Source organism: Paenibacillus sp. 37 (genome assembly GCF_008386395.1).
Classification (GTDB): domain Bacteria; phylum Bacillota; class Bacilli; order Paenibacillales; family Paenibacillaceae; genus Paenibacillus; species Paenibacillus amylolyticus_B.
Window position 1 is genome coordinate 5,705,837 of record NZ_CP043761.1, and the last position, 57,671, is coordinate 5,763,507.

The following is a 57,671-nucleotide window of genomic DNA, read 5'->3' on the forward strand; positions in this document are numbered from 1 at the left end:
TTATGAGCTAACACGAGGGCAGGGATTTCTCTATGGTCCCGGTCTCAGACAAACCTACTACTCCGATTTGGATGATCCGTGGAGTATTCGTTGGATTCATTTTTACGGCATTCGTCTCGAAGAACTGTTAAACGGAAAAGGCGTTGACGAGCCATGGCTGTTTCAATGTTCCAACTTCTCGGTGGTTACCGCGCTCATGGAGCGATTACTGGAGCTAGGCAGAGGCTATCAGGTGGAGGACGAGCACAGTGTGGCAGCTACACTCTATGAACTTCTGACCCGATTGCAATCCGCAGCGAGCCAAATCAATGTTTCGTTAAATCACACTTCAGAGCGAATTCGTGAAGCAGGGAATTATATTCGCTCCCATAGTAACGAGCACATTACACTAGACCACGCTGCCGGGATTGCCGGATACAGTACAACATACTTTAGCCGCAAGTTCAGTCAGACGTTTGGAGTCTCTTTCCCGGAATTCCTTTTGGAATCCAGGTTACTACATGCGAAACAGCTGCTCGCAACAACCAACCTTTCCATTAAACAAATTACGCTGGAAACGGGATTCTCTCAGTCAAGCTACTTCATCCGATGTTTTAAAACCCAGGAAAACGTAACACCTATGCAATTTCGAATGATGCACAATCATTCGTTATAGGCAGATGTTCCTTGAACAAGCTGACGCAAAAGAAGACTCTGCATACAACATGCAGAGTCTTCTTCGGTCATTTTTCACAAATGTTCATTTGTATCTTCGTCCTCGTCAGCCTTATATTCCAAAATATCTCCAGGCTGACAATCCAGTGCTTTACAGATGGCATCCAGAGTGGATAAACGGATCGCTTTTGCTTTTCCTGTTTTTAATATGGAAATATTGGCGAGCGTGATTTCAACTCTCTCGGCAAGCTCGGTAACTGACATTTTCCTCTTTGCCAACATCACATCAATATTAATTATAATGGCCATATATTCACCTCAGACCACTAGGTCATTTTCTGATTTGATATCAATCGCTTCCTGTAACAATCTTTGGAGCACAGCGGAAAACACTGCGATGACCAATGAAGCAAAAACAGGAACCATTCCCATTAGAATGAGGCCTGGGGCATCATCTTTCTCTGCTACAACATAAACAAAAGGCAACATCACAAAATAAAGACTACTGATTACAATAGCACAATATTTTATTGTTTTTAAGGATTTCACTGACATTAGAGAGAACGCTTCATTTTTGTCGATGTAGCTCAGCAGACGGAATGCCTGGTACAGTGCAACGATAAACGGAATAACTGACACATACATAATAATCACTATGGGGTATAGCGCACCTGCATAATTTGGATTCACCGGATTGTTCGCTAACCAGGGTATGCCGAATATACATAAGGCAAGAATGGGAACACCAATAAGCAACACAGCCAATTTTAAAAAGATGGTTGTACCTCGCTTCACAAAAAGCACCTCACTTGTTTTAAGTGATATGAATTTATCATAATATTTATCGTTTTACAATAAATTTTTATTGCAAAACAGATTTTATTTATTCTTTTGCCCATTAAGGAAGGAAGACCAAAAGATCCCCCCTCTTTGCTTCATTGATTCTTGGACACAAAAAAAGTCCAAAGATAGCCACTGAATGTGGTTATCTTTGAACTCACTCACGTCCGCCAGAACAGCCCAGCCTCATCCCGTTCCACCTGCTCGAGCACATTTTCAAAATCGGAACAAGGTGTAATAACATCTACCGGATTCCAGCTGCTCTGTTCATCTCTGGCAAACACCTTCCACTGATTTTCTTCCCAGTAAAATCGGGCAATATGCATCTTCTCCCATTGATACCGTTCCTCGGCGGGTCTTTCTTCGGTCAGGATCAATTCATTGTCATTCATCACATAGGTCAACTTCACCATCGTACGCAGTGGCGCAGGAACCTTCTCGTGAATATAGCCATTCATCACCGACTGAATTCTTCGTAACGTAAACGAGTCCAACATGAAGATGCACACCCTTTCAGCAAAATACCACCCTTTGATCATGTTACCAGCTGGATTTTGTTACACCAGGAATCTGCCCTTGATGTGCCAGTTCTCTGAACTTAATTCGAGACACCTTGAACTTGCGTAGATAACCCCGCGGGCGGCCTGTCACTTCACAACGGTTCTTCAAACGAGTCGGAGATGCATTCCGCGGCAATTTCTGCAATGCCTCGTAATCCCCTTTTTCCTTCAGTTCCCGGCGCAGGTCCGCATATTTTGCCACGATCGCCTGACGTTGCTTCTCACGTACCACTTTAGATTTTTTAGCCATGAAATCCAGCTCCTTTATCCCTAGAATTTATGTTTATAAATTGAACTAAAGAAATTTACACTGCACACTCCGATGACAGATCAACCTTCCGATCGCTGTTATCCCCAGATTTTTTTAATTCCTTTTATAAAGGGGAAATCCGGGGAAAGCGTATGCTTCCGATGCAGCTTTCTTTCAGAAAGCTTTTAGCTTCGCTTCTTCAGGTCCTTTCTGTCCTCTCTGACTTATACAGCTTCCACAGGCCATGGTAGGGGATTATCAAAATGACCCCAGTCGCCCAGCATTTCTTCATCACTGAGCAGGCACTGGTCCAGCTCGTCTTCAATGCTGGCACGTTCCATGTCGATCCCGATCATGACAAGCTCTGTCTGACGATCTCCCCACTGGGCATCCCATTTCTCCAGAACATCCGGCTCGTTACGTAAAATCTCTTCCTTGTCCGTTTCCGGCAACGCCGCGACCCAATGTCCCGCAGGACCAAATTGAATGGATGGTCCCGCCTGACTCAGGCTTGCAGCAACATCCCCTTCGGCCGCAAGCCATACTAAACCTTTGGCACGTACCACTTCTTCCGGCCAGTAACTCATGAATTCAGCCAGACGGGAAGGATGGAACGGCTTTCTCCGGCGATAGACAAAGGAACCAATACCATATTCCTCCGTTTCCGGTGTATGCGACTCTTTCTCCAGCTCCTGAATCCATCCAGCGGACATGCTCACTTTCTCAAAATCAAAGCGGTTTGTATTCAGAATCTCGGACGGATTCACCTGTCCATTCTGGGTCCGAATGATCTTGGCGTTAGGCTGTAGCTTCCGGATGATACCTTCGAGCTTGTTCAGCTCGGTGTCATCGACCAGATCACATTTGTTCAGCAGCAGTACATCACAGGTTTCGATCTGATCGATCAACAAGTCTACGACGTCACGGGTGTCCTCATCTCCGGTCGCCTGATTACGATCCAGAAGACTCTGTCCTGATCCAAAATCATGCCAGAATCGATTGGCATCCACCACCGTTACCAGACAATCCAATCGGGCCAGACTAGTTAGATCAATACCCGACTCCTCATCGGCGTATGTAAAGGTCTGTGCAACGGGAACAGGTTCACTGATGCCAGTGGATTCGATCAAAATATAATCATACTTGCCTTCGTTCACCAGCTTCTCAATCTCCTGCATCAGATCATCCCGCAAGGTACAGCAGATACAGCCGTTCGACAACTCCACCAGCTTCTCTTCGGTTCGAGACAAGGTTGCCTCCCCCTTAACCAGCGCAGCATCAATGTTCACCTCACTCATGTCGTTGACGATCACCGCAACTTTGAGTCCCTGTCTGTTGTTCAACACATGATTCAAAACCGTCGTTTTCCCTGAACCGAGGTAACCACTCAGTACGGTTACCGGAACTTGCTTTTGTGTCATAGAAATCTACTCCTTATATTTGCAGTCTGTGTAACTTGGACTTTAATAGTAATTATTACGATTAACAACAATGACTATAATCCTGTTGCACGGTCGTTGTCAAACTATTTTTACGAAATACTCTAGAAAAATGGATTAAACAAACATCTATCGACGTACTTTCAGAGTAGGTAGATTGTGTTCAGTTGAAGTATCTCTTCCGATAATTGAACTGTTCAGATCCTTTGAAAACTTATAAATGCTAGATATAAAAAAGACTCATGATCTGTCTCCTGCCGCTTTGTAATCCTGATGATACGTGCCGAAAATCCAGTTCATGAGCCTTTACTTTACTATTCAGCTTGCTACCACAGATCTGGCCTTATTTCCCGCTTCCATCCGTTGCCTGAATACCAACACCAGAACCATCGCTGCAATAGAGAGCAACGTGCAGATCATAAACATGGTCGAATACGAACTCACCTGTACAATAAGCCCCATCGCCAGTCCGCCCAAAGAGAATCCAAGGTCATACGAGGACATGAAGATTCCCATGAGTACATATCTGGAATCCGCAGGCAGCACAAAAGACAGGTATGTGGTTAATGTCGGGTACAACAGTGCCAGGGCAAAGCCGCTGAACACCGCGGAGAGATACACCAATGGCCCGATGATCTCCATCAGGCTGAGTAACTGGGTTCCCAGTGCTGCACACAGCATTAACCCTGCCATCAGCCAGGTATTCCAGCTACCGTCGGACGGAATTTTTTTACGAAAAATAAACCTGCACAGGATCACAACCAATCCCTGTATCGTCAGAAATACCCCTGCACTTGCCATTCCGGTGGATACCATATACAGGGGAAGAAAGGTCGCTGTCGCCCCAAAGACGCAGGACGCAAACAACATCACCACACTGCTGATCAGCAGTGGCGTACTGCGCCAAATGCCGCCGAATGAACGAAACATGTCACCCAAGGTGTACGATTTATTCTGCACGGTACTCCGTGGCAGATCCACATTATATCCAATCAGAAGTGGCAGCGCCGCCAGTCCGATCATCAGCAGCGTAAACGCCAGATCACTGGCATTTTCCCAGATTTGTATGGCGAGGATCGGAATGACCAGAGAAGGAACCATCGTAAACAGGGTGTACATGGACAGCCCTTGTGCCCGGTCTTTGTCCTCCAGCTTTTCCACAATGCCTGCCTGCATCGTCATGGAGAAAAAGGCCGTAGCCACCCCTTGCAGGGCTCTCAACCAGAGATACGTCTCCACACCAAAAACAACAAACAGCAGCAACGTCCCGGCGTGTAAAAGCAATAGCCATTGCATCACACGAAGCGGCCCATGCTTACCCAGCAGCTGTGCTGCAAAAGGTCTCAAGAGCATACAGGTGAACATATATGCCCCCATCATCAGACCAATCTCAGCCTGATTCAATCCCGCGGCTTCGCTTCTCAAAGGCAGAATAATCGTCAAAGCTGAATTTGCCGCAAAAAATAAAAAGGCCAGCATATAAAACCGGATAAACGAAAAGGATACCGGATTTAATTTTCCATTGGATGTTGCCGTCATTGAAGCCTTCAAACGTTCGTCACCACTTTCTCTTCGGGCAGTCAATTCATAGATGTACCTGTCACGGGTCTACGCCGTTCATAGGCAAAAACGATCATTACCGCTCCTAGGATAGCACAGATCATGTACATAAATGAATAGGAAGAGAAGTCAGCGACGGGTCCCATAATCACACCACCCAGAGAAATACCCAGATCCGCCATCGCAATAAATAGGCCGATCAGAACGTTCCGGTTCAGCTTAGGCAACACAAAAGATAAATAGGTCGTGAGTGTCGGATACAGGATCGCCTGACCGATTCCCATGAATACAGCGCCCACATAGAAAAAGACCACCCCGCCTGTCACGGCAAAACTGACACATTGCGCAGCTACGGCGAGCAGACACATGGTGCCCATCATGAAAGGAGAATGCCAACTGCCATCAGACGGAATCCTTTTCCTAAGCATGATTCGAGCCAGCACCACCGTCCCGGCCTGAAGCATCAGATACACACCCGCATTCCCATTTGGTACTTGACTCGCATACAGCGGAATAAAGGTGGTAATCGCACCAAATACAACGGAAGCGGCGAGCATTAACACACTGCATCGAAACAGAAACGGATTCTTCACCAACTGACCAAAGGATTCCCACATACTGACGTTCTGCTCCGAAAGATTCTCAGCAGGTTGCTCCTTGTTTGGTTCCATTTTGGCGGTATATCCGAAGACACCCGTACAGACGGCAATGCCGATCAGAACCACTGTAAAATAATCCATGCCACCCGTCTGCCAGATTCCTAACGCGATAACAGGCCCCACGATCCCCGGAATATAACTGAATAGCGAATAATACGAAATCCCCTGTGACCGATCTTTCTCCGGAAGTGCATCAATAATGCCAATCTGCAAAGCCATAGAAAAGAACGCTGTCGATACCCCCTGCAAAATACGAGCAACCAAATAACCCTCGAGTCCCGTAAAGGTATATAAAATCAGGGCAAATCCATTGATGATCAGAATCAAACGCAATATTTTGATCGGACCGTGCTTTTGAATAATCCGACCTGCCCATGGTCTGAAAAACATCGTTGTGAACATATAAGCGCCCATGATCAGTCCAATCGTTGTACCACTCGCACCCAAGGACTCCCCTTGTAATGGGATGATCACGTTAAGAATGGCATTGGCACTGAAATACAGAAGAACCAGTATGTACAAGCGCAGAAAAGGCCAAGACATCGCTCCACTCACAATGGGTGTTCCCCCTAAAATGGTATTAAATGCTTCAATAATAGCTTCGCATAGTCTGACTGAACATCCTTTAGCTGCTCAATAGGAACGGTCTCTTCAATCTGACCCTCTCTGAAAATGATCACCCTGTCACAGATATAAGCTGCCGCCTGTATATCATGTGTGATAAAGACATAGCTCAGCTTGTAGATCTCCTTAAGCTCTTTCAACAATTGCAGTACCTGAATCTGAACAGACACGTCCAGTGAGCTGATCGCTTCATCGAACACAATGCATTTGGGAGCGGTGGAGATGGCCCTGGCTATGCACACTCTCTGAGCCTCCCCGCCGGATAGTTCATGCGGATATTTGGATTTATAGGAAGGGTCCAGTCCAACTTGGTTCAGCAACAGATCCACCTTCACTAAGTTACCCTGATCTTTTCGCAACTTTTGCTGCGCTTGCATCGGTTCCATAATGGCAGCTTCCACGGTAAGAAATGGATTGATGGAGGATGTATAATTTTGAAAAACGGCGCTGAGATTACCCATCCGTACACGTCGATCCTGTACGTCTTTACCATCAAGCGAGATCGTTCCATGATCCGGCCGTTCAATGCCCAGAATCAGACGGCCCAACGTAGATTTACCGCTTCCGCTTTCACCGATGATGCCCAGACATTCACCATGCTGGCATTCAAAGGTAACTTGTTTCAACACTTGTTTTTTGTGCTTGGAGAACAGTCCGCCCTGGTTATATGATTTTTCAATACCTTCCACCTTTAGCATCTATGCGTCCCCCTGCATCAACGACTTGAAATGATTGCTCAGCTCCAATCGGGTAGAGACCAAATACTGCGTATAGGCATGCTCCGGCTCTGTCAAAACAGAATGCATGCTGCCACGCTCGACGATCTTGCCGTCTTTCATGACCATCACGTCATCGGCAATCTTCTGCACGACGCCGAGATCATGGGAGATGAACATCATGGAACAGCCCATGCGTTCGCGTAATTGAATCAATTGCTCCACTACTTCATATTGGGAGATCGTATCCAGCGCCGTTGTTGGCTCATCCGCAATAATCAGATCGGGCTCAAGCACCAATGCCAGTGCAATCATGATTCGCTGCAGCATCCCACCGGACAGTTGATGTGGGTATTGATTCAGAATCTCGCGCGGATGTCTGAGCATGACACTTTCCATGGCATTGATGATTTTCCGTTCAATCTCACGGGTATTCCAGCCAAAATGCTGCTGAAGCGTCTCTCGAATATGAACACCAATGACACAGGAAGGATCAAATGCACTCATGCCATTCTGCAAAATCATACACAGATGTTTGCCCCGCTTACGCCGCATCTCCGGTTCCGAAAGCTGGTTCAGGTCTTCGCCCTGAAATAACATCCTGCCCGATTGACGAATCCATGGCTTGTTCAGTCGCATGATGGCCCTGCACGTGACGGACTTGCCGCTACCACTTTCCCCTACGATGGCCATACAGCTTCCCTGTTTAACTTCGAATGAACTGTTATGAATGATCACTTTGTCTGTATTGGTGTCCCATACTTTCAAATGTTCAACCTCGACTATATTCATAAGCGGCCTTTCTCACCTCACTTTCGTAAGACTTGTCAGACTTACCTTGAGAGGTCATCAATTTGGGGTCCAGAGCCACTTGAAGGGCATCCGATAGAAAATTAAAAGCAGACACGACCACCACAATGGCCAGGCCCGGTGCCAACATCAATTCAGGTCTGGAGAACATGACTTCCCTCGCCTCATTGAGCATCATGCCCCACTCCGCATGCGGAGCCTGGATTCCAAGCCCCAGAAAGGAAAGGCCGGAGATCTGCAACATCATCGAACACATGGAACCGCTGGCAATGACGGCAATATCGGCAAAAGTAACCGGAACAATATGTTTGGTTATAATTCTCAGATTAGGTGTGCCGGAGGCTTTGGCGAATTTTACATAATCCATATCGGAGAATTGCATCACAGATGTTCGAATAACGCGGGCAAACCAGGCCCATTTCATCCACACAAAGGCAATCAAAATGTTCTCCAGTCCTGCACCCAAAATGCCAACCACCGCCAGTGTCATCACGTATCCGGGAAAAGACAGCATAATATCACAGACTCTCATGATCCATGCATCCACTTTCCCCTTGAAGTAACCCGCGGTGAATCCAACAATAGCCCCGATCAGAACAGATAGACTGAGCGCAACCAGAACCCATAACACACTTGGACGGATGCCATAGATAAGCCGGGATAATACACATCTGCCCAGATGATCATTGCCTAATAGATACTCCCAGGACGAGGAGGCATAACGAAGCTTCATATTCACTTGTCCAGGATCATGCGGCGCAATAAGCGGAGCCAATATGCCCGCCATAATTGTGACAATAATCACCACCAAAGAGGTAATAGCAAGCTTGTCTTTACTCCAATTTTTCAGTATACGCATCAGAATTCCTTTCTCAAACGGGGATTCATCGCCGCATTAATGATGTCGGATAACGTATTAAACAAGACAAAGGTGACAGCCAACATCAGAACATACGCCTGAATAATCGGAAAATCCCTGCTTAAAATGGATTTCACGCTGAGTCTCCCTAGCCCCGGCCAGGCAAACACATTTTCGATGACTACCGTACTGCCCAGCACGATCGGGATCGCCATACAAAAGATGGAAACGGCCACCTGTAATGAATTTCTCAGAATATGCAGGGTTACTTTCTTCTCGCTCAGACCACTGGCCCGTGCATATAACACATAGTCCTCATTCATATTACTCAACATGGAACTCCGAACCGTTCGGAAGTAAATGCCCGTATAACTCACCGTGATTACGATCACCGGTAGAATGTAGCTTCGATACGAGTCCATGCCACTGGTAGGTAACAGGTCCAGCTTGACGGAAAAATACCAGATCATCATGGCTGCAAGCCAGTAGGATGGCATGGCGGTAAGGAAAAATGATACGCCTCTGACCGATCGATCCAGCAGCTTGCCTTCTCTCATGGCACAGATCACACCCAGCAGAATGGACAGCGCAATAATGAAAACCGATGAGACAAGTGTTAACTTCAATGTGTTCATAAAAGCAGGCCCCATCAATGACCACACGGGTTCACCAGATACATAAGAGTTGCCAAAGTCCAACTGCACAACAGCCATGATCCAGTTCACATACTGGATCATGAATGGCTGATCGAACCCCAATGCCTGGTTGGTCTGGGCAATTAATTCCTCTGTAATCTGCGGAACTTCCTGTGCCTGTAAGACAACAACCGCCGGGTCCAAGGGAGATAGATTAATCAGGACAAACGTTATAAATGAAATGATAATCAGTAAAGGGATGGTTAACAGAATCCTTTTGACGATATAAATTCCCATATCCATCTCCGCTCTATTTAAATTGAACTAAACCATATTTACACTACACTCCGATGACAGAACATCCTTCCGATCGCTGTTATCCCCAGATTTTTTGATTCCTTTTATATAGGGAAAATCCGGGGATAAAGGCGAACGCTCCGCTTCTTGAGGTTCTTTCTGTCCTCTCCGTTTTGTGTAAATGTTTAGTTCAATTTATATATTTAAAATTCATTTGTTCGAATGGTAGTTCATATTGGGTCTGCTTGAATGAGATTCCATCAAGATTCTCAGGAGCGACAACGGTGACACGTCCGTTGGTAATCGGAATGAACAACGCTTCATCATGGACGATCTTCATAATGTCGGCATACAGAGATTGGCGTGAAGCCTCATCCGTGGAAACCATGACCGCATCGATTTTCTGGTACAGTTCATCTGCTTCGGCAATTCCGCTTGTCGTATGCTTGTATGCTGAATCTGACGTAAATGCAGCAATGGTACTCTGTGGATCATAGGCCAGTCCCCAGGTTTGATTAAAGAGCAGATCATATTCCCCGGTGGCTCTCCGATTCGCAATGGAAGTGGACTCTTCGCCCAAGATTTCAAGCTGAATCCCCAATTCTTTCATGGAATACTGGATCAATTCGGCCTGTATTTTCTGTGAAGACGAATTGCTGTCATAGTATAATTTCATGGCTAAAGGCTGACCGTTCTTCTTTCTCACCACTTCACCATCTGTCAATGTCCAGCCAGCTTGGTCCAGAAGATTTTTAGCCAATTCCGGATCATACTCCCGTTTCTTAAGGTCTACCTTGGCGTAATTGACATTGGCCGAAAATAGCGTGTCCGCTACCGTCTGCGTTCCGTTGAAAATATCTTTACTGATCGTTTCACGATCAATGCCAACCCATAGCGCTTCCCGCACTGCCGTTTCCTGAACCGGACTATCCTCGCGACTGCTATTGGCTACGATCATACTCGTATTCATCGCTTCACTTCGGACCACTTGATAATCCCCGGATTCAGCCAGTTGGTCCATGGCCTCGACATCGATACTATCTGCTCCCCGGTCATCGGTGAACACAAAGTTGATCTCTCCCTTTTGCAATGCCAGGAATGTTGTTTCACCTGCCGGAAGAACCTTGGATGTGATCTTCTTGATAGCAGGTGCACCACCCCAATAGTCTTCATTGGCTTCAAATGTGGCATTCTCTTCGACTTTATGAGCAGTAAGCTTGTAGGGTCCTGTACCGTGGAAACCACTTACCCCGTCTTTGGTTCCGTCATCTTTGAAATCCTTGGGGGATATGAAGACGTAAGGTCTTGTCATGGACAGTTCCACCAGTGCCGGATAATAGGCTTCCGACAGCGTCAGCTCCATCGTGTGCTCATCGATAACTTTTACACTCGTGATTTTGGTAGAAAGCTTGATCCAAGCATGTTTTTCGGCATTCGCCTGTACTGCATCGATATTTTGTTTAACCGCCTCTGCGTTGAACGGCTCTCCATCATGGAATTTCACATCTTGTCGCAGATGAAAGGTATAGGTCTTGCCATCCTCGGAGATATCCCATGATTCAGCCAGCAATGGCTTGATTCCGTCAGGTGTGTTTTCCACCAGCGACTCATACACCATTCCTTGCGCAGGCATGGAACCTGTATACAGATGTGGGTTCATATCATTAATATCTTTAGAAGAAGCATAGATAAGTTCTGTTTGTACCTGGCTATTGGCAGGCTCCGTTTGGGCGCTCTCTTTCTCTTTTGGGCTCTGTCCGCATCCGGCGAGCAGTGCAATGGCAGACACCAGCAATAGTATGGATGTAAAAGTAAGACCCTTTTTCACAACATTTCCTCCTGATTAGTAAGCATAATTAAACATTTACACTTGCCACTTCGATGACAGAACAACCTTCCGATCGCTGTTATCCCCGAATTTCTTGAATCTATCTCCTAAAGGTAGTATTTCGGGGATAAAGGCGAGCGCTTCGCTTCTTCAGGTTTTTTCTGTCCTCTTCGTTATTGTGTAAAACTAAATTCAACTTACTTAAATTAATATAACTAGACCCAACTACTCGAAAGTCCGGTGCAGATCATGCGGATATCCTCTTCAAAGGATTGGATGACAAAGGCGTCGGACAAGCGTTGATTCGGGTGTGCGTCAGCTACTTCCTGAATCTTCGCCTCATACCTGGCGATAAATTGATCAATGGTTGGACAGCTCACATCGAGATGTCTGGCGATGCCTTGAATGATTTTGATGCGGTAGTAATCTTCCTTGGGCATCCGTGGAATGTCCAGCTCTCCTTCGCGGTTCAAGAACGTTTGACGAAATGGCACCGCTGAAAAGTCGAAATATTTGCCTTCCGAATCGGGTTCCGAGAATGGATCAATCAATAATGAGGTGTATCGTATGTATAATAAATACTCTTGATGAATGACCTGCATCTGATTGAAATTCTCGATATCCTGGCGTGATATACTCTCTAATCGAACAGGATAGTTGTCATCCGTCATGAATTGAAGCAGGTTCACTCCCTGAATATCAAGTCGGTCCGTAATATCCTTAACCTCCTGCCACTGTGCTCGCATTTCCCGTATCAAAACTTGTGTAATCGGACCTTCGGGATACATCTTATATACATATCTCTGAGTATCCGATGCTCCAAAGATGGCTTCTAATGAGAAGTCATTCATGAACAAGGGTGGATGCACGTACAACGAAATATTTCTCGTTTCCGCCTCCAGTGGGGATCGCATCACTTCCAGCGCAATACCCAAACGCTCATACACTTGGCATAGCTTACTGACCTGTTCAGATGGGTAACGAGTGGAACCGATATAGACCTTTTTCTTAACCCCTGTAGTAATCACATGATTCGACGGCTGTTCGTGCATCCAACGGGTATCTCCAAGGTAGGTAGAGAAACTGATCACTTCCGGCTCTGATTTCCGCTCTCTCATATAATGGGTCACAAGTCGATTCGACCCAAACGTTGGAGAAACCAAAATGATACATTTCAGTTGTTTGATGAATTCATTTTTCATTTGTTCCAATACATCGATATAAGCATCCGTTGTTACAGCCAAAATGAGTGTTCCCCACTCACCATCAATGGTGTCATATCCCTTGAACACATGATCAACGAAACATTCACCTGCGAGCGATTGATGTTTCTCATTTTGAATGCTGACCTGAATACGTTGATTGCTCTCTTCAAAGGCTGAAAAAATCGATGCTGAACGAACCGATTGTCTCCCCGCAATGCCTATACAGCAGTTGAGATGATCTTTGAGCGTTACTGCAAGCTGAATGGATGCAGGTCCGGTTCCGAGTATCAGAATTCGCTGAAGATTGCTCATATAAGCCTCCTATATTCAAGTTCAATCTGTAATCCATTTGGACGCAATTGGATGCACTTGCATACCTATGCTTTTTGGTACAACGCAATATCAAACACATCATCCGGGCGCAAGATCGTATCCACCAGCTTCCACTTGTTGCTGTCCGTCGCTCTCATCGGATAATTAAATAAGGACTTTAACTGGTCACCATATCTCATGGCTACAACCACCTGTGCATTTGTCAGGGCATGCAGTTGATCGAGCAGATCATATTTAGCGGCCACGGTAGAGCTGAAAATGATATGGGTTGCTTCCCTGGTATAATCCAGATTCTCCAGCAATGTTGACTCCAAACGAATCTTCAAACCCGTGCCCAGTGTCTCCACCACTTTTCGCCCGAGTGTAATGGATTCTTCATCAATATCGATCCCGACGACTTCTGCACCTGAACGCTTGGCGATGAGTAATGGTGTCATAGGGAATGAACCGGAGCCTACCAACAACACTCTGGAATCGGAGGTGACATGGAAGCTGCCGAATTCTTTATCGATACACTCTTCTATATTCTTGAAATAATCGGCAATCTGTACATCCCCGTTCTCTAACTTCAATGCACGATATTTCTCCATGATCGCCACACACTGGGCGGATTTATTTCTTAACTGCCATACAAGCGAATCAAGCTCTTCCAACTCCGAATGCTCCAACTGTTCCCAGGCTGCCTTATTCTCCTGATCGGTCACAAAGCGGGAGTAGTCATTGATCACAGCTTCCAGCTCCGAACTATGCTGAATCGTATGATCATACTTGCTCGCGAGCTTATCGAATTTCTCTGCAAATTCACTCAAACATGTCTGAAAATGAACCAATGTGATCATTTCTTTTCCCCCAATACGTTGTCTCGATCATGTCATGTACCTCATGCGTTTATAAAGCTCCATTCTGCTGGAGCATCTATGAAGGCTTTGCCTTGAGCCACGATGCCAACCGATCCCTCAATCGTAATACTCCCAAGTTCTGCGCCATCCCACTGGGCTACCACTTTGATCGCACCACCAGGCTGCTTGATGTACTGCGTAATCTGCCTTTGCTGGCTCCATGCGAGATACGCTCCTACGGAGGCTGTACCCGAACCACACCCTCTCTCCCAGATCAGACTATCCAGCTCCGGAACATAGATGAGTGGGGCCATTTCTTCCAAGTGTGATTGATATAACAAGATACCGATCAGCTTATCTCCCAGAGTTAATCCCAGTAATCTTGCAAGGGTCTGTGCCCTCTTCTTCATCGTATCGTCAAAGTCATCGACTTCAATCACGATATGGATGAACTCAGCGTACCGGATGATCACCATATCGAGTTCGATGCCTTCGTACCGGATTGTTCGCTGCTCAATCTGCTTCGGAACCGGCATGGTTACCTGGCAGTTGTATTCATGCTGCTGCTTCTTCACATGGCACATGATCAATTGATCGGTTCCGGAAACCTCCAGCATGATATCCATAGACTCCTGTTGAGCCAGTCCTGCTTCAGATGCGTGGTGTGCTGCAAGTGCCATACAGGCATTGCCACAGAACTCTCCTCCGGCCATTTCCAGACGGGCCACAGCTTCCGGTCTCCTCGTTGGTTCAATGAATCCCACTTGTTCAGCGTAAACGTTATCATATGACATTAAGCGCGTAGCAATATGGTTGTAGTTCTCGGCTGCATGATCCGTTTTAACCAGAATCGTCATGTTTTGAGTGGGACTGAACTTGATAAAATCGATCTCCTGTTTCATCGCAGCGACTACTCCTGTTCTTCTTTTTTATCTAATAGTAATTATTACGATTAAAGGTCGAGAAAAATATAGCACATCCTTTTGGGGAGCGTCAACAAATATTTCCATTTAAAAAAATAAAAATTTCAAAATACCTTTAGCTGCCCTCCATATAAGAAAACCCAAACAGAGCTGACGCTTCTGCGCCAGCCCTAGCCATAACTAAATCGTCTGATAAGATTCAGCGAATCGCCGTTCCTACCCACTCTCACTTAAAAAAGGGAATACGAAAAACGGCTGCCGTCGAACGGAACCGTTTCGATCTGGATATGATCCAGTGATTCACTATACTCATCACTCTTGATGTGCTTGCACATTGTGCAGTGCTTTCTCAGCCAGTGCAGCCAGAAGATGTGCTCCCAGCGGCAATGCCCGTTCATCCACATCAAAGCCAGGGTGATGCCACTCATGCGGGCCAGAGGTGCCCAGGAAGAGGAACAGGCCCGGAACTTCTTTTTGATAAAAAGAGAAGTCCTCACCTGCTGGAGAAGGCAGCGGTCTAACGCTATTTAATCCAATCTCACTTGCAACTTGTTCCGCCGCAGATGCGAGAGCTTCATCGTTGACCACAGCAGGTGGTCCCTGAATCCAGCGAACCGTAGCCCGTGTGCCATAAGCAGCCGCCACACCTGCGACCACCTGATTGAAACGTTCGCGAATCCGTGCACGCACTTTCTCATCAAAGGTACGCACTGTGCCATCGAGTATCGCTTCATCCGGAATGACGTTCCAGGCTGTGCCGCTGTGGAGCTTGGTGACACTGATTACAGCACTCTCCTGTGCTCCCACATTGCGACTCACAATGGCCTGTAATGCCGTAACAATATGTGCGGCAACCACAATTGGATCAATGCCGGCTTCAGGCACGGCTGCATGGGTGCCTACACCTTCCACTTTGACAACAAAACCGTCTGCTGCTGCCATCAATGCGCCTTCCCGAATACCCACCGTACCTACCTGTAGATCAGGCTTGTTATGCAAACCAAATACGGCCCGAACATTGGATAATGCGCCGCTCTGGATCACTTGCCGTGCACCCGTTGCTTTTTCCTCCGACGGCTGGAATATCAACCGTACTTTTCCCGGCAAACTGGACTCGCGCTGTTTCAGTAATCGTGCAGCACCGATCAGAATTGCCGTGTGTGCGTCATGTCCGCAAGCGTGCATCTTTCCATCTACTTGGGAGGCAAATGCCAGCTTTGTCTCTTCCTGAATGGGCAGCGCATCAATATCTGCTCTTAGGGCAACCACAGGACCGTCCCCTTGACCTACTTCAGCGACAAGTCCTGTCCGCAGCACATATTCGTCTGCAATACGGACGCCTTCCTCTTCCAGCCACCTGCGAATAGCTGCCGTCGTCTCCTTTTCCTCGCCGGACAATTCCGGGTTACGATGCATGTGTCGCCGAATGGTGATTAAACGTTCCGCGAATTCTTCCGCCCGTTCACCATGAAGTTCATGCTCGGGGCCCTGTACTTGTTGCTCAGCCTGCTGTTTAGGCTGTTCCAGATCACTTTTCATCACACGGCCTCCCATTCGTATATATTCACTGCTATATTCACTGTCTACTTCTATCCGATTGCTGCTTCTTCCTTGGATTCCAGTGCAAATTCGCTTAGTCCCTGCTCTGCCAGAATTTCACGCAATAATTCGAATGAACGAATGCGCTTGGTAAAATCCCGTGTAGCTGTAGTCACAATGAACTCTTCCACAGCAAACTCCTGCTGGAACTTCAGCAGTGCCTGACCTACGCTTTCCTTCGTCCCCCGGGTCACACTTGGCTCCAAAATTTCGATCCGATAGGTTTCGTTTGATTGACGACCGAATTCTTCCGCCTGTTCCACAGAACCGACAGTGAGTACTTTCCCACTCTCCAGATGGATCTTCACCAGCATATGCTCGCTCGCAAGTCCTTCCGCTTCCTCCTCACTCTCGGCCACAATTAACGATATGGCTAGTGCAGCGTAGGGCTCCCGTCCCTGGGAACGATCAAATTGTTCACGATACACACGGATCGATTGAAGCGCTACCTCTATATTACTGTTAATGAACAGTGAAAAGACATATGGAAGTCCCAGTTCCGCAGCCATGCCTGCACTATCAACACTGGCTCCAAGTACGTACAGTTCTGCTGGAATATCGGACAGAGGCGAAGCGCTGAGACCTGCAAGTGGATGTGATGAATCTTCAAGCGGCTCATTGTGGATGTATCGTTTCACCTGAACAATTTTCTCTTGAAGAGATGCTGATTCCTGAATACCTTCCTGCAACGCTTGTGTCGAACGGGGTAAACCACCTGGCGCACGACCGATTCCCAGGTCAACTCTTCCTGGTCCGAGCGCTGCAAGGATATTGAAATTCTCGGCGACTTTGTATGGGCTGTAATGCTGGAGCATTACTCCGCCGGACCCCAGCCGAATCCGCTTTGTATGCGCAAGCAAGTGGGAGATGAGTACCTCCGGGGAGGAACCCGCAACATGCCCTGAATCATGGTGCTCCGACACCCAGAATCGATGGAATCCCAGCTGCTCTGCTCGCTGTGCCAGCTCAATCGTATGCCGAAAAGCATCCACCGCCGTCTCCCCTTCATAGATGGGAGTCTGATCCAAAATGCCAACACGAATACTCATATCCTTCTCCTCCTTGATTGTGCTGAACCGCTATTCTTGAATCACTATTAAGTTGAACTAGAGATGTTACACTTTATCACTCCGATTGCAGTACCATCTTCCGATCACTCTTATCCCCAGATTTTCTTTACTCCCTTGGTTCAAGGGAAAAATCTGTTGATAAATGCGCACGCTTCGCTTCTTCAGATTGGTTCTGCACTCTCCGTTTTGGTGTAAAAATCAGATTCAACGTTAGATGCTCTATAACTGCCGCAGCAGTTCCCCGAAGGGCTCTGCCAATGGCGAATATTCTTCTTTTAACGTGACAACGCTGATCTGCAGTGATACACCTGCCACCTCATGTACCTGAATGGGGAACAGTTCCTGATTCTGCACTTCCTTCTTCACCGTGAGTCCCGGGAGAAAAGCAATGCCTGCCCCTTGCATAACCAGTTTCTTCGCTGTCTCCGAATTATCGACATGGTATGTAATATTCGGCGGATGTTCCAGCGAGTCGAAAGCCCGGTGAATGCGAAGCCAGTCCAATGAACCACATTCAAAAAAGACCAGTTGCTCATTCCGAATGGCTTCCATGCTGACATGCCCGCTCTCAATGAATGGATGCCCTTTATACACATAGAGCTGGATTGGATCTTCATAAAAAGCAACCGTACGGATCGCAGGATGCATGACCTTGCGCACAAAGGCAAGATCAATCTCCTGACCCAGCAGTTTGGCAATCAGCTGATCCGTCGTTGCTGTCGTCAATTTGATGTTAATCTCGGGGTAAGCATCCTTGATCTTGGGTAGAAAATCGGGAATGACATAATTGGATACCGATACTGTACTCCCCAGTCGAAGCGCATCCGGTGTTGTCCGGCGTTGCTGAATCTTCTGCTTGCCCTTCTGAATCACTTGCAGCACTTGCTGCGCATATGGCAGGAATTTCCGACCTTCTTCTGTTAGCACGATTTGCTTGCCAAGCCGAACAAACAACTTGCAGCCCAGCTCCCTTTCCAGTGACTGAATGCGAGCTGTGACCGAAGGTTGGGACAAGAAGAGTACTTCGGCAGCCTTATTGAAGCTTCCATAATGATTGATATATACAAATGCTTCAATATTCTCGATATTCATGAGTGCCTCCGTATCCACGTCCGCAGACGTTTGATCTTATATTGATTTATCCAATATACTTACTTGGTTTTACGATATCGTAATCCCATCCTTTTCCAGTGTCAATAACAATTCATCCAGTGAGCGATCCAGACGTGTAGTAATATCTGCCGAGAGTACGAATTGTCCATCATCCAGTCGTTCAATTCCCTGATCCACAGCATACACACCACCCAGGATATGTCTTCCACCAAGGGCCGCCAGTACAGGCTTCAATGCATAATCAATGGCCAGCAGATGAGCAACAGAGCCACCGATAACGAGTGGGAGTATCAACTTGCCCCGTAACCCTTCTTGCGGAATCAGATCCAGGAATAGTTTAAGCACTCCCGAGTACGATGCCTTGTATACGGGTGTAGCTACAATGACTGCATCCACGGCTTCCACGACAGCAAGTGCATCACGAATGAATGAGCTGTCAAACCGGGCTTGCACCAGATCCTCAGCGGGCAGATCCACAACGTGAATAACTTCAACGGTGATGCCTGCCTCCGTTAATTTTGGCTGCTGTAATCCGTCAGACCTGTCAAACGCGAACGCTTGGAGGGTGATCCGGCAATAATGACAACATGTGACATGAATATCTCCTCCTCAAGCGTAAACGGCTGTCGCCGTCCTCTGGTGGCACAGCTACCGTTTCGCAGTGAAATATAAAAATGGATAGGGTGAAACTTATAAATTCTTATATTTTGGTATAGCGGTCAGACCGCTCCTTTTACTTTGGGGTCCAGCCGATCGCGAATATCGTCTCCAATCAGATTAACCGCCAGTACAAACAAAGTGATCGCCAGACCCGGGAACGTACAGATCCACCAGGCAACCGTCAGATAACCTCTCCCTTGGGAGAGCAATGCACCCCAATCCGGTATTTCCTTCAACACCCCAAGTCCCAGAAAACTGAGTCCGGAGCCCGTTAGAATTGATGTCCCTACGCCCAGCGTAGCCATGACCAGCAGGGGTGACAATGAATGTGGCAGTACATGTTTCCAGAAAATACGTGCATTGGAGCCGCCCAGTGAACGTGTCGCTGTAATGAAAGGCAGACCTTTAACTGATATGACCTGCCCACGCATCACCCGTGCGTAGCCCGGAATGGAGGAAACCGCAACAGCCAGTGCAATGTTTATCAGTCCTGGCCCGAGAGCAGCTGCAACAGACAATGCCAGGAGCACGCCGGGTACAGCCATCAGAATATCGACAGCCCGCATCGTGACGGTATCAACAACGCCTCCGGCATAACCGGAGATAATACCAAGCGCACTACCGACAATACCGCCCACAAGAACGGAAGCAAATCCAATGAGCAGCGAATCCCTGCTTCCATGCACAACCACACTGAAGATATCCCTGCCAAAATAGTCCGTCCCGAACAGATGCGCAGCAGAAGGAGCCTGCAGTATGGCATCCGTCATCATCTGGGTTGGATCATAGGGCGCAATCCAGCCCGGTACAATCGCACATGCCACGGTAAACACCACCACCAGCAATGCTGCATAAAAGAATAATCGGGATACTGCGAATGAGACGCGATAGCGCCAAGGGCGGCGATTCCACAGACGGATACGTCCTACACTGCCCGCCCATGCTTTTTTGTCACCAGCCAAAGGTTTCATGCTCATGAGCAACAACTCCTCCTTTCATACTCTGCGTCAGGACACTTCTGACTGTTCCATCCATGATTATGTGCGGACTGCACGCCGAACCCGTGGATCAATGTACGAATACGAGATATCCACCAGCAGGTTCAAGACAACGTAGATGATAGATGTAAAGAAAACCACACCTTGCACCACGGGAAGATCCTTGGCCATTAGCGCATCGGCAATAATTCGACCGATTCCTTGTCTGGAGAAGACAGTTTCCACCACAACGGTTCCCGCAAGCAGATCACCGATCAGCATGCCGATTACCGTTACTGCAGGAATAAGTGCATTACGCAGTGCATGACCATACATGATCGCACGTTCCGAAAGTCCTTTGGCCCGTAACGCCACGATAAACGGTTCATTGATCACTTCCAGCATGCTGTTCCGTACCATCCGTACGATAAATCCTGCACCCACGAGACCCAGTGTGGCAGCCGGAAGAACCAGTGAGCTGAATCCGTCGGAACCCATCGCCGGGAACCAGCCAAGCTGTACCGAGAATAACAGGATGAGCAGAATCCCCGTCCAGAAGGTTGGCATGGAAATGCCGAACAGTCCAACGAGCCGGGCGACGAAATCAATCACGCCATTGCGATGAATCGCAGACAGTACACCAAGTGTTATTCCAATCGTGATGGCAATGATTGAACTGAGTGCGGTCAGTGCCAGTGTCGCTGGAAAATGTTCTAGTATTTTTGGCAATACCGGATCCGAATTGATCATGGATTTACCGAAATCCCCACGCAGCATATCACCGAAATAGTTCGCAAACTGGATATAAAACGGTTGATCCAGTCCTAGCTGAACCCGCAGATTCTCGATCATCTCCGGGGTAGCCGAGGATGGGTCCAACATGAGCAGCACCGGATCACCCGGCAGAAGATACATGATGCAGTACACCAGCACCGAAGCTCCGAATATAACCAGAAGCGATGTTGCGAGTCGTGACAGTATCGTTTGAACCATACCGGGATATCTCCTTCCTGAATCTGGATTGGCCGTTCCTATAGTGCGTGTTCAAAAAGACCAGTTTTCAGTACCGAGAAGATGGAATGAAGCTAGAAATGGAGTAGCGGAGCGTAGGAAACTACGTAAGCAACTAAAATGTTTCCAAAGGAAACATACTTCGTAAGCCTCCCGCTTATTTCGGCTGAATTTCATATTCGATGCTGATTATGCCATTAGGCATGACTCGTAATCAAAAGTGGACTTTTTGAACAACCTCTGTTAGGGCTGAATGCGGACGTCGTTAAAGAGCGGATACCCCAATGAATCAAACTTGATGCCTTCGACCCTTTTGGATGCAGCGACGGTATACGGGAATACATAGATCGGCAGAATTACCGCTTGCTCAATCAGGTAATGCTGGATTTGATTGTAGATCTGAACACGTTTATCGGGATCTGTCTCAACCGCTCCCTGCTCTAACAGTTCATCGATCTTTGGATCAGACAAACCGGACAATGTCGGACGCTCGCCCTTTGCACTCGTATGATAGAAAGCGTACAAGGCATTAGGATCAGAATTGACCTGACTGTTACCATAGAGATCATAATCCCAGTTCTGATAGATGACTGTTGCGATATCTTTTGTAATCTCCACTTCAACGGCGATGCCTACCTGTTTCAGCTGTTGCTGGATAATTGCAGCAATGTCATTGCGTTTCTCCCGATTGGGTGAACCATCGACATAACGCAGGGTCAGCTTCTGGCCGTCTTTGGCACGAATACCGTCTGCACCTTTCACCCAGCCTTGTTCGTCCAGCAGCTGATTGGCTTTGTTGATGTCCGGGTTGATGCTTCCTTCCAGCGATGCATCATATCCCAGGATTCCAGGAGACAGTGCGGACCACGCACGTTCGTAGTTGCCCAGATATAATGTTTTGACAATCGATTCCACATCTACAGCGGATTGCACTGCCTGCCTTACTTTCACATCATCCCAAGGCGCTTTGCGCAGATTGAAAAAGAGTGTATATGGCAGTCCAACTGTATTGGCCTGCAACAATTGCTGGTTCGGATCGTTCTTTAAGGCAGCGATATTTTGCGGCGGAACGGTCTCGGCAGCGAGTACCTGACTACTCTGAACACTTCCGATGCGTGTCGCTTCTTCCGGTACGATCTTGAATGTGATCGTATCCACATGAGGTGCGGCTTTATTTTCAACCGTCTCAGGTCCCCAGTTGTAATCCTTGTTCTTGGCAACGACGATATCCGCATTTTCATCCCATTTCACAAAGGTATACGGACCCGTGCCCACCGGATTTTTACCCAGCTGATCGCCATATTTTTGGGCAGCTGTAGGGGATACGATCCCCAGTAGCGCCTGACTCAAATTGCCGAGAAAAGCTTGCGATGGTGAATCCAGATTTACCTTGATGGTATATTCATCAATGACTTCGGAGGAGCTGTACGGTCTAATCAGGGCAAGGGAATTGGCAGCTTTGGTGGCCGGATCAATCACCCGGTCCAGATTGTATTTCACGGCTTCCGCATTAAACGGCGTACCATCGTGGAACTTCACACCTTCACGCAGCTTGAACGTATAACTCTTGCCGTCCTTGGATACGCTCCATTCCGTGGCAAGCCAAGGTTTGATGGAGCCATCAGGCAGCTGCACGACCAGATTGTCGTAGATCGTCCGGATGGCACGCACCGTTACGGCAAGCCCACTGCGATGAGGGTCCAGCGTATCCGGTGAAGTTGCAAGTGCAAAACTCAGGTTGCCTCCTTCGACTTGCCCGGTCTGCCCCCCACCTGATGCCTGTGCCGTACTGTTCGTGCTGCCTCCCGCTGCTCCGCAACCGGATAATACCATCACCAATAATGCTGCCAATGCCATATATTTCATCCATGAGATAGACCTGTTCATATCGCTTCCCCCTCTGTGTATACAGGTGTCATTAAATTGATGTTTATACCAATACTTGATATATCCTATGAGTTAAGTGGGTTTTAAGTTAGTACGAAACGTAGTGTACATTGAATAGGGTTCATCTCAGTTATGCCAAATCAGATACAACCTGCTTCTTCGCAGCCGTATAACGGTTAACCGGAATTTTCACCCCAAGGTTACCTCGCAATGTATCGTGTTCATAGTCCGTACGATACAGGCCGCGCTCTTGCAGAATCGGAACAACCAGTTCTACAAAATCAGACAATCCACTTGGCAGTTCGGAAGCAATAATGAAGCCATCTGCCGCTTCCGTCTCGAACCATTCCTGAATTTTGTCAGCGACCTGCTCTGGTGTGCCCAGAAATTTGCTGCGTGGTGTTGCTGCCCGCAGAGCCACTTCACGCAAAGTCAATCCTTGCTCCTTGGCATCCTTCTTAATCTTGTCCGTGCCACTTCGGAAACTGTTGCTTCCAATTCCGTTCAGCTCCGGGAACGGTTCATCCAGCGGATATTGGGAGAAATCATGATGTTCGAAGAAACGGCCCAGGTAATCCAATGCTTTGTCAATCGTGACCAGGCTTGCGATTTCCTGATATTTCTGTTCAGCTTCCTCTTCTGTCCGTCCAACAATAGGATTGATACCTGGCAGAATGACAATATCCTGTGAAGAACGTCCATAGGAAGCGGCCCGTGTTTTGACATCCTTATAGAATGCCTGAGCATCTTCAATCGTATCGTGTCCGGTAAAGACAGCATCCGCTTCTTGCGCAGCCAGGTTTTTGCCATCTTCCGAAGAACCCGCCTGGAATATCACCGGCTGTCCTTGCCGTGAACGCGCAATGTTGAGCGGACCTTGTACGGAGAAGAATTCTCCTTCATGATTAAGGGTGTGCAGCTTGGATGGGTCGAAGAATACACCGCTCTCTTTGTCTCTTACAAAGGCATCATCTTCCCACGAGTCCCATAACCCTTTGATTACCTGCAGATATTCTGTAGCAATGCGGTAACGTTCCGGATGCGTAGGGTGGTTGCTCTTACTGTAGTTTTTCGCTGTACCTTCCAGCGGAGAGGTCACGACGTTCCAGCCTGCACGGCCATCACTGATCTGATCCAGGGAACCGAACTGTCTGGCTACGGTGAACGGATCACTATAGGATGTCGAGAGGGTACCCACCAGTCCAATGCGTGAAGTAACGGCAGCCAAAGCGGAGAGGATACTGATTGGTTCGAAGCGATTCAGGAAATGCGGAATGGATTTCTCGGTAATATACAGACCGTCTGCGATAAAAACAAGATCGAACTTGCCTTCCTCCGCTTTCAGTGCCTGACGTTTGTAGAATCCAAAGTTAACGCTGGCATCCGAAAGAACCTCCGGGTGTCTCCATGTGGTGTTGCTTCCTCCAACCCCATGAATAATGGCTCCAAATTTCAAACTGCGTTTCGCTGTCATATGCACTCCGCCTTCCTTGGATTAGAATCTTTAAAAGAATGATCAAGGGCCAACTGAACTGATTACGTATGCGAAATAACTTAAAAGTTAACTATTCCTATGAGTTTGGTTTGTTTTAATTTCACAAATCTTATCACTGCCCCGTAAAAGGGTCAACAGCGTGACTAATAGATTTTTTCTATATGAACATTGAAGATGTAAATAAGACCATTTACATCCCAAGTGAGCCTTAACTTATGAACGTTCCAGCTGCTGTACAAATGCGATCTTGCATCATGCAGCAGCCGGAACGGCTTGCTTCAAAGGTATATATCAACTCCCGTTAGACTGCTGCCGCTTCGTCCGCTCGTGCCAGAAGTTCAGCCAGCTTCTCCAGATCAGGTTCCAGCAAGGCTTCAAACTTGCCGTCCCCTCCCACTTCAATAACGGGTACATGCCGAATGCCATATTTTGCTTCAAGCACATCACGCAGGACGTCATTACCCTGCACTTCAATGTTCTCAAAAGGCTGGTTTCGCTCTGTCAAAAATGCTTTCACTTCCCCGCAGAAATGACAGCCTGTTTTGCTCCACAGCACGACTTTTTTGGTTAATGATGACATCGACATACCTCCTGATTGTTTTTAAGATCAAGATCTGGACGATTGAATATGAACGCCCTAGACCTTAAATTCCCATCTGTTAAATAAGAATTATGGCTCTAAATGTACTCCCGTGCCCTTCCTGCGTCAATGGATCTGCTAATAGAATAAACCTATAACCAAATAGAAAGATTAAATTATAAATTTGAAAGATGGCTTATTTTACAGGAATGAATCGCTATTGGCCCCTCCTAACCTGGTTAAAAGCTTGTTTTGCTAAATCAGTGTAGAACTCGATCTGATCCGGACTTCGATCTATGGCCCACCTCAGGGTATCAAAAGCTTTCAATAACAACACATACCTGGCTTGATTCAGTACACGCTCTTGCTCTTGTGTACTTGTCCCATATCCTTCTAAAAACGCTTTCAATTCTTCCTTGTCAGGACCCTCACCCCTTAGCTGACATTGCATGAGTTGAGTGATATCGCCATACGGCGTGACGGTGACCTCCGCATTTCCCCAGTCCAGAAGGGTAATTTCTCCTGTCAAACTTACGATTGTATTCTTCAAAGAGAGATCGCCGTGGCATAAGCCAAAGCGGAAATTTTGCATGTTCAGTTGTTCGAATAATTGCCTTACGACCTGTGATTCCTTCATCGTCATCACACCAAGCTCGATCAGCGGGTCCTGCTCCGTCAGACTATTGATATTGTATTGCACATATCCTTGCCAACTTCCATCTGATCCTGCATGAGGGGGAGAGTAAAATTTGTTTTGTACGGGATCGTGCATTTCCCTTCCGAAACCTGCCACCGGGATGGATTGCATACGTTGTGTGTACTCACCAAGTTTCCTCCAAATCACGGACGGGGGCACTGTCGTATCCAATCCGTTATCCCCTTCCACAACCGTTTGAATCATATAGGCATGTTCAGCGTTGACCCCAACGGATAATGTCTGTGGCCCAGGAATACCGGCACTTGTTGCTCGTTCGATGCACCATTTTTCTTTCAAAAAGGTGGGATATGTATCTGGATTATTCATCCGTACAATCACTTTATGACTTGCCGTTTCCACCAGGCAGACCTGATTAACAAAACCTTTACCCACGATATGATGTGAGCATGTTACTTTTTCCAGCAAAAAATCACTGGCAATCTGTTCGGCTTGGTTAACTATAGAATTCTTCACCGTGCATCCTCCCTCAATCGCTATACTTTAAGTGGTCTATATACGTTGAACTAATCATTTATACGATAACGGAGAGGACAGAAAAAAACCTGAAAAAGCGAAGCTACAAGCTTTCTGCAAGAAAGCTGCCTCGGAAGCATACGCTACCCCCGGATTTCCCCTTGAGAAAGGGGAATCGAAAAAATCTGGGGATAACAGCGATTGGAAGGTTATTCTGTCATCGTAGTGTCAGTATAAATAATCTTTAGTTCAACTTATATAGCTACCAACTCATATGTAATATTCGGATGCGGAATGAATCAGAGCGATTACACAGGGTACCGCCACATTTTCCATTCCGCATCATGCTGCTGATTCGTATAACTAGATCGCCTGACATTACAGATCTGGGTTCAAGAGCTGAGGTGGGGCGATAATGGGCCAGCCTTCTTCCATCGAATTCAGTTGGTCCGCAGACACGCTGATAATATGCCCAGAATGTACACCCCAACGTTCTGCCGCATAGACCGAAACAAATCGTCTTCGCTTGTCTCCGCTGATCTGATATCGAATCTCGGGTGCATCCACTGCAGCAACAATACTTCCTTCTGCCCAGCTATTGTGAGAACCATGAACCGCTGTCGTATGCACCTGTTGTGATTCCCTCGGCCATCCATGCACGTCCCCCGCTGATATCAGTGCTTCTCCGGCAGGAATGGCGAGCAGATCCGGCTTGGCAACCTGAACAGGAGATATTCCACGCGGTACAGGGATATTCAGCTTACGCCGCCGACCGCCAGTTAAAGTATAGACATCTCCTTTGGCATCGGACAGGAACGAACCTTCCGGGTAGAAGTCATAACTGTGTCTGAACTGTAATGCTGGATCTTGGCTGCCCTGCGTTGAGATTCGCTGACGCGGATCCATTGGGGTTGTGTCACCATCCTCTTGTTGACCGGATGGGGTACCAGAGGTTTGTTGTCTAGCCAAGCGGGAGGTTTCGGCAACCAGCGCATGGGGATCTCCCCACTTTTGGCTATAAAACTGCTCGTTATCCTTATTCACTACAGCAAAGTCTTGCTCACCCAAGGCTTTCATACTGACACTTCCGAAGTGGTGGATAAAAGCATCCCCGGCTACCGCAAGCTGGTATCCTGCCAGCTTCACTCGGATGATCCAGTCATCATCTTCGAAATTGCCCACCGCGTACCCTTCGTCCAGATAACCTACCCGTTCCAGCAGTTCCCGTGAGAACAACCAGCAGAACCCGACCAGGCGATTGGTTATTCGATGTTTGTCTGCATCCGGACGATTATGTGTGGCGGCAAAAGACCACATCTCTTCTACCTCACGGTACGGAACCTCAATCTGCTGATCCCCGCCAATATAGTTGGTCACCGGACCCACCACACCAATCTTCGGATCACTGGCAAGACAAGTCATCATGTTATCCAGCCAGCCCGGAGTAACGAGCGTATCGTTGTTCAGTACGATGATATGTCGTCCTCTCGCCATCATCAGCCCATGATTGACACCTCCGGCAAACCCCCTGTTCTGATCCAGGGCAGCAACCCGCACCATGCCGCCTTTGCGGAGCATGGCCTTGGCAGTTCCATCTTTGGAGCCATTATCCACGACAATGATTTCGAAGGGGGCAGGGGTATGCTTTTCGATACTGGACACACATTGCAGCACATACTCCCGCTGATTGTACGTGGGGATAATGATGCTAACTCCTTCAAAAACAAGACCAAATGAACTCTGTCCCTGGCGGACACCTTCGTCATATCCTCTACGATAACCCTGTTTGTAAAGCCTGGCTCTGGCTGTGCGACTGCTTTTACCATTACGTCTGGATCTCCGCCGCGTTGAGCGACGACCTGCTGCATGCAGGACGGCCTTGGCAGATCGCGAGGCATCGCGCTGTGTGGCAGGGCGGGCCGCTTTTTTTCCGCTGCTTATGCTGCCATTCCGGTTATTTTCACTGTGGCTGTTGTCACTACGAGTGCTGATATTTGGTGTGATGTTGTGATGACTGTGACCCTTTCGACGGATGACGTTTCGAGCATTAACCTTGTTGTTACGACCATGACGTCCTCCCCCGCGCTGTTGATCGGGTGTGCTCATGTTGCTCCCTCCATTTCCACTTGTCCGTGAGGCTAACACGCACATGACCAGCCCCCGGACGGTCCACTAGAGTTGAAGCTCTCCTGTTACCAGTTTGTCAGCCAAATGTCCAAAATCCAGAGCGACCTTGCCGAGTTCACCTGCAATTCGCCGACACAGAATGACCGCCGGAATTCCCGCCGCCACCAAAGCGATATCAAAAGCATGTTCTGCGGTTTGCTGCATTACCCTCGGAATATCCATGACTCCCGCCACAGAACCAATGATACCTGTGACATGAATCCCCCGGTTATGCAGCAGTGCTGCAAGCTCTGGTGCCTGGCTGCCTATGAGCAGAACCCGCCGTCCTTGCAGCAAGGGCAACACCAGGCCGGACTGATGCAGACTGTAATTGATCGTGGAACTGGTCAATTTCAGCTGGGACCAGTCGATCCCGAAGTGGCGCAATACCGGAAATAACAGCCCCTGGAATGTCGGCGCCCGCGAGATCGGCACGCCAACCCAGTCGGCGGCCTGTATGGCTTCCGCAAGCAACGCGCGGATGTCTGGCGTTGAGCAGGGCACCCCTGCATAGGGCAGAAACGGTGCCAGCTCTTGCACTTCCTGACCTGGCAGCACCGTATCGGCTGCCAGCGTGAGCAGTTCGCCATCTCCGAGGCGAACGACAGACAAGGGGCGCTGCGCATCCAGCGCCGCCGTGATGTGTCCAGCCATCTCATGGGGGCTGGACAGCCGGGCCAGGCTGGGCGCATATTGGCGGAATCCCGCCGCGATCAGATCTGCCGCAGCCACGGCTGGCAGAATGTGATCCGGCGGGATGTGCTGCGCCACCAGCGCCTCCCCGCCGGCGAATACGCCGTCGCGGTAGCCCTCGGCGTAGCCGCCGGGCACGGCCTCCGCCTGCACTGCGTGCTCCGCGGGCGGAGGCGGCAAACCCTTCGCGCTGCCCGCATTCGCGCCGGCAGCGCCTCCCCGCCCCGCGGGGGCGACACCCTTCGGGTGTGTCGCCTGGCGCGGGGCGGGGCCAGCACCGCTGGCAGGCATCGCCTGTGGCGTGCTGGCTTGCGGTGCTGGCATGGGCGCACGGCGCATCGCCGTGCGCTGCTTGGCGCGGGCAGCGGCACGTCGGCCCCGCGCTGTTGCAGGCCTGCGCCCAGCAGTGGCCTGGCGCAGGCCGGCTTTGCCTTTGCGGGCGCGGCTGGCTCTTGCCGCTCTGCTCGCACTCGCAGAGCCAGCTTTGCCTGCTCTGCCAACAACACTGCCTGTGCTGCTCGCTTTCCTTGCAGCAGCTTTATGCGCTGCACCTGCAGATGCACCCGCTTTGGTCAGGGTACTGCGTTTCCCTGACTTCACACCTCTGACTCCAGCAGACCCTGTACCTGCTGCTGCCGGAGTGCCACTGCCCATAAATACGGCCGGGTGGATGCCCCGTGGCTTACCCGACACGGAGGCCCTAGCGGCCCCGGTGCGTGTCACTACTCTCACGCCATTCCCTCCTTTGGCATGCACGAGGATTGTCGCTGCGCAAAGCGCCGGAGCATCCTTCCAGCTCCGGCGCAGAGTGTTCTGCTCCCATGGGGCACCGCACAGCGGCAGCATCAGTCGCATATATTTTAGGGCAATTGTCCTTTCATGCGGACAGCTGCTTCCTGGAGCGATTCAAACGTACCTGCATCACTCCAGTATTTCTGCAAAATGTCGTATTCCAGTCCGCCAGCAGACGCGTAGTGATTATTCACATCCGTAATTTCAAGTTCTCCACGCGCAGACGGCGCAATGTTGCGAATCAGGTTAAATACATGATCGTCATACATGTATATGCCCGTCACACAATAAGAGGTTTTCGGCTGGCTTGGCTTCTCCTCAATGTACGAGATTCGCTCTGGATGCTTTGGATCAAAAACAGGCACCCCGTAACGTCGTGCATCATCCACCTCTTTGAGCAGAACTCGCGCTGTACCCGCAGGTTGCTGCATGTAACGGTCCACATAAGGCTTCAGATCATCGCTGAAGAGATTATCTCCGAGAAGCACAACGAATTTTTCGCCAGGAAGAATAAAAGTGGTCGCCAGATCCAACGCTTCCGCAATCCCGCCTGCCTTTTCCTGAATGCGATAAGTCAACTTCACCCCATGATCCGCTCCGCCACCAAGATACTCTGTATATAACCCGGCGGAATGTTTGTTGATCACAATCAATAGTTCATCAATGCCTGCCTGGCGGAGTCTGTCGATGCCATACATAATCATCGGATGTTTACCGACTGGAAGCAGATGTTTGTTAATGAGCCGGGTCAGCGGATACAGTCTAGTTCCTGTTCCGCCGGCAAGAATTACACCTTTCATTCCACGTTCCCTCCTTCATCGGATATGTCCATATATTCAAGCGGATCGACATGCCATTTGTTCATAAAAATCGAACGATTACGTTCAAGCAGCTGTTTCCACGCTACCGGATCTGTCTTCTGGAAGCTGGCACTTCCCTGATGATGCACGAGAACATCTCCACATACCAGCAGGCGATATCCCTGCAATCTTGCTCTATAACAATAATCGTCATCCTCATAGTGTCCCGGAGAATATGCCTCGTCAAGCAGTCCAACCAATTCCACGACATCTCGTTTCATCAGCATGCACAGACCGACGATCCGGCGTACTTCCCTCCACCTTGAAGAATCCGCAATATTATTGGAATTGGCCAACTCCTGAAAATGTTCCATATCCCGAAACTGCAGTTTAATCTGCTGGATGCCGCTTGCATAATTCGTAACAGGACCCGTGATTCCAATACTTGCGTCACTGTACAGAGCCGTTCGCAGGTTCTCCAGCCAACGGGGCGTGACCGTAACATCATTGTTCAACAGCAGCAGCTCATCCCCGCAAGCGGCACGAAGTCCAGCGTTACACGCTGCCGGAAACCCCCGATTGTCCGGGAACCTGACAAATCGAATTCGCTCCAGCGCACAATATTCAGCCGTTCCATCGGTCGAACCGTTATCTACCACGATAATTTCATATGACGCAGGATCGCCCGAGTATTGACGTATGGCATCAATGCAGGGCCTGATCAGATCCAGACCATTGTAAGTTGGGATAATCATACTCGTCAGTGTCATTAGGCGTTCCTCCTGTAAGCCACTTCTACACGGGAGAGTGTATGTGCCTGGGCTGGATTCCAACCTGTACCCAGCAATGTAGCCAGTGCCTCCAGATGATCTCCGATGATCAATTTGGCGACATCATTCCCACTTCCCGTGTTACCAGGACGCAACCGATTGGAACGAATAACATCCACCTGACTTGGTGCAGAGACGTTCATTCCATGCTGAATAGCTAGACTTTGTGCCTTAGGTGGAACGGCCAGTGATGCTGGCTTCACGGTCTCAATCATACGACGAGATAATGCATGAGGCACGGCTGTCATGGAATTGGAACCAAGATCTGCCCTGCCTAATGTTCGGTTCAGATATGCTTTGATCCGGCTTACCTCATCCTGCCCTGCAAACGCAGGAAGCAAAGACGTCAGATTATTCAACGCCACATCCTGTCCCCGATCAACTGCATACAGAAATGGTGCAAGCTCTTCAGCCGAGACGACCATATCTCCATCCACAAAGAGTACCGACTCCGCATCCGTCATCTTGGCTCCAAGTGCCCGGCCCACATCATGTCCTGCCCGATCCGGTTCATAGATTACTGTAAGTCCCGGCTGCCTTAGTACCTGCTTCAAACTGTCATCTGTCGTTCCATTCAGTACCACAATAATATCCGTTAGAGGCAACCGCTTCAGTTGCAATAACACCTGCCCCAGTGTGTGTTCCTCATTACAGGCACAGACAACGGCAGCAGCCGAATGACGAAGAGGTAATGGCACGATCTGGAATGAATGTCCCGAGGCCTGAGCATAACCTTGCATAAATGCCTTACCTGCTTTCAGGACCAGCTCGAAGTTGCTTAGCTCCGCAACGTTCGCCGCGTGTGCATTCCATACGAGACGTGCGTGTTTTTCTGATACTGTGTTGTTCGTCTTTGCCTCGCTTCCTGCAACTTGCCCCGCTTTCCACATCAAGTGCAGATCTACTTGGCCAGACTTTGATCGGCTTCTTCTTGTTTTTTTAATATCTACATGTTTTTTGTTCCTAAGACGCTTGTTCATTCCTGTTCTTCCTGCTGTCGTTTGTCTATTTGTTGACCGCCTGCGGCGGACAACCCCTGAACGTCCCTTCATTTCCTCACCTCCAGCATGCTGCATCATCCGATGCGACATGCTTACCTCGCCAGGTTGCGAACACGTTGCAGATCGGTATAACCTCCCCGGGGACCGAGCGTATCCGTAATCCACTTGATCGCTGCCATATGATCATTGAGTACCACTTGACTTAGCAGATCAGGTCCACTTCGCTTTTTGATTCGTACTGCATTCATTCTACCCACAGGTACGTGATGAACAGCGCGTACCCGAAGTCCGCCGATCACTGCCTTCGCTTGTGCGAGTGGCGGAACTTCCAGTGAGGATATCCCCATGACCTCAAGTCCTGCTCGGCTTATTGCATGTGGAATAGCTGTCATGGATGCTCCCCGGAGATCGGATCTTGCGAGTATGCTGTTCAACATGTGTTTGGCCTCCACTACCGGATGAACGGGATGATGAGTGACTGGCCCATGGTAGTCGTTAAGCGCCACATCCGTTCCCTTCAGCACAGCCTTCACGTAAGGTGCAAGGTGCTCTGCGGGAATTACGATATCTGCATCAGTAAATAACAATACCTGACCGCGCGCCTCCGCTGCGCCTACTTTTCGTCCTCCATCATGCCCCAGCGCTTCGGCATACTTGAGCACTCGTGCTCCAGCCCGTTTGGCTGCATTAGCCGTACCGTCTGTTGAACCATTCACAACGACAAGCACTTCAGCATCACGGCATATCCGTAGCGCTTCACGTACAACTGCACCAATCCTTTTCTCCTCATTCATGGCAGGGATAATGACCGAGAGCATCGGTCGCTGAGAAACATCTCTGTGTGAAGGAGCATCACTCATGCCATTTTCCGTTCCATTCTCTACTCCATCCTTGGCCTGTGACATCAGCTGTTTGGATGGAATAACGAACGTATAGGCTTTTGTACCCTTTTTTTGTCCAGACTTCCATCTTCGTTTCTTCAGCACTTTTTTTCTTCGTGTCACATTGGATCGGGTTGCATAACGTGCTTTGGTACGGTTTTTGCGCAACAGTTTCACCTCCCGCATTCGATCATCGGCATGCCAAGGGAGTACACGTTATTCTATGTATTCGTGGAGCAGTGGAAACGGCGTTTGTCCTTGCACGAAGCAGGTTCTCCCTGTGAACACGAGGGTACAGGTCTTGCTTTTAGACAAAATACGTCAAATTATGTGAAAAACGCTACCTCTCCCCTACTTCAGACACAATTTTAACAAAAATCTAAATTTGTATCTTTTCCAAAGTTTTACATTGTGATAATATACGTTCCAAGCAGTTTTATTTACAAAAATAACCTTGTGGTGAACATAAGTTCCCCTACATTTTTTAAATCAATTTATTGACCTAAGGTTGATTAGATGATGACCTCATTCACAGAACCTGTTAAGCAGATACATTTTACTCTTGAGAGGAGTGATGCCGTTCAGAACACACTGCCTTTGTCATTTACGCAAACCCGGATTGAACACCCCAGTTTTCCGTGAACGTATCTTCTACCTGCGCAATTGGACAACCCCCGGCTTTCTGAAAGAGGAACACAATAGACGATTAAACCTTCGGGCTGAACTGAATAAACGGTTATCCTTTTTGTTTGGTGTCGTGCTTAACACTTCCCGAGCTAAGGCCAAGCCGATTTTGTTCCAATCGTTTCTTGTCTTATTCCACGCTTCAGGTTCAGCCCCACGCTCCGCGCTGCCCAAGTTGCAGACGGAATTCCAACCGAGACTGGCATAAACATTTTCCAACCAAAAAAATAAGTTTAAGAATGGGAGAGTTTACTATGAAATTCGCCAAAGTTATGCCAACAATTCTTGGAGGAGCTCTTTTGCTCGCTTCCGTATCCTCTGCTGCTGCAGCTCCAGTGTCTGATCAATCCATTCCACTTCAGGCCCCTTATGCCTCTGAGGAGGGTATTCCATTGAACAGTGGAACAGATGACACCATCTTTAATTACCTTGGACAGCAGGAACAATTCCTGAATTCCGATGTGAAATCCCAGCTCAAAATTGTCAAAAGAAACACAGATACATCTGGCGTAAGACACTTCCGCCTGAAACAGTATATTAAAGGTATCCCGGTTTATGGTGCAGAACAGACAGTCCACCTGGACAAAACCGGTGCCGTGAGTTCCGCACTTGGCGATCTTCCACCGATTGAAGAACAGGCCATTCCGAATGATGGTGTAGCCGAGATCAGCGGAGAAGACGCGATCCGTATTGCAACCGAAGAAGCAACCTCCCGGATTGGAGAGCTTGGTGCCGCGGAAATCACACCTCAAGCTGAATTGAACATCTATCATCATGAAGAAGATGGTCAGACGTATCTGGTTTACATTACGGAAGTAAACGTACTGGAACCTGCCCCTCTACGGACCAAATATTTCATAAATGCAGTGGATGGCAGTATCGTATCCCAGTTTGACCTCATTAATTTTGCCACTGGAACAGGCACAGGTGTACTCGGTGATACCAAAACCCTGACGACCACCCAATCCGGCAGCACCTTCCAACTGAAAGACACCACTCGCGGCAATGGCATCCAAACGTACACGGCGAACAATGGCTCCTCGCTGCCAGGTACTCTGCTCACGGATTCGGATAATGTATGGACCGATCGTGCAGGTGTGGATGCTCACGCCCATGCAGCTGCCACGTATGATTTCTACAAAAACAAATTCAATCGTAACGGGATTAATGGTAACGGATTGCTGATTAGATCCACCGTACACTACGGCTCCAACTACAATAATGCCTTCTGGAACGGAGCACAGATTGTCTTTGGTGACGGAGACGGAACGACGTTCCGATCCCTGTCTGGTGACCTCGATGTTGTGGGTCATGAATTGACGCATGGTGTCATTGAATATACAGCCAATCTGGAGTATCGTAATGAACCAGGCGCACTCAACGAAGCCTTTGCCGATATTTTTGGTAATACGATCCAAAGCAAAAACTGGCTGCTCGGGGATGATATCTACACACCTAACATTCCAGGAGATGCGCTGCGCTCCCTCTCCAACCCCACATTGTATGGTCAACCTGACAAATACAGCGATCGCTACACAGGCACACAGGACAACGGCGGTGTCCATACCAACAGTGGTATCATCAACAAAGCTTACTACCTTGCTGCTCAAGGCGGAACACATAATGGTGTGACTGTCACCGGAATCGGCCGGGATAAAGCAATCCAGATTTTCTACAGCACACTGGTGAACTACCTGACACCAACGTCCAAATTTGCCGCTGCCAAAACAGCTACCATTCAAGCAGCCAAAGATCTGTACGGAGCAACTTCCGCTGAAGCTACTGCTATTACCAAAGCGTATCAAGCTGTAGGCCTGTAAAATCTAATTTTAATGTGCTTGAACTTATAATGTACTCATCATAATAGTAACAAAACGTTCAGACACCCCTCACCGTCCGAACGGATTAAGCTTAGATCAACCAAAAGCGGTGTCCCGGACAACTCTGGACACCGCTTTTATCATTTATTTATTACGGATTCAATCCTGCACTATCCTTGCGAAGGTCCCGCAGCAATCCATGATAACAACCCGTACGTATGCTTGCAATCTGCTGTACGTGACACTTCAAGTACCGCTTCATCCTCACTCTGCGAGAGCAAGGAAATCTGGAATCCCCGATCATTGCTCATGCCCACAATCACATAATGTTCTGAAGCAAATGATTCTTCAAAAACAACGGTTACCTCTGTGCATACTTCACTCTCCGGCAGTACAAAAGCTTCCATCCCGAATTGTTGTACAACTGGTTGTTTGCTTACGCTGCGAACGGGCTGGAAGGCCAGATGTTTGGCTTGAACTGCCCCTGATTGCAACTGGCTGCTGCCCACGGCATCATCACAGAGATGCTCCTGTTTAATCGATTGTTCACTTAACATAAACTCCGTAGTTCCAGCGAACTCCTGTGACTGTTCAAGCTGTGGTTGCTGAGCCTGTTCTGCCGGCTCTGTCGTGAACAAAGCTGCCGGTAGTTCGCCAAGCTGATCTGTTTGGGATACCAGCTCTTGTTGTTGCTCCAGACCAGTACTCGGTAATGCCTCGACGATTACCTGCTGTGATTGCTGTACACCTTCATTTTCTGGTTGAAGCAATCCCTCTTGTCTTTTGATCGCTGCCAGTTGCTCCAACGTTTCTCCACTGAACTGACGAATCGCATTCCATATCTCTTCGCTCAAATGTGCTGGACCTACAATCCCCGCATTCAAGTGATTAGAGGTAATACTCTGCTCACTAAGTTTGCTGCCGTTCACGCTGCCATCGGCCAATTTGGCACTGGTGACAGACCCATTTTGCAGATGAACCCCGCTTACTGATTCCTCTTCCAGATGAGTTGTGCGAATACTGCGTTCTTGAATATGATCAGCAAGAATGGTTCCCTCCTGAATATGACGAGTTTGCACACTTTTGTCTGCTATGTGGATAGCGGATACCGCACCTTCAAGCAATTTATTACCATTTACACTGCCGTCAGCCATTTTGGCACTTGTTATGGAACCATTGTGCAGGTGAATCGAACTTACCGATTCCGCTTTGAGGTGGGAGATCCCAATGCTTCGCTCTTGAATATGGTCAGCATGTATGGCTCTCTCTTGGATATGACGGGATTGCACACTTCCATTGGCAATATGGACATCCAACACCGCATCGTCAAGCAGTTTGTCGCTGCTCACACTGCCATCCGCCAGTTTGGCACTCGTTACGGATTCACTTTGCAGATGAACCGCACTTATTGCTTCCTCCTCCAGATGGGACGTACCAATGCTATGCTCCTGAATATGATCAGCAAGGATCGCTCCTGACTGGATATGGCGAGTTTGCACACTTTCCGACGCGATATGGCTCCCCAATACAGTATCTTCGAGCAATTTGCTGCCGCTAATGCTACTGTCAGCCAATTTGGCACTTGTTACGGACCCATTTTGCAGATGAACCGCACTTACCGCTTCCTCTTCCAGATGGGCTGTGCCTATGCTTCGCTCCTGAATATGACCAGCATGAATAGCTCCTGCCTGAATATGCCCGGATTGCACACTTTCCGATGCGATATGAATCCCGGATACCGTACCTTCGAGTAACTTGCTGCCAGTTATACTGCCATCCGCCAGTTTGGCACTCGTTACAGCTCCATTTTGCAAATGAATGGCACTTACAGACTCCTCTTCCAAATGTGCTGTGCCGATGCTCCGCTCTTGAATATGATCAGCATGAATGGCTCCTGCTTGAATCTTACTGGATTGCACACTATCGTCTGCAATGTGGATATCTGATACTGCTCCTTCAAGCAACTTGCTGCCGTTTACACTGCCGTCGGCCAACTTGGTACTTGTTACAGACCCATTTTGCAGATGGATGGCACTTACTGCTTCCTGTTCCAAGTGAAGCATGCCGATGCTGTGCTCCTGAATATGGTCAGCAAGGATTACTCCTGACTGGATATGGCGGGATTGCACACTTTCAGAAGCGATATGGATTCCCGACACCGCATCTTTGATCAACTTGCTGCCGGTTACACTGCCGTCAGCCAGTTTGGCACTGATGACAGACCCATTTTGCAGGTGAATCGCACTTACGGCTTCCTCCTCCAGATGGGTTGTGCCGATGCTCCGCTCCTGAATATGGTCAGCATGAATGGCCCCAGCCTGGATATGCCCGGGTTGCACACTTTCTGACGCAATATGAATCCCCGATACGGTTCCTTCAAGCAATTTGCTGCCGTTTATACTGCCATCCGCCAGTTTGGCACTTGTTACAGATCCATTTTGCAAATGAACTGCACTTACAGACTCCTCATCCAGATGAACTGCGCCAATACTGCACTCTTGAATATGATCAGCAAGGATTGCGCCTTCTTGGATATGCCGGGTTTGCACACTTTCATTGGCAAGGTGAGTAGCCGATACGGTTCCTGCAGCTAATTTGCTGCCATCCACACTACCCGTTGCTAGTTTGGAGCGTGTTACAGATTCATCCTGCAAAATAATCGTACTTACCGCTTCTTCTTCCAGATGAGATGTTCCGATGCTGCGTTCATGGATATGATGAGGAAGAATTTCACCATCTTGAATATGACGGGAATGCACAGCTCCTTGCTGCAGGTGAACAGCACTTGTCGACTCTGCCTGAAGATGCAAACCACTGATCAAACCTGGCTGAAGGTGAGCCGCTGTAATGGATAAAGGTGCCAGATGGTCTGTTTCGACAGATCCGGGTGCCAAGTGATGCGATGTGACCACCTGTTCAGCAATATGCTCCTCATGAATGATGTCTGCCTTCAGATGCTGTGAGCTCACTACTTGAGTCCCCAAATGGTCAGATTTCACGCTGCCTTCAGCCAGATGGACGGATTGTACAACGGATGGCTGCAAGTGCTCGCTACCTACAGCAGCCTGTTGCAGTTCTGTCCCGGATACCGAGTCTGCTGTCAAATGGTCCGCACTTATGGAGCCATGCCGAAGTTTGTTGCCGGTAATACTGCCATCAGCAAATAATTCCGGTGAGCGTATTTCTTCCGACAAATGTTCCAGTGAAACGGAATGCTGCTTCAGGTGATACCCACGAATGGTTCCTGCTGGAATATGTTTGGCGTTAATGCTCTCTGCCATAATCTTGGAAGAAGTCACGCTGCCGTCTGCCAGTTTAGCTGACGTGACAGCAAAATCCGCCAGTTTATCTGTTGCAACACTCTCTGGCGAGAGCTTGGGGGAGGTAACCGCATGATCTGTTAGATGAGGCGGAAAAATGGACCCGCCCGCCAGCTGGGCTGAAGTTACACTATCAAGAGCCAATTTGTCAGTTGTGACCGCAGCCCGTGCAATCGCATCCGTTTCAACACTGCCCGGCTGGAGATGAGGTACACCTACCGCATGTTCTGTCAGGTGTTCCGATTTCACTGCATAAGGTCTCAGCGCCTCGGAACCCACGCTGCCTGGAGCCAGATGTGTACCCGTGACTCCACCACTCGCAAGATGCGAGGATATAACACTTCCCGGGGCAAGCGCTCTGCTACTTACCGATGCCGTTCCAAGCTTTTCTGTTGTCACACTTCCATCCGCGAGTTTAACGTCTGTAACGGCCGCATCCTGTAATTCATACGTACCCACGGCCGACTCTGCAAGATGCCGTTCACACACCACATCGTCTGCAAGAGCGTCTCCGGACACACTTCCGGCAGATAGATGAGTTGCCTCGATGCTTCCACTTGCAATGTGAATGGAGTGAATTGCGGAATTGTCCACATGTACCGGTGTGATTCCCCGATTCGCAATGTGTTCCGCACGAATGGACCCTTTGGCAAGATGTTTACCCTGTACGGCTTCATCCGCAATTTTGGAAGAAATGACGCTCTGATCAGAAATCTTGGATGCCGTAATGGATTGCTCCAGCAATTTTGCTGTTCCCACAGACTGGTCTGCCAGTTTGCTGCTGGTTACTGCACCTTCCATCAAATGCTCACTGCCCACTTCTCCATTGCCTATCTGCTCCTTGCCAACGGAATGAGCGCGAATCTGATTTGATCCGATTGAACCGTCCAGGAGATGTCTTCCACTTAGTGAACCCTCAGCTAAATGTCTTGTTTGTATGGATCCATCCTCTATCTGGTCACTTCCAATACTGCCACTTAATAGTTGTGAACGACCGATAGACCCTTCAGCCAGATGTGTCTGTTTAACAGCACCTGCCTGAATATGGTGAGACTCGATGGATAGTTCTTCGATTTTGCTGCCTGTGACAGCGGCTTCCCGAATTTTGGATGTAGTCACTGCATCGTCAGCCAGTTTGGAGGTATTCACAGCTCCACCCGTGAGATGTCTTGTATCCACCCCGCTAATCGCAATCTTGTCTCCAGTTACGGCATGATTCTTGATTAATTCTTCCGTTACCAGCATGCGGCTGAGATGTCTTGTGCCGATGGAGCCGTCGGCAATTTTGGCCGAATCGATGACCTGGTTGCCAAGCTTCTGAGAAGTAATACTGCCATCTCTGATTTTCTCACCGGCAATAGAAGCATTTCGTATTTTATGACCAGACACAGAGCCGTCAATCAGGTGCTCCTCAGATACAGACGCTTCCGCAAGTTTCGCCGAAACAATGGCCCCGTCAGCAATGTGAATGCTGGTCACCGCATAATCCTGCAATGCTTCACTGCCAACCGCATCCGGTTTCAGCTTGGAGGCATCCACAGAGAAAGGAGCCAACTTGCTCTCCGTAACAGCAAATTCACTCAAGTCGTCCGTGTAGATGTAGTGTCCGGTATGACCCGGCATCTGGTTTTGGTTCAGGATCTGCAGCCGGTCCTTGCTTGTTATCTCCTGTTTGTTGATGTCCTGCTCTTCTTCCAGAGCAAGCGGAGCCAAGCTGCTAACCTGAATCTGCTTTTCCGAGCTATCTTGTGTCTCAACTTCCTTGCTATCAGACTCTACGGGTTCCGTCTTGATTTTGGCTTCGATCTCTAGCTCTTCCAGCTCGTTTGTTGAAGAAGGTAACTCCGTTGATTCAAATAGGAATTCTTCCGACTCCTGAACAGCCCTCGAATCCCTTTTATTCGTATTCAAGCGTTCTTCCCTATTCACAGTGAAACCTGAGTTCATCTTGTCTGCCCGGCGATCAGTCAGTTCCAATTCCTTGAATTTCGGGCTCACATGCCGCAGTTTCGGCGTTGGAACCTTCTTTTTGCCATTTTTACTCATGCAGCTTGCTCCTTCCTCTAACGTTCGTCTCCGGCATCATATGCTTCCATATGGGCATCTGCCACTTCATTTATGACTTTTGCGGATTCCAAAGCACGAATGTACAGGCGTCAAGACAGGAAGGTTCGATGATCTTCGTGGAAATAGGCGTGTCAGGGCAGCAGAGGAAAGGCGGCTGTCCACGCCCCCGTCCCAGTCATGTCATAGGATATTATGTTTAGGTCGTGTCTGAAAACTCGCTGAAGTGCATCTTTCAACGTCTTTTCGCCCCCTGCTGTGTCATTTTCCCTTGACGTGCCCCGGCACGCCTGCGGAAAACTTCCTTGCCTGGAACAAAGATTTGGCAAACCTGCTTCCTTCGGAGTTTTAGACACGCCCTGAGCAAGCACTAGTGCTTGGCGATGCATCTTACACACCGGTCTGCGTTATCGCGATGTCTGAGCCATGCGGTGACAGGCCGGCATTCCATGAATGGACGATCCATGGTCGCGATAACATCGAAGGAGGAACGGTCATGCTCCAAGAAACGATCGGCATTATGTTCGATTCACGCATGTACCGGGGGATACCGGCCGGAAGGACCGGTCAGGAATCACTCGCGAATTATGAACAGGCAGCGGCCAGTTATGGATTAACTCCCTGCTTTTTGAGGCTGGATGATATCGATTCGGATCAAAAAACATGTCTTGCCTATGTAAAAAAAGAAGGCAGATATGTTCGCGAGCGCATGCCACTGCCCTCCGTCATTCATAATCGCTCACTCCAGCTTCGCCGGACGGAACAGCATCAGATTACCAAGCTGATGTTGCAGGGTATTCAGGTATTCAACGTTCGCAACCGGTACCGTAAAGATCACATTCATGACATGCTTCATCAGGACCTCGCCTTGCGAGAACACCTGCCCCATGCAGTTAAAGCTACGCCAGAGTCTCTGGCCTATATGATGGAACAATATGATGACCTCGTCATCAAACCATGCAGCGGCAGCATCGGTCATGGTATTATGCGAGTCTTTGAGCGAGATGGACAGTGGAAACTAACCTGTGAGACGAAGGCTGCACGCAAAGGGTGGGCTACCTTCCGATTGAGCAAAGGACAGCTTCCTTCCGCTACCCTAAGGCGGATCTTTCGCCATGCCTACCTCATTGAAGAGCGTATCCCGCTGGTACGTTATGAGGGCAGACCGGTAGATTTACGGGTATCTGTACAACGTGGCGGCGATGGTCTTTGGGGAATAACAGGCATGTTTGCCAAAGCGGCTCCTGCCCATACGTTTGTCAGCAATATCGCCCAGGGCGGTAAAGTCATGAAGCTCGCAGAGGCCCTTGGATTAGGAGAATCTGGCTTTGACTTGGCTCGACTGGAATACAGAATCGGACTCGTTGCACTTCGAATTGCCCAGAATCTGGCGGCCAGTCTGCCACATCTGGCTGATCTGGGTCTTGATCTCGGGATAACGCGCAGCGGCCAGATCTACTTTATTGAATGCAATGGACGGGATCAGCGTTACGGTTTCCGCAAGGCGGGAATGTCGGAACACTGGAAGGCAACGTACAGCAAACCAATGGCTTATGGGCGTCTGCTGCTGGAACAGAATTCGAGGATTCCGAGACAACCGCAGACATACGATAGGAGACTATATTGATTTCGTGTGCATTCTGTGTCAATATTATGCAGAACGGCCGGTCTTGCCGGCCTTGAAGTTCGCATTAACCCTAAGGGGGATATTCATGGCAAAAACGCTGTTGCGATTAATGACCGAGCTTTCTTCGCGCAAATGGATCTCCCGGACCGTGGGATCCTTCTCCAAAAGCCGGGGAAGTAAGGCATTTATCCCTTATTTTGTCCGGACCTACGACATCCCTGTTCAAGAGGCCGAGAAAGATTGGAAAGAATACCGTTCACTGAACGATTTCTTTACCCGCAAATTAAAGCCGGGCATGCGCCCGTTGGAACTTTCAGAGCATGCACTGATCAGCCCGGTAGATGCCAAGATTACGGCAGCCGGTCCAATATCTGCAGGGACACTCCTGAATGTTAAGGGACAAAATTATACACTTGCTGAATTATTAAACCATTCTCCCCATCTGGAGAAGTACAAGCACGGGTACGGGTTCGTCCTCTATCTCAGCCCTCGCGACTATCACCGCATTCATGCACCTGTCAGCGGCCGCAAAATAGAGAGCGAACACATCAAGGGCAAAGTTTATCCCGTGAATGACTTTGGCCTGACCCATATGAGATCCGTGCTTAGTCGAAACGAACGGCTCATTACGTATATCGCACACGATTACGGTGAAGTGGCGGTTGTCAAAGTAGGTGCAATGAACGTGAGTAGCATACAGTATGCTGATACGGACACAAGTACCTGGGCACAAGGCGATGATCTGGCCTATTTTGAATTCGGTTCCACCGTTGTTCTGCTGACGCAAAGTGGCACATTCGAACCAAACCCCGGCTTACAGCCAGGCGATTCGGTCAAAATGGGCGCATTGCTTGGTCGTTTGAAACCGAAGAACTAATGAGTCCATACGCAAATAAAGAGGATGGCGCAGCACCTGTAACCAGGTATTGCGCCATCCTCTTTATGAATTCATATTCATCCATATATACATGCAATACGAAGCTTCGCTCCGTCGTTATTGGTCTGCTGAGTTCTCCTCAAAACCACACATCTTGCAAGTCCTCTGCCGGTTTGAAGCGACGCAGACGGTTCCGGAAAATATTGCATCCCTTCGTAGAGCATCCCCGGTTGCGGACCCGACGTTTTCCGTTCATCACAAGTTCCCCCTTTTGGTCATCTGGAATGCTAGATAATTACCCTTGCGTTCCAGACTTGAAACGGTTTCCTGTTCTTCTCATCAGAATTTCAACGAATCTCGGACGGGCTTTTGCCTGTATACTGCTTGAACTGACGACTGAAGAAGAAGATATCCCGGTATCCCAGAGCATCCGCCACTTCAGTCACATTCATGCCGGTATGCACCAGCAGATGTTCCGCCCGTTCAATACGCATGCGGATAATATAAGATTGCACCGATGATCCAACCAATTCCTTGAACTTGATTGAGAAGTATCGGGGCGATAAGCCAGCCCGCGCAGCCAGATCTTCGACCCGATGTGTAATCCCCGGATGCTGACGCACATAATTGGCGACCTCCTGGATGACATCAGACAACTGGTTGCTTACCTTTTTCTCCACAGGTTCTTCCGTATCAGCCCGCAGCAAATGAATCATCAATTGCTTCAGAATCAATCGGCTCTCTTCATCACGTCCGTACACATCCGATAAGAACAGTCTTACATAACGTGCCAGCAAGTGCTCAAACTCCACCGTTTCCTGTACCTCGCGATAGGACTGAGGCACATCAGTCACAGGTCCGTCCACATCAAAGTGAATATACGTAAGTACCAACGGTTTTTGTTTATTATGTGTTGCAGTAGGATGATCTCCTGGCCTGAACAAAAAACAACTACCCTTGCCAACTTCATACGACTGGTCATTCAGTACAAGCGTTCCTTCACCACTCCATACATAAAATAAATCATAGTTTTGCATCGGTTTTTCCCGCTTCTGCCACTTCCAGCCCGGTTCACAGACAATTTTGGCGACAGCGGGCAAAATAACAAATGATGACGGCGATGCCTGCAGCATGTCGCCACTCCCCCTTGATAGTTAATCTCTCTGCATATGGCATCATTCTGATCTGAATCTCACTTCTTCAATCAAGGCCATATGTATTTAAGCATCTAGCATCATTCAATACAACTTGCTCATATATGATCTCTGCTCTTACAGGAGCGAAATGTCTTATCCCATTATACAGCGGAATTCACCGAAACGAAAATGTGCACTTCTCCCAGGCTAACCGCATTCGCCGGATTCCCTCTGTCATCTCTTCTTTCTCCAGATGTGCAAAAGCAAAGCAGGCCGCCGGATGACCTGAAGTCAGCCGATATCGCTCTGCATCACGAAACAGTATGCCATCCTCCTCAGCAAGCTTTTTAAATCGCTGATAACTGTCCACATCACCATTCCAGGTAGCGTAGATATGCAGTCCTGCATCACCAAGCTGCATCGTGAATGCTTCCGGTAACTGTAGTTCCATCTCTCGGACAAAAAAACCATGCCGTTCCCCGTATAACCGGGTTAACCGCCGTAAGTGCCTCAGGTAACCTCCTCTGGTCATAAATTTTGCCAGTGCGCGCTGCTCTAACAGCGCCGGAGGTACCGGTTCATACAGCGCCTTGGCGGCAAGGAGAGGTTCTACCAGGCCAGGCGGCAGTACGGCATAACCAAGTCGGAACGAAGCAACCATCGTTTGTGAGAATGAACCGACATAGATGACGCGCTGTTCACGATCAAGCACTTTAAGAGGTTCAATTGGTCTTCCTCCCCATCGGAATTCACTGTCATAATCATCTTCAATAATGACCGCATTCCGCTTCGAAGCCCATGCAAGCAAGGCACGTCTTCTGTCCAACCTCAGCACGGCACCTGTTGGAAACTGCCGGGTAGGGGTGACAAATAACGTCTGTGCCTCCCAAGGTTGCGGAATAATGCCTGCGGTATCCACATCTGCCGGGATGATGTACCCTCCACAGGACTTGACGGCATGGGCAATGCCCGGATACCCCGGGTTCTCCAATACAACTGCTGTATTCTCCGTAATCAGCAATTGAGATAGCAGGGTGATACCTTGCATTGAACCACTGAACAATACAATCTGAGAGGGTTCAGCCTGAATACCACGTGTCCATCTGAGATGGGAGGCGATGGCCTCACGCAGCTCCGGATCTCCGGCTACACCGCTGGATTCTCGCCAACCACTGCGATGAACCGCAGCGAGTGCACTTTTCCACTCCCCTAACGGGAAATGTTCTGCAGGCATGCGCTGCATTTGAAAATTAATGACGGACGCCTTCGGTGAAGACATTGGAGTCCGCAGGACTTCATGTTGCGTATTCAACATCTGTACTCGTTCCCCCCAGGCAGACAGCTTGAGAACGGCTTCCTGTTTTTCATTTTCCTGAGTGGATAATGTTTCGGTGACAAATGTACCTCTTCCCCGATGTGCATGGACATAACCATCCGCAAGCAGCATGTCGTATACCTGAGCTACCGAACCACGTGACATCTCATATTGCTTTGCCAACTCACGGGTGGAAGGAAGTCTCGTACCTCCCACCAATGTGCCTGCATGAATGGCATCACGTAACGCATGGTACAATGCCTCATACTTGTATCGATGCTGAAGTTCATAGGTATCCATAGGTAGCCAAAATTCCATCATGCACCTCTCTTCATTTGTCTTCATTGTAATCCCCGACTAATTGGCCTACTAAAGTGAATGTAAATTGGATCTATTTCATTGTCAATGTATGAACTATGGTTATGCATAAGAGATGGCGTTCTATTATACATTCAATGATGGGGGAATACACATGAGACGGAAAGAATTCACAGTAGATGAAGAACAAGAGATTACGGCATTTCTGGATCAGTGCTCCTTCGGGTTTCTGGGAACGGTCAGTCCGGACGGACAACCACGGGTTACACCTCTGAATTTCGTATATATGGACGGTTGCTTTTATTTCCACGGCAGTCTGGCTGGCGAGAAGATGAAACAGATTAAACAGGATTCGTCGGTCAGTTTCACGGTAGCTGAGGAATTCTCCTTGATTCCATCCTATTTCAGTGATCCTGAGCTTGCTTGTCCGGCGACTTCTTTCTTCAAAAGTGTCATGGCCTTTGGTCAGGCAGAACCGGTTAAAGATCTGGACATCAAAGGTAAGGTGCTGCAACGATTTATGGAAAAACTCCAACCGCAAGGCGGATATGTACCGATCGACGCTAATGACTCACGTTACACAGGAAACCTCAAAGCTGTAGCCGTTGTAAGAATTATGCCGGAACGAGTCACTGCCAAATTTAAATTCGGACAAAATTGGTCCATTGAACGCTTGGATCACATACGTGGTGAACTGGAACAGCGCAATGAGGGACGAGATGCTGAAACCGCTGAGATGATGCGGAAATATTGTCCATTTCATCAGCAATAAGTTTCATTTCTTGAGGATTAATCCAAGGTTGATTCAACGATAACCCACCCGAAAACCCTCTGCAACAACGCGGTAAAGCGATATAACTGTCATATTGCGTAATTTCCGTGACGGGGGCATGTCAAGGTGATATAATGTTAGGCAGTTGAATCACAAAGACTTGGAAGGATGAAAAGAATGAATCCACTGGCTGAACAGTTGAACGAAAGTATTCAGACAGGCAGCAGTCACGTCTACTCCATGCTGTCACAGCTTGGCAAAGAAATTTATTTTCCTAAAGAGGGGATTTTGAGTCAATCTGCTGAAGCAGCAAGCTTGGCCAAGACCCATAATGCCACGATTGGTATCGCCCTGGAGGGTGGTGTGCCGATGCATCTTCAGGTCATTCAGGAGAAGCTCTCTGCATTCCAGCCAAAGGATCTGTATCCTTACGCTCCACCTGCAGGCAAACCTGAATTGCGGACCGTCTGGAGAGACAAGATGCTGAAGGAAACGCCTTCCCTGAAAGGCAAAACGTTTGGCAATCCAATTGTAACCAATGCATTAACCCATGGACTAAGTATCGTAGCCGACCTGTTCGCCGATGAAGGGGACGCTGTCATATATCCGGATAAAAACTGGGAAAATTACGAGCTGACCTTCGGAATTCGTCGTCATGGCCAGTTAGTTCATTATCCCCTGTTCGATGATCAGTTGAACTTCAACAGTGATGGTCTTCTTCAGGCTTTGCTTGATCAAAAGGACAAAGGTAAAGCGATCGTCCTGCTCAACTTCCCGAATAACCCAACAGGTTATACGCCTGGAGCGGAAGAAGCAGATGCCATTGTAAACACGATTCTTCAGGCAGCTGAAGCCGGCGTTAACGTGGTTGCTGTAACAGATGATGCCTACTTTGGACTGTTCTTCGAAGATTCCATTCATGAATCCCTGTTTGGCAAACTTGCCAACATTCATCCACGTGTGTTGACTGTAAAAGTGGATGGTGCAACCAAGGAGGAGTTCGTATGGGGCTTCCGCGTTGGATTCATTACGTATGCCCATGAAGATGCAGCCGTTCTGCATGCATTGGAGCAAAAAACACTCGGTATTATCCGGGCAACTATCTCCAGTGGACCGCATCCTTCCCAGACTTTTGTATTGGATGCGCTCAAAGCACCGGAGTTTGAAGCACAGAAACAGGAGAAATTCGAGATTATGAAAGGCCGCGCCAATAAGGTAAAAGCCATTCTCGATAGCGGCAAGTATGGAGATGCATGGGACTATTATCCGTTCAACTCCGGTTACTTCATGTGCCTGAAGCTGAAAGAAGTTGGCGCTGAAGAACTCCGAAGCCATTTGCTGCACAAATACGGTGTGGGTACAATTGCGCTGGGTGAATCAGATCTGCGAATCGCCTTCTCCTGTATTGAAGAATCCGGATTGGAAGATCTGTATGAAACCATCTATCGTGGAGTTCAGGATCTGCGGACGACTTAGTTAAAACAGACAGTAGCGAATTAACGCAATTTCAATGGTTCAGGGGAAAGAGGATCATGTCTGAACCCTGAATGATATAAGAACCCTCTGTATGCCGGGACGACGTTACATGTCTCCGAATATACAGAGGGTTCTTTTGGTGTTTTACAACTCATCAGATATCACTTACCACACCGGGACAGCTGCCCAAAAACTCGAATTTCCAACTTTTCCGGGCATCGGCCCAATCAGCCTAACCCCAAGGCACATAATATACGATGTACGCAAGGGCGTGCCAAACAACCACTTGAAAGGGGAATGACCATGTCTGGAGTTGAAGATACAAGAGGCGGTTATGGATGCGGCGGTTACGGAGGATTTACTAACACAGGTGCCATTCTCGTTCTGTTCATCTTGCTCGTAATTATCACTAAATCGTTCCTCTGTTAGTACCAATACACACTTGCGCGAGAACCAAGTGATCTGATTGCATGATTCCATTACAGCACAAAGAAGGGTATACCGGGATACAGCCCGGCATACCCTTCTTTTGTTATCTTTTGTACCTCTCACTGATGAACCCAATGTAATAATCCAAGTTGGTCAGGTGTCCGATCGATTGTTTACTCGTCCTCTTCTTCCTTCAACCACTTGTTACCTTGTGAACGCCGCATGATCACAATCACCAGTATACTCAAAATAAGGGCTACTCCGGTGACAGTCAGTCCGGTTGCTCCGGCAGCCAGCATAGGCAACCACATGAGTAACGCAGCCAGTGCATGTAGATGGAATATGAATCCCAACACCTGAGAACGACGACTTTCTCCCGAGATCGGGTAGATCATAATCCAGAACGATTCACTATGACTGCGACGCAGCGCACCCAACTGAACACCTGCAAGCAACAGGAAGAACAGATACACCCCGACACCAAAGTAGCTGCCTGCTGTCCACCAGGATAGTAACATACCCAGTACAACCAGACGTAATACAATGGAAAACACTTCGGTTCGAATAAACGTTTTGGTAATCAGATATCGGTAAGCTTTCCCTGCATTCCAGGGAAGACCGCTCCCCAATTTGCTAAGCCAGCGACGCGAACTTACTTTCTGTCCGGATGAAGGCACATCCACGAACCAGCCGAGCGTCCGCATAACCCTGCCAGCCTGCCCCTGCTCCACCTGTATCAGACGTTCCCACGCCACCCGATGTTTTACCGGGATACGCAAGGCAACGATATAAACGACAGCCAGTAACAGCAGGAACCATACGCTGCGCTGAGGTGGTTGCCATAACCATGCGCCAACTGCCAGAACTGCCGAAGCCCAACGCAAGAGACGGTATCCTCTTGCCGCGCCAACCTGAACCATTCTTAGCTCTTGCCATGCTCCATAACTGGACAGCCCTTTCCACAGCAGCAGGAATACGATGAACCAGCCAAATGGCCGTGCATCCAGATCTGCTCTGACATAGAGAGGCCACAGTGTAACAAATACAAGCAGTAGGCCCAGACTTTTATAGATGATGCCCCTGGCAAAGCTGTTCTTCAAATATTCCTGCATCCGGTATTCCTGTGGCCGCAGGAATACAATATCTGCTGGAAGCAGATATGTACGATAACTGCTAAACAGCACCAGTGGCGCCAGCAGCAGCAATGCAATCCAGCGAATCGGGAATTCTGCGGGAATGTTCTGGACAAACGATGTATACCAGGCGGAGAACGCAATGACGAGAAATAAAAAGACCATAGCTACACCGCTCTGGATCACATAACCCAGATAAGGAAGAATTCCGTTCCAGAATCCTGTGCGTCTTTGCTTCCATAGCAGCTTGAGATCCATGCTCAATCCCTGCCTTGTACGAGGGAATAGAACATGTGCTCCAGCGTGGCATCCGATTCCCCGAATTGGGAGCGCAGTTCATTCAGCGTCCCTTGAGCAATAACCTGTCCACGATGCAGTACGATAAACCGGTCACAGTAATTTTCAATCGTGGACAGAATGTGTGAACTCAGCAGGATGGATGATCCCGAAGCTTTCATCTCCAGCATAAAATCAAGCAAGGAGCGAATACCCAGCGGGTCCAGCCCCAGAAAAGGCTCATCAATAATGTACAGTGGCGGTCCGGCCACAAAAGCACACATAATCATGACCTTTTGCCGCATGCCCTTGGACAGGTGAGTCGACAGACTTGTACTTTTTTCATTCATACGGAATAATTGCAGCAATTTCTCCGTACGTTGTTTGAAGTCAGCCTCCGACACATTGTACGCTCTTGCTGTAAACTCCAAATGCTCCATCACCGTCATCTCATCATACAATTCGGGTGATTCCGGTACGAATGCCATGGCCGATTGGTAGATCTGCGCATCCTCGTCCCGCTTCTTGCCCATCACTCGCACTTCGCCCTGTTGAGGGGTCATCAAGCCGAGGATATGTTTCATGGTTGTACTTTTGCCAGCACCGTTTAAGCCGATTAGTCCAACCATCTCTCCACGTCCGACTTCCAGATCGATGCCGTGAAGGACCGGCCGTTTGGCACTATAACCTCCGCTTAACCCGCTGATTTGCAGAACAGGCGATTGAACATTTTCCATCTATCCCTGCACCCCTTTCGTCAGATTCTATTCTTCGGAGCGTGGCGTTTTATCTTTACTCCACTTGGGTGCTCCCTTGTTTTTACGATCCTGGTCGCGCTCCGTGCGGCCTGTATTGCCCGTTGGTTTGCTACCTGCTGGACGCGAATTGGAGATTGTAGCTCGGGTTCCCCCATTACGATTGCCCTGACCTGGTTTGCGATCTCTGGATTGTCCTGGTTTTCTGGAGAACGAATGTCCCTCAGGACGCGTATCCGGACGTGGATCAGCCTCCAATACTTTACCGCCGAAGAGTACACGTTCTGACAGTTCGATTCCGAGTTCGCGTGCGAATTTACGCATAATAAAGATCTGTGTTTCATCCACAATGGATAGCACAATACCCGAACGTCCCATTCGGCCTGTACGACCTGCACGGTGAACATAATGCTCCGAGTCAAAGGCAGGGTCATAGTTAATGACCATTGGCAATCCTTCGATATCCAGTCCTCTGGCAGCTACTTCGCTGGCGATCAGCAACTGAAGTTTGCCATTACGGAAGGCAGACAATACGTTACTGCGGGTCACTTTGTCAGCATCCCCATACAGCGCAGCAGCAGACAAACCCAGATGATTCATTTTTGCTTCAACTTCACCAATATCTTCGGTTGCATTCACAAATACGATTGCCCGATCCGGATTGTACTGTCTAACCAGACGACGCAGCATGTCAATTTTATTCCGGTTTTCTTCTACAAAATAATAATGCTCAAGGCCCGCAGCCGTAGCTCGATCCGGTTCAATTCCGATCTGAACAGGCTCTTTCATCTCACGCTTTGCGAGTCCAGCTGTATGCTCATCAATGGTTGCTGACAGGAAGATCAGCTGACGGTCCCGCAATGCGCTCTTGAGTACAAAGTTCACGTCACTTACACCGCCAAGTTGGAACACTTGGTCCGCTTCATCGATAACAATCGTAGAGACGTTGTGCATTTTCAGTTTTTTGAGTGTAATCAATTCCTTCAGTCGTCCTGGTGTACCCACAACCAATTGTGGATGCTCACGCAGCTTCTCGATCTGACGTTTAGCCGCTGCGCCACCAATCAGACCCAATACGCCAATCTTACGTTCTTCCGCATAACGCTGCGCTTCACGTACAATTTGCATCGCCAGCTCTTGCGTAGGTGCAATAACGAGTTTCTGCGTGCCTTTGATATCCATTTTGATGGATTGTAACATTGGCAGCAAGTATGCCAGCGTTTTCCCTGTTCCCGTCTGGGATTTGGATACGACATCCCGGCCTTCCAAAATAACCGGGATCGTCTGAGCCTGTACAGGTGAAGGTTCGTTAATGCCATGTTTCGCCAAAACGGCCTCCAGATCCTGTTCCACGCCAATTGAAGCAAATGTTTGATTCGTCATGTATGTCCATCCTTTTAATTTATTCATTTTGATGTTATATAAGTTCAACTAATCATTATTTACACTGACACTTCGAGGACAGAACAACCTTCCGATCACTGTTATCCCCAGATTTTTTTGATTCCTTTTTTAAAAGGAAAAATCCGTTGATAAAGGTGAACGCTTCGCTTCTTCAGGTTATTTCTGTCCTCTCCGTTATTGTGTAAATGTTAGTTGAACATATAAGTTGCTTGTACGGATATAACCGAAGCCTGTCATCACATTACCTTTCATTATATGCGAAAAAAGCCCGTGCACCAAATCTTATTCCAGAATTGTATGTATACACGCCAAAAAAAAGAAAAGCCCCTCGGCGGAGCCTTTCTTTCATTCCGTATATGATGCCTCGTATCACATTTACTTCTGATTCATTACACCGTGCGACAATCGATCTGCAAGACGAGGAAATAGCTGGTACAGCCATATGCCAGCAGAAGCAATTCTTGGCAGATTCACTTCTTCCTTGCGCTTTTTCATCGCCCGAATCATATGACCCGCAACATCTTCCGGTTTCAACATCATCCAACGTACATTATTCACATAATTGCCAGATGGGTCAGCCCGTTGGAAAAATGGTGTATCAATCGGACCTGGATTAATCGTTGTCACCATGACGCCAGTCTTGCGAAGCTCTTGACGCAGCGCATTACTAAATCCGAGTACAGCGTGTTTCGTAGCTGTATAGGAAGCGGATTTGGCCGTACCGATTTTGCCAGCCATGGAGGCCACGTTCACAATCTGACCTTTGCCACGTTCCAGCATTTGTGGAAGCACTGCTTTGGTGCAGCGGACAATGCCCATGTAATTAACGTCCATCATCTCATCGAATTCCTGTACAGACATCTCTGTCATCGCTGCGAATTTCCCGTAACCTGCGTTATTCAGCAAAATGTCGATTCGTCCGTATTTATGCAATATCGCATCCACAGCTGCCTGAACCTGCTCACTATCCGTAACATCAAGTGTGAGTAATTCATGCTGCCCTTTCAGCGAGGCACCAATCTCTTCCAGCTTGTCCCGTGAACGGGCAGCCAGAATCGGGATGGCTCCTTCTTCAATCAGCATCTGCGCACACAGCGCACCGATACCACTCGATGCACCAGTAATAAACACTACCTGATCTTTCAACATACCCGATGTCCTCCCGTATTGAACACATATTGCCTTTTGAGGCATATGGCTCTATTCTACGAGATCATAACCTGAATATCCATCTCACCAATGCCATCCATCAGCAAAGGAATGCTCAATGCTTTCGTTGCACTAAATGTAGTCAGATGTTCGGACTTCATCACTTGTGGAGGTGTAATATCGACAACAACACCCTGGTTTGACAGGATGGTGCTGGCATTACCACTGATCATATTACCCAGTTCCGAAATCGCACTTTTACTCATTTCATCCATTTCTGTAATGACAAAACCGCCCATCATCGCAGATACAATTTTCAATGCAACTTGTTCATTGATTCCAAATACAATGTTTCCGCTAAGTTGCCCGGTCATTCCGATCACGATCCAGACATGGTCTGCAATGTACTCTACATTTTTCACGCCAAGACTCCCGGTGGAAGGCGAAACCTGGATGAGCTGTTCAAATACGTTCCGTGCCGATTCCAGGAAAGGATTAATCACTTCCGCTTTCACTGTCTATGTCCCCCTCGCACTGGGTTATTGGTCACACACCAAAAGTCCCATATTCATTAAATTTATTATACTTTATCACGTACAAGAATTCATTAAGAATTCGTTAAACCATGTGTACTATAATTTATCGTCATCCGTGGGGCAAATGTTTATAGCTGATTCTAGCGAATAAACAGCGCTTTTCACTTCTTTTGAAGAAAGATTTTCGTTCATTGTGCGTGGCAAAAGGAATTTAGGACTTTATTACTGCTTCTCACAACTGTTAAAAAAATCAAATTCTTGTATTCGCGTTTTTTTCACAGTCTCTTGAACTACTTTTGATCCTGATAATTACCTTCATTGCTCTGCTGTCCTGAATCACCTATAATTTAAGATAACGGAACAATAACCAGTTACGGGATTACATCACACCAAACACTACATAATCAAGATACTTTGCCTGCAAGGAGGTCACCTATGAACATAAGCCAACTGGAGACACTAATTACCATTTCCAAAACGATGAGCTTCCGCAAAGCGGGAGAACTTCTGAACCTGACCCAACCTGCCGTCTCGGCCCAGATCAAAAGTCTGGAGGACGAATTCAGCACCGTTCTTGTGGATCGTAACCAACCCGTTACCCTGACAGACCGTGGACAGGTATTTCTGGAGCACGCTGAACGGATGCTCGACATCGTCGATGAGTTGAAACAAAAATTGTCCGATCTCGATGAAACGCCCCAAGGACGTATCGTGTTAGGCACAACAACTTCCATTGCTATTCAGATCTTGCCAAGGGTGTTATCCTATTTCCAAGATCAATTCCCGCTGATCAAAACCAGTATCCAATCCCTTCCTTCATCACAGATCTATACCCAGGTCGAAAATGGTCTGGTTGATATTGGTATCGGTTATCTCACGGAGCGTAATCCCAACCTGAATACATCTGTGCTGTACTATGACACATTTGAACTCGTGGTATCTCCTTCCCACCCACTGGCGAAGAAAAAACATGCTGCAGTAGATGTGCTCCGGAGTACACCATTGATTCTGCTGTCCCCTGATACAGTAGGACGAAGGTTTACGGAAACCATCTTCAAGAAACATAATATTGAACCTAATATTGTAATGGAGTTATCCAGCAGCGAAGAAGTGAAACGGATGGTCGAGATTGATCTCGGAGCAGCTGTCATCTCCAAACAATCTGTTGCGCATGAGTTGCGTCAAGGTACATTGCGAATGATACCCTTAAGTGAGCTGGAGGTCAGTCACCCTGTTGGTGTCATCTATAAGTCCAGTCGTTACCTTAACTCAGCGATGCAGCAATTTATAAGTGACCTCAAAGGCATGCCGGAAACCCAATTCATCAGTTCAGAATGACAATGAGCCATGAGAAAGGAAGGATTCCATATGAAATTTGATCTTCATACACATCATTTTCGTTGTGGTCACGCAGACGGCAACATCCGCGATTATATAGAGGCAGGTATTAAGGCAGGACTTCAGGCCATCGGTATCTCGGATCATACGCCATACTTTGGCAGTGAGCTTGAGCAAGCATTTCCCCGGATCGCAATGGGTAAGTCTGAATTGCAGCATTATGTGGAAGAAGTCCTTGCTTTGAAAGAAGAGTACGCTGGTAAAATCGATGTACTGCTCGGCATTGAATCCGACTATTTCCCTGCTTATGCAGAATTGTACCGTACCACACTGGGACAGTATCCTTTTGACTATATTATTGGTTCAGTTCATCATACTGAGGATGTAAGTATCTTCAACAAAACCCGATGGAACGGACTGAGCAATGTTCGCAAAGTTGAAGTGAAAGAAAGCTATTATTCACTAATCCGGGAATCGGCTCGCAGCGGTATGTTCCAGATCCTTGGACACATTGATGCGATGAAAGGAAACTATCCACCTTTCTCCGAAATTATCGCTGATCAGGCCATTGATGAAACGTTGCAGGTCATTGCAGAATCCAACGTAGCGATCGAAATTAACACATCTGGCAAAACCAAACTCAGCGGTGGCTGGTATCCTTCGGATGCCATTCTGGAACGCGCCCATCATTATGGAGTGAAGGTGACATTTGGATCGGACGCTCATAAACCACAGCGCGTTGCAGACGAGCTGGATGACGTTCGTACACGTCTCAAGGATATCGGATTCACAGACTGGGTATACTTCAAGCAGAAACAGATGCAGGTTGTACCACTGTAAAATAGAGCAAACACAAAGGCCCCCACAGCGCGCTTGTAAACGCCGTGGGGCCTTTTATTGCCCTATATTAGGAAATATAATTAAATTTCACACGATAACGGAGGGGACAGAAATAACGTGAAGAAACGAAGTGTTCGCCTAAAAGCTTTCTGAAAGAAATCTGCATCGGAAGCATACGCTATCCCCGGATTTTCCCTTTTCAAAAAGGGAATCAAAAAATCTGGGGATAACAGCGATCGGAAGGTTATTCTGTCATCGGAGTGGCCAGTGTAAATACTCCACAGTTAACATATCGGCAAAAAAAATGAACCCGCTCGCGCGGGTCCCAACAGCATTATCTATTATCAAAAAGGGGGTCATGAGATAAGTTTACCCCCTGTCTGTTAGAGTTCAATTGCAGCTATATTTCAATTGTGTAACAAATGATTGAAGTTCGATTCATTTACGTTTGACTACTCTTACTCTATGTCATTGCGGCTTGTCAGATACCAGGGTTTGCAGGTCTTTTTCCTGAAGCGGTCTGACGTATTGTTCCCGGTACATACTGTACACTTTAACATCCATCAGGGATTCTGATCCCTCGTCATCCTCATCATGCAGTCCGAACGAGGGAAGACTCCGCTCATAGGACATCCCTATTTTGTT

Annotated in this window: 49 protein-coding genes and 1 pseudogene (2 of these 50 running past the window's edge); 10 read left to right on the forward strand and 40 right to left on the reverse strand. The window is 48.2% G+C overall.

Annotation, left to right across the window (positions count from 1 at the left end):
* A protein-coding gene (locus tag F0220_RS24450; RefSeq protein ID WP_197997963.1) for a helix-turn-helix transcriptional regulator crosses the window boundary here: on the forward strand, positions 1-655 show its 3' portion. 203 nt of this gene lie to the left of the window's left edge; the window shows 655 of its 858 coding nt (coding positions 204-858); its start codon lies off the left edge, out of view; it ends in the stop codon at positions 653-655.
* A gap of 74 nt (positions 656-729) precedes the next feature.
* Here the strand turns inward: F0220_RS24450 and F0220_RS24455 are convergent, their stop codons facing one another.
* From F0220_RS24455 to F0220_RS24605, 31 genes and pseudogenes are all read right to left on the reverse strand, one after another.
* The gene (locus tag F0220_RS24455) at positions 730-963 is read right to left on the reverse strand and encodes a helix-turn-helix domain-containing protein (RefSeq protein ID WP_105601205.1); all 234 of its coding nucleotides are present in this window, start codon (positions 961-963) and stop codon (positions 730-732) included.
* 9 nt (positions 964-972) lie between these two features.
* Positions 973-1,449, reverse strand: coding sequence for a DUF2975 domain-containing protein (locus F0220_RS24460; RefSeq protein WP_036605833.1), 477 nt, complete (start codon positions 1,447-1,449; stop codon positions 973-975).
* 206 nt (positions 1,450-1,655) lie between these two features.
* On the reverse strand, positions 1,656-1,991 hold the full coding sequence (locus tag F0220_RS24465) for a DUF3024 domain-containing protein (protein WP_181155550.1): 336 nt from the start codon (positions 1,989-1,991) through the stop codon (positions 1,656-1,658).
* Positions 1,992-2,034: 43 nt separating this feature from the next.
* Positions 2,035-2,304: a 30S ribosomal protein S14 gene (gene rpsN / locus F0220_RS24470; RefSeq protein ID WP_036605831.1), complete on the reverse strand. Its 270-nt coding sequence runs from the start codon at positions 2,302-2,304 to the stop codon at positions 2,035-2,037.
* A gap of 224 nt (positions 2,305-2,528) precedes the next feature.
* Positions 2,529-3,725 (reverse strand): GTP-binding protein, encoded by a 1,197-nt coding sequence (locus F0220_RS24475; RefSeq protein WP_105601209.1) that lies wholly within the window; start codon positions 3,723-3,725, stop codon positions 2,529-2,531.
* A gap of 336 nt (positions 3,726-4,061) precedes the next feature.
* The gene (gene cntE / locus F0220_RS24480; protein WP_105601210.1) at positions 4,062-5,282 is read right to left on the reverse strand and encodes a staphylopine family metallophore export MFS transporter CntE; all 1,221 of its coding nucleotides are present in this window, start codon (positions 5,280-5,282) and stop codon (positions 4,062-4,064) included.
* A gap of 41 nt (positions 5,283-5,323) precedes the next feature.
* Positions 5,324-6,517 carry a staphylopine family metallophore export MFS transporter CntE gene (cntE, locus tag F0220_RS24485; RefSeq protein ID WP_105601212.1) on the reverse strand — a complete coding sequence of 398 codons (1,194 nt, stop codon included), beginning with the start codon at positions 6,515-6,517 and terminating at the stop codon, positions 5,324-5,326.
* A 14-nt stretch (positions 6,518-6,531) separates the two neighbouring features.
* Positions 6,532-7,284, reverse strand: a complete 753-nt coding sequence (locus tag F0220_RS24490) for an ABC transporter ATP-binding protein (protein WP_105601213.1) — start codon at positions 7,282-7,284, stop codon at positions 6,532-6,534.
* On the reverse strand, positions 7,285-8,094 hold the full coding sequence (gene cntD, locus F0220_RS24495) for a staphylopine uptake ABC transporter ATP-binding protein CntD (protein WP_105601215.1): 810 nt from the start codon (positions 8,092-8,094) through the stop codon (positions 7,285-7,287). It lies immediately after the preceding gene.
* Positions 8,075-8,971, reverse strand: coding sequence for a staphylopine uptake ABC transporter permease subunit CntC (gene cntC, locus F0220_RS24500; protein WP_105601216.1), 897 nt, complete (start codon positions 8,969-8,971; stop codon positions 8,075-8,077). Before cntC ends, cntD begins: the two co-directional genes overlap by 20 nt.
* The gene (gene opp1B, locus F0220_RS24505) at positions 8,971-9,903 is read right to left on the reverse strand and encodes a nickel/cobalt ABC transporter permease (protein ID WP_105601218.1); all 933 of its coding nucleotides are present in this window, start codon (positions 9,901-9,903) and stop codon (positions 8,971-8,973) included. The genes cntC and opp1B overlap by 1 nt, the downstream gene beginning before the upstream one ends.
* Positions 9,904-10,093: 190 nt before the next feature.
* On the reverse strand, positions 10,094-11,731 hold the full coding sequence (cntA, locus tag F0220_RS24510) for a staphylopine-dependent metal ABC transporter substrate-binding lipoprotein (protein ID WP_146117106.1): 1,638 nt from the start codon (positions 11,729-11,731) through the stop codon (positions 10,094-10,096).
* Between the two features lie 215 nt (positions 11,732-11,946).
* Positions 11,947-13,248, reverse strand: a complete 1,302-nt coding sequence (locus F0220_RS24515) for an opine metallophore biosynthesis dehydrogenase (RefSeq protein WP_105601219.1) — start codon at positions 13,246-13,248, stop codon at positions 11,947-11,949.
* Between the two features lie 65 nt (positions 13,249-13,313).
* The gene (locus tag F0220_RS24520; RefSeq protein ID WP_105601221.1) at positions 13,314-14,108 is read right to left on the reverse strand and encodes a class I SAM-dependent methyltransferase; all 795 of its coding nucleotides are present in this window, start codon (positions 14,106-14,108) and stop codon (positions 13,314-13,316) included.
* Positions 14,109-14,149: 41 nt separating this feature from the next.
* Positions 14,150-15,010: a histidine racemase CntK family protein gene (locus F0220_RS24525; RefSeq protein ID WP_105601222.1), complete on the reverse strand. Its 861-nt coding sequence runs from the start codon at positions 15,008-15,010 to the stop codon at positions 14,150-14,152.
* A gap of 333 nt (positions 15,011-15,343) precedes the next feature.
* Positions 15,344-16,570: an amidohydrolase gene (locus F0220_RS24530; RefSeq protein ID WP_223199770.1), complete on the reverse strand. Its 1,227-nt coding sequence runs from the start codon at positions 16,568-16,570 to the stop codon at positions 15,344-15,346.
* A gap of 50 nt (positions 16,571-16,620) precedes the next feature.
* Positions 16,621-17,679, reverse strand: a complete 1,059-nt coding sequence (locus tag F0220_RS24535) for an LLM class flavin-dependent oxidoreductase (RefSeq protein WP_105601224.1) — start codon at positions 17,677-17,679, stop codon at positions 16,621-16,623.
* A 240-nt stretch (positions 17,680-17,919) separates the two neighbouring features.
* Positions 17,920-18,792, reverse strand: coding sequence for a LysR family transcriptional regulator (locus F0220_RS24540; RefSeq protein ID WP_105601226.1), 873 nt, complete (start codon positions 18,790-18,792; stop codon positions 17,920-17,922).
* A 69-nt stretch (positions 18,793-18,861) separates the two neighbouring features.
* Positions 18,862-19,409 (reverse strand): annotated as a pseudogene (gene ssuE / locus F0220_RS24545) (NADPH-dependent FMN reductase).
* A 123-nt stretch (positions 19,410-19,532) separates the two neighbouring features.
* Complete coding sequence (locus F0220_RS24550; protein ID WP_105601228.1) at positions 19,533-20,450, reverse strand: ABC transporter permease; 918 nt, start codon at positions 20,448-20,450, stop codon at positions 19,533-19,535.
* Between the two features lie 60 nt (positions 20,451-20,510).
* Positions 20,511-21,443, reverse strand: coding sequence for an ABC transporter permease (locus F0220_RS24555; protein WP_036605816.1), 933 nt, complete (start codon positions 21,441-21,443; stop codon positions 20,511-20,513).
* A 261-nt stretch (positions 21,444-21,704) separates the two neighbouring features.
* Positions 21,705-23,348, reverse strand: a complete 1,644-nt coding sequence (locus F0220_RS24560) for an ABC transporter substrate-binding protein (protein WP_105601229.1) — start codon at positions 23,346-23,348, stop codon at positions 21,705-21,707.
* A gap of 130 nt (positions 23,349-23,478) precedes the next feature.
* Entirely contained in the window at positions 23,479-24,822 is a 1,344-nt protein-coding gene (locus tag F0220_RS24565; protein WP_105601231.1) for an LLM class flavin-dependent oxidoreductase, read from the reverse strand.
* Positions 24,823-25,144: 322 nt separating this feature from the next.
* Positions 25,145-25,423 carry a glutaredoxin family protein gene (locus F0220_RS24570; protein WP_105601232.1) on the reverse strand — a complete coding sequence of 93 codons (279 nt, stop codon included), beginning with the start codon at positions 25,421-25,423 and terminating at the stop codon, positions 25,145-25,147.
* A 217-nt stretch (positions 25,424-25,640) separates the two neighbouring features.
* On the reverse strand, positions 25,641-26,594 hold the full coding sequence (locus tag F0220_RS24575; protein ID WP_105601234.1) for an aminoglycoside phosphotransferase family protein: 954 nt from the start codon (positions 26,592-26,594) through the stop codon (positions 25,641-25,643).
* 378 nt (positions 26,595-26,972) lie between these two features.
* Entirely contained in the window at positions 26,973-28,700 is a 1,728-nt protein-coding gene (locus F0220_RS24580) for a glycosyltransferase family 2 protein (protein ID WP_105601235.1), read from the reverse strand.
* Between the two features lie 66 nt (positions 28,701-28,766).
* On the reverse strand, positions 28,767-30,308 hold the full coding sequence (locus tag F0220_RS33435) for a GT-D fold domain-containing protein (RefSeq protein ID WP_308737369.1): 1,542 nt from the start codon (positions 30,306-30,308) through the stop codon (positions 28,767-28,769).
* A gap of 5 nt (positions 30,309-30,313) precedes the next feature.
* Positions 30,314-31,045, reverse strand: coding sequence for a sugar phosphate nucleotidyltransferase (locus tag F0220_RS24590; RefSeq protein WP_074096322.1), 732 nt, complete (start codon positions 31,043-31,045; stop codon positions 30,314-30,316).
* Positions 31,042-31,815 carry a glycosyltransferase family 2 protein gene (locus tag F0220_RS24595; RefSeq protein WP_105601237.1) on the reverse strand — a complete coding sequence of 258 codons (774 nt, stop codon included), beginning with the start codon at positions 31,813-31,815 and terminating at the stop codon, positions 31,042-31,044. Before F0220_RS24595 ends, F0220_RS24590 begins: the two co-directional genes overlap by 4 nt.
* Positions 31,815-32,927 (reverse strand): glycosyltransferase family A protein, encoded by a 1,113-nt coding sequence (locus F0220_RS24600; RefSeq protein ID WP_223199772.1) that lies wholly within the window; start codon positions 32,925-32,927, stop codon positions 31,815-31,817. Before F0220_RS24600 ends, F0220_RS24595 begins: the two co-directional genes overlap by 1 nt.
* Positions 32,928-32,968: 41 nt before the next feature.
* Positions 32,969-33,925: a glycosyltransferase family 2 protein gene (locus F0220_RS24605; protein ID WP_105601238.1), complete on the reverse strand. Its 957-nt coding sequence runs from the start codon at positions 33,923-33,925 to the stop codon at positions 32,969-32,971.
* 406 nt (positions 33,926-34,331) lie between these two features.
* Between F0220_RS24605 and F0220_RS24610 the strand changes: the two genes are divergently transcribed.
* The gene (locus tag F0220_RS24610) at positions 34,332-34,649 is read left to right on the forward strand and encodes a hypothetical protein (protein WP_181156162.1); all 318 of its coding nucleotides are present in this window, start codon (positions 34,332-34,334) and stop codon (positions 34,647-34,649) included.
* Between the two features lie 46 nt (positions 34,650-34,695).
* Positions 34,696-36,261: a M4 family metallopeptidase gene (locus F0220_RS24615; protein ID WP_105601240.1), complete on the forward strand. Its 1,566-nt coding sequence runs from the start codon at positions 34,696-34,698 to the stop codon at positions 36,259-36,261.
* A gap of 170 nt (positions 36,262-36,431) precedes the next feature.
* On the opposite strand, the gene F0220_RS24620 is transcribed toward F0220_RS24615, so the two are convergent.
* Positions 36,432-41,627 carry a WIAG-tail domain gene (locus tag F0220_RS24620; RefSeq protein WP_105601241.1) on the reverse strand — a complete coding sequence of 1,732 codons (5,196 nt, stop codon included), beginning with the start codon at positions 41,625-41,627 and terminating at the stop codon, positions 36,432-36,434.
* Between the two features lie 514 nt (positions 41,628-42,141).
* Between F0220_RS24620 and F0220_RS24625 the strand changes: the two genes are divergently transcribed.
* Both F0220_RS24625 and asd read left to right on the forward strand, forming a co-directional pair.
* Positions 42,142-43,272, forward strand: coding sequence for a YheC/YheD family endospore coat-associated protein (locus F0220_RS24625; protein ID WP_105601243.1), 1,131 nt, complete (start codon positions 42,142-42,144; stop codon positions 43,270-43,272).
* Positions 43,273-43,357: 85 nt separating this feature from the next.
* Complete coding sequence (gene asd / locus F0220_RS24630; RefSeq protein ID WP_105601245.1) at positions 43,358-44,149, forward strand: archaetidylserine decarboxylase; 792 nt, start codon at positions 43,358-43,360, stop codon at positions 44,147-44,149.
* Positions 44,150-44,496: 347 nt separating this feature from the next.
* Here asd and F0220_RS24635 read toward each other — a convergent pair whose 3' ends face one another.
* On the reverse strand, positions 44,497-45,282 hold the full coding sequence (locus F0220_RS24635; protein ID WP_105601246.1) for an AraC family transcriptional regulator: 786 nt from the start codon (positions 45,280-45,282) through the stop codon (positions 44,497-44,499).
* A gap of 178 nt (positions 45,283-45,460) precedes the next feature.
* Positions 45,461-46,918, reverse strand: a complete 1,458-nt coding sequence (locus F0220_RS24640) for a MocR-like pyridoxine biosynthesis transcription factor PdxR (RefSeq protein ID WP_105601248.1) — start codon at positions 46,916-46,918, stop codon at positions 45,461-45,463.
* Between the two features lie 154 nt (positions 46,919-47,072).
* Here F0220_RS24640 and F0220_RS24645 point away from each other — a divergent pair, with 154 nt between their 5' ends.
* The 3 genes from F0220_RS24645 (at position 47,073) to F0220_RS33035 (ending at position 49,595) form a co-directional block, all read left to right on the forward strand.
* Positions 47,073-47,690: a pyridoxamine 5'-phosphate oxidase family protein gene (locus F0220_RS24645; RefSeq protein WP_105601249.1), complete on the forward strand. Its 618-nt coding sequence runs from the start codon at positions 47,073-47,075 to the stop codon at positions 47,688-47,690.
* Positions 47,691-47,867: 177 nt separating this feature from the next.
* Positions 47,868-49,166, forward strand: a complete 1,299-nt coding sequence (locus F0220_RS24650) for an aminotransferase class I/II-fold pyridoxal phosphate-dependent enzyme (RefSeq protein ID WP_105601251.1) — start codon at positions 47,868-47,870, stop codon at positions 49,164-49,166.
* A gap of 303 nt (positions 49,167-49,469) precedes the next feature.
* Positions 49,470-49,595, forward strand: coding sequence for a YjcZ family sporulation protein (locus tag F0220_RS33035; protein ID WP_206759599.1), 126 nt, complete (start codon positions 49,470-49,472; stop codon positions 49,593-49,595).
* A gap of 173 nt (positions 49,596-49,768) precedes the next feature.
* On the opposite strand, the gene F0220_RS24655 is transcribed toward F0220_RS33035, so the two are convergent.
* The 5 genes from F0220_RS24655 to F0220_RS24675 form a co-directional block, all read right to left on the reverse strand.
* Positions 49,769-50,986 carry an ABC transporter permease gene (locus F0220_RS24655; RefSeq protein ID WP_105601252.1) on the reverse strand — a complete coding sequence of 406 codons (1,218 nt, stop codon included), beginning with the start codon at positions 50,984-50,986 and terminating at the stop codon, positions 49,769-49,771.
* 2 nt (positions 50,987-50,988) lie between these two features.
* On the reverse strand, positions 50,989-51,741 hold the full coding sequence (locus F0220_RS24660; protein ID WP_091020857.1) for an ABC transporter ATP-binding protein: 753 nt from the start codon (positions 51,739-51,741) through the stop codon (positions 50,989-50,991).
* 27 nt (positions 51,742-51,768) lie between these two features.
* A complete protein-coding gene (locus tag F0220_RS24665) occupies positions 51,769-53,142 on the reverse strand; it encodes a DEAD/DEAH box helicase (RefSeq protein WP_105601254.1) in 1,374 nt (457 codons plus the stop codon).
* Between the two features lie 396 nt (positions 53,143-53,538).
* The gene (locus tag F0220_RS24670; protein ID WP_105601256.1) at positions 53,539-54,312 is read right to left on the reverse strand and encodes an SDR family NAD(P)-dependent oxidoreductase; all 774 of its coding nucleotides are present in this window, start codon (positions 54,310-54,312) and stop codon (positions 53,539-53,541) included.
* A 56-nt stretch (positions 54,313-54,368) separates the two neighbouring features.
* Positions 54,369-54,827, reverse strand: coding sequence for a chemotaxis protein CheX (locus tag F0220_RS24675; RefSeq protein ID WP_036605799.1), 459 nt, complete (start codon positions 54,825-54,827; stop codon positions 54,369-54,371).
* Positions 54,828-55,283: 456 nt separating this feature from the next.
* On the opposite strand from F0220_RS24675, the gene F0220_RS24680 reads away from it, so the two are divergent.
* Both F0220_RS24680 and F0220_RS24685 read left to right on the forward strand, forming a co-directional pair.
* Positions 55,284-56,186, forward strand: coding sequence for a LysR family transcriptional regulator (locus F0220_RS24680; RefSeq protein ID WP_036605798.1), 903 nt, complete (start codon positions 55,284-55,286; stop codon positions 56,184-56,186).
* 30 nt (positions 56,187-56,216) lie between these two features.
* Complete coding sequence (locus tag F0220_RS24685) at positions 56,217-57,026, forward strand: histidinol-phosphatase (protein ID WP_105601258.1); 810 nt, start codon at positions 56,217-56,219, stop codon at positions 57,024-57,026.
* A 468-nt stretch (positions 57,027-57,494) separates the two neighbouring features.
* Here F0220_RS24685 and F0220_RS24690 read toward each other — a convergent pair whose 3' ends face one another.
* Positions 57,495-57,671, reverse strand: partial view of a GNAT family N-acetyltransferase gene (locus F0220_RS24690; protein ID WP_091020854.1) — the 3' end only. Its footprint extends 456 nt past the window's final position; only the last 177 of its 633 coding nucleotides appear in the window; the start codon falls outside the window, past its right edge; its stop codon occupies positions 57,495-57,497.

Excerpts from the sequence above, each read along its gene's own strand:
- F0220_RS24455 (WP_105601205.1), bottom strand. The coding sequence starts at position 963 with ATGGCCATTATAATTAATATTGATGTGATGTTGGCAAAGAGGAAAATG.
- F0220_RS24465 (WP_181155550.1), bottom strand. The coding sequence starts at position 1,991 with ATGTTGGACTCGTTTACGTTACGAAGAATTCAGTCGGTGATGAATGGC.
- rpsN (WP_036605831.1), bottom strand. The coding sequence starts at position 2,304 with ATGGCTAAAAAATCTAAAGTGGTACGTGAGAAGCAACGTCAGGCGATC.
- F0220_RS24475 (WP_105601209.1), bottom strand. The coding sequence starts at position 3,725 with ATGACACAAAAGCAAGTTCCGGTAACCGTACTGAGTGGTTACCTCGGT.
- cntE (WP_105601210.1), bottom strand. The coding sequence starts at position 5,282 with ATGACGGCAACATCCAATGGAAAATTAAATCCGGTATCCTTTTCGTTT.
- F0220_RS24490 (WP_105601213.1), bottom strand. The coding sequence starts at position 7,284 with ATGCTAAAGGTGGAAGGTATTGAAAAATCATATAACCAGGGCGGACTG.
- cntD (WP_105601215.1), bottom strand. The coding sequence starts at position 8,094 with ATGAATATAGTCGAGGTTGAACATTTGAAAGTATGGGACACCAATACA.
- cntC (WP_105601216.1), bottom strand. The coding sequence starts at position 8,971 with ATGCGTATACTGAAAAATTGGAGTAAAGACAAGCTTGCTATTACCTCT.
- opp1B (WP_105601218.1), bottom strand. The coding sequence starts at position 9,903 with ATGGGAATTTATATCGTCAAAAGGATTCTGTTAACCATCCCTTTACTG.
- F0220_RS24515 (WP_105601219.1), bottom strand. The coding sequence starts at position 13,248 with ATGAGCAATCTTCAGCGAATTCTGATACTCGGAACCGGACCTGCATCC.
- F0220_RS24520 (WP_105601221.1), bottom strand. The coding sequence starts at position 14,108 with ATGATCACATTGGTTCATTTTCAGACATGTTTGAGTGAATTTGCAGAG.
- F0220_RS24525 (WP_105601222.1), bottom strand. The coding sequence starts at position 15,010 with ATGAAACAGGAGATCGATTTTATCAAGTTCAGTCCCACTCAAAACATG.
- F0220_RS24530 (WP_223199770.1), bottom strand. The coding sequence starts at position 16,570 with ATGAAAAGTGATCTGGAACAGCCTAAACAGCAGGCTGAGCAACAAGTA.
- F0220_RS24535 (WP_105601224.1), bottom strand. The coding sequence starts at position 17,679 with ATGAGTATTCGTGTTGGCATTTTGGATCAGACTCCCATCTATGAAGGG.
- F0220_RS24540 (WP_105601226.1), bottom strand. The coding sequence starts at position 18,792 with ATGAATATCGAGAATATTGAAGCATTTGTATATATCAATCATTATGGA.
- F0220_RS24550 (WP_105601228.1), bottom strand. The coding sequence starts at position 20,450 with ATGAGCATGAAACCTTTGGCTGGTGACAAAAAAGCATGGGCGGGCAGT.
- F0220_RS24555 (WP_036605816.1), bottom strand. The coding sequence starts at position 21,443 with ATGGTTCAAACGATACTGTCACGACTCGCAACATCGCTTCTGGTTATA.
- F0220_RS24560 (WP_105601229.1), bottom strand. The coding sequence starts at position 23,348 with ATGAACAGGTCTATCTCATGGATGAAATATATGGCATTGGCAGCATTA.
- F0220_RS24565 (WP_105601231.1), bottom strand. The coding sequence starts at position 24,822 with ATGACAGCGAAACGCAGTTTGAAATTTGGAGCCATTATTCATGGGGTT.
- F0220_RS24570 (WP_105601232.1), bottom strand. The coding sequence starts at position 25,423 with ATGTCATCATTAACCAAAAAAGTCGTGCTGTGGAGCAAAACAGGCTGT.
- F0220_RS24580 (WP_105601235.1), bottom strand. The coding sequence starts at position 28,700 with ATGAGCACACCCGATCAACAGCGCGGGGGAGGACGTCATGGTCGTAAC.
- F0220_RS33435 (WP_308737369.1), bottom strand. The coding sequence starts at position 30,308 with ATGCGACTGATGCTGCCGCTGTGCGGTGCCCCATGGGAGCAGAACACT.
- F0220_RS24590 (WP_074096322.1), bottom strand. The coding sequence starts at position 31,045 with ATGAAAGGTGTAATTCTTGCCGGCGGAACAGGAACTAGACTGTATCCG.
- F0220_RS24595 (WP_105601237.1), bottom strand. The coding sequence starts at position 31,815 with ATGACACTGACGAGTATGATTATCCCAACTTACAATGGTCTGGATCTG.
- F0220_RS24600 (WP_223199772.1), bottom strand. The coding sequence starts at position 32,927 with ATGAAGGGACGTTCAGGGGTTGTCCGCCGCAGGCGGTCAACAAATAGA.
- F0220_RS24610 (WP_181156162.1), top strand. The coding sequence starts at position 34,332 with ATGCCGTTCAGAACACACTGCCTTTGTCATTTACGCAAACCCGGATTG.
- F0220_RS24615 (WP_105601240.1), top strand. The coding sequence starts at position 34,696 with ATGAAATTCGCCAAAGTTATGCCAACAATTCTTGGAGGAGCTCTTTTG.
- F0220_RS24620 (WP_105601241.1), bottom strand. The coding sequence starts at position 41,627 with ATGAGTAAAAATGGCAAAAAGAAGGTTCCAACGCCGAAACTGCGGCAT.
- F0220_RS24625 (WP_105601243.1), top strand. The coding sequence starts at position 42,142 with ATGCTCCAAGAAACGATCGGCATTATGTTCGATTCACGCATGTACCGG.
- asd (WP_105601245.1), top strand. The coding sequence starts at position 43,358 with ATGGCAAAAACGCTGTTGCGATTAATGACCGAGCTTTCTTCGCGCAAA.
- F0220_RS24635 (WP_105601246.1), bottom strand. The coding sequence starts at position 45,282 with ATGCTGCAGGCATCGCCGTCATCATTTGTTATTTTGCCCGCTGTCGCC.
- F0220_RS24640 (WP_105601248.1), bottom strand. The coding sequence starts at position 46,918 with ATGGAATTTTGGCTACCTATGGATACCTATGAACTTCAGCATCGATAC.
- F0220_RS24645 (WP_105601249.1), top strand. The coding sequence starts at position 47,073 with ATGAGACGGAAAGAATTCACAGTAGATGAAGAACAAGAGATTACGGCA.
- F0220_RS24650 (WP_105601251.1), top strand. The coding sequence starts at position 47,868 with ATGAATCCACTGGCTGAACAGTTGAACGAAAGTATTCAGACAGGCAGC.
- F0220_RS33035 (WP_206759599.1), top strand. The coding sequence starts at position 49,470 with ATGTCTGGAGTTGAAGATACAAGAGGCGGTTATGGATGCGGCGGTTAC.
- F0220_RS24655 (WP_105601252.1), bottom strand. The coding sequence starts at position 50,986 with ATGGATCTCAAGCTGCTATGGAAGCAAAGACGCACAGGATTCTGGAAC.
- F0220_RS24660 (WP_091020857.1), bottom strand. The coding sequence starts at position 51,741 with ATGGAAAATGTTCAATCGCCTGTTCTGCAAATCAGCGGGTTAAGCGGA.
- F0220_RS24665 (WP_105601254.1), bottom strand. The coding sequence starts at position 53,142 with ATGACGAATCAAACATTTGCTTCAATTGGCGTGGAACAGGATCTGGAG.
- F0220_RS24670 (WP_105601256.1), bottom strand. The coding sequence starts at position 54,312 with ATGTTGAAAGATCAGGTAGTGTTTATTACTGGTGCATCGAGTGGTATC.
- F0220_RS24680 (WP_036605798.1), top strand. The coding sequence starts at position 55,284 with ATGAACATAAGCCAACTGGAGACACTAATTACCATTTCCAAAACGATG.
- F0220_RS24685 (WP_105601258.1), top strand. The coding sequence starts at position 56,217 with ATGAAATTTGATCTTCATACACATCATTTTCGTTGTGGTCACGCAGAC.